The 40666-nt window shown below is 61.3% G+C and carries 38 protein-coding genes, 4 tRNA genes and 1 rRNA gene (1 of these 43 running past the window's edge); 29 read left to right on the forward strand and 14 right to left on the reverse strand.

Annotated elements, in window-relative coordinates; translation table 11 throughout:
• Positions 1-263: the final stretch of an orotidine-5'-phosphate decarboxylase gene (pyrF, locus tag LLY24_RS06595; RefSeq protein ID WP_259035485.1), read on the forward strand. It extends 439 nt beyond the left edge of the window; only the last 263 of its 702 coding nucleotides appear in the window; the start codon falls outside the window, past its left edge; its stop codon occupies positions 261-263.
• Between the two features lie 4 nt (positions 264-267).
• On the opposite strand, the gene lapB is transcribed toward pyrF, so the two are convergent.
• The 3 genes from lapB to LLY24_RS06610 all read right to left on the reverse strand — a co-directional run bounded on the left by lapB (position 268) and on the right by LLY24_RS06610 (position 2169).
• Complete coding sequence (gene lapB / locus LLY24_RS06600; RefSeq protein WP_259035486.1) at positions 268-1470, reverse strand: lipopolysaccharide assembly protein LapB; 1203 nt, start codon at positions 1468-1470, stop codon at positions 268-270.
• Positions 1471-1776 (reverse strand): LapA family protein, encoded by a 306-nt coding sequence (locus LLY24_RS06605; protein ID WP_259035487.1) that lies wholly within the window; start codon positions 1774-1776, stop codon positions 1471-1473. It abuts the gene before it with no gap.
• Between the two features lie 96 nt (positions 1777-1872).
• Entirely contained in the window at positions 1873-2169 is a 297-nt protein-coding gene (locus LLY24_RS06610) for an integration host factor subunit beta (protein WP_259035488.1), read from the reverse strand.
• Between the two features lie 204 nt (positions 2170-2373).
• On the opposite strand from LLY24_RS06610, the gene LLY24_RS06615 reads away from it, so the two are divergent.
• Together LLY24_RS06615 and LLY24_RS06620 are read left to right on the forward strand one after the other, a co-directional pair.
• Entirely contained in the window at positions 2374-2667 is a 294-nt protein-coding gene (locus tag LLY24_RS06615; RefSeq protein WP_259035489.1) for an FAD assembly factor SdhE, read from the forward strand.
• Positions 2627-3028, forward strand: a complete 402-nt coding sequence (locus tag LLY24_RS06620) for a hypothetical protein (RefSeq protein ID WP_259035490.1) — start codon at positions 2627-2629, stop codon at positions 3026-3028. The genes LLY24_RS06615 and LLY24_RS06620 overlap by 41 nt, the downstream gene beginning before the upstream one ends.
• Positions 3029-3202: 174 nt before the next feature.
• Here LLY24_RS06620 and LLY24_RS06625 read toward each other — a convergent pair.
• The 6 genes from LLY24_RS06625 to uvrY form a co-directional block, all read right to left on the reverse strand.
• Positions 3203-3289: transfer RNA gene (locus LLY24_RS06625), tRNA-Leu, on the reverse strand.
• A gap of 31 nt (positions 3290-3320) precedes the next feature.
• A tRNA-Cys gene (locus LLY24_RS06630) sits at positions 3321-3394 on the reverse strand.
• 83 nt (positions 3395-3477) lie between these two features.
• Positions 3478-3552, reverse strand: a tRNA-Gly gene (locus LLY24_RS06635).
• Between the two features lie 88 nt (positions 3553-3640).
• Complete coding sequence (pgsA, locus tag LLY24_RS06640) at positions 3641-4189, reverse strand: CDP-diacylglycerol--glycerol-3-phosphate 3-phosphatidyltransferase (protein ID WP_259035491.1); 549 nt, start codon at positions 4187-4189, stop codon at positions 3641-3643.
• Between the two features lie 138 nt (positions 4190-4327).
• On the reverse strand, positions 4328-6142 hold the full coding sequence (uvrC, locus tag LLY24_RS06645) for an excinuclease ABC subunit UvrC (protein ID WP_259035492.1): 1815 nt from the start codon (positions 6140-6142) through the stop codon (positions 4328-4330).
• 113 nt (positions 6143-6255) lie between these two features.
• Positions 6256-6906 carry a UvrY/SirA/GacA family response regulator transcription factor gene (gene uvrY, locus LLY24_RS06650; RefSeq protein WP_259035493.1) on the reverse strand — a complete coding sequence of 217 codons (651 nt, stop codon included), beginning with the start codon at positions 6904-6906 and terminating at the stop codon, positions 6256-6258.
• Between the two features lie 174 nt (positions 6907-7080).
• Between uvrY and LLY24_RS06655 the strand changes: the two genes are divergently transcribed.
• Positions 7081-7156, forward strand: a tRNA-Ala gene (locus LLY24_RS06655).
• Between the two features lie 153 nt (positions 7157-7309).
• Here LLY24_RS06655 and argF read toward each other — a convergent pair.
• Positions 7310-8230: an ornithine carbamoyltransferase gene (gene argF / locus LLY24_RS06660; RefSeq protein WP_259035494.1), complete on the reverse strand. Its 921-nt coding sequence runs from the start codon at positions 8228-8230 to the stop codon at positions 7310-7312.
• 225 nt (positions 8231-8455) lie between these two features.
• Between argF and grxD the strand changes: the two genes are divergently transcribed.
• The 7 genes from grxD to LLY24_RS06695 all read left to right on the forward strand — a co-directional run bounded on the left by grxD (position 8456) and on the right by LLY24_RS06695 (position 13847).
• The gene (grxD, locus tag LLY24_RS06665; RefSeq protein WP_259035495.1) at positions 8456-8806 is read left to right on the forward strand and encodes a Grx4 family monothiol glutaredoxin; all 351 of its coding nucleotides are present in this window, start codon (positions 8456-8458) and stop codon (positions 8804-8806) included.
• 130 nt (positions 8807-8936) lie between these two features.
• On the forward strand, positions 8937-10919 hold the full coding sequence (dnaX, locus tag LLY24_RS06670) for a DNA polymerase III subunit gamma/tau (RefSeq protein WP_259035496.1): 1983 nt from the start codon (positions 8937-8939) through the stop codon (positions 10917-10919).
• Between the two features lie 30 nt (positions 10920-10949).
• Positions 10950-11276, forward strand: coding sequence for a YbaB/EbfC family nucleoid-associated protein (locus LLY24_RS06675; protein ID WP_259035497.1), 327 nt, complete (start codon positions 10950-10952; stop codon positions 11274-11276).
• 3 nt (positions 11277-11279) lie between these two features.
• Positions 11280-11885, forward strand: coding sequence for a recombination mediator RecR (gene recR, locus LLY24_RS06680; protein WP_259035498.1), 606 nt, complete (start codon positions 11280-11282; stop codon positions 11883-11885).
• A 41-nt stretch (positions 11886-11926) separates the two neighbouring features.
• The gene (gene rnd, locus LLY24_RS06685; protein ID WP_427854540.1) at positions 11927-13072 is read left to right on the forward strand and encodes a ribonuclease D; all 1146 of its coding nucleotides are present in this window, start codon (positions 11927-11929) and stop codon (positions 13070-13072) included.
• The gene (locus LLY24_RS06690; RefSeq protein ID WP_259035499.1) at positions 13069-13362 is read left to right on the forward strand and encodes a YcgL domain-containing protein; all 294 of its coding nucleotides are present in this window, start codon (positions 13069-13071) and stop codon (positions 13360-13362) included. The genes rnd and LLY24_RS06690 overlap by 4 nt, the downstream gene beginning before the upstream one ends.
• Entirely contained in the window at positions 13362-13847 is a 486-nt protein-coding gene (locus LLY24_RS06695) for a YcgN family cysteine cluster protein (protein ID WP_259035500.1), read from the forward strand. Before LLY24_RS06690 ends, LLY24_RS06695 begins: the two co-directional genes overlap by 1 nt.
• A gap of 7 nt (positions 13848-13854) precedes the next feature.
• On the opposite strand, the gene LLY24_RS06700 is transcribed toward LLY24_RS06695, so the two are convergent.
• Together LLY24_RS06700 and LLY24_RS06705 are read right to left on the reverse strand one after the other, a co-directional pair.
• Positions 13855-14037, reverse strand: coding sequence for a hypothetical protein (locus tag LLY24_RS06700; protein WP_259035501.1), 183 nt, complete (start codon positions 14035-14037; stop codon positions 13855-13857).
• A gap of 257 nt (positions 14038-14294) precedes the next feature.
• Complete coding sequence (locus tag LLY24_RS06705) at positions 14295-16400, reverse strand: S9 family peptidase (RefSeq protein ID WP_259035502.1); 2106 nt, start codon at positions 16398-16400, stop codon at positions 14295-14297.
• 132 nt (positions 16401-16532) lie between these two features.
• Here LLY24_RS06705 and LLY24_RS06710 point away from each other — a divergent pair, with 132 nt between their 5' ends.
• From LLY24_RS06710 to LLY24_RS06745, 8 genes are all read left to right on the forward strand, one after another.
• On the forward strand, positions 16533-16955 hold the full coding sequence (locus tag LLY24_RS06710) for a hypothetical protein (RefSeq protein WP_345799640.1): 423 nt from the start codon (positions 16533-16535) through the stop codon (positions 16953-16955).
• A gap of 57 nt (positions 16956-17012) precedes the next feature.
• Positions 17013-17810 carry a class II glutamine amidotransferase gene (locus tag LLY24_RS06715; protein ID WP_259035504.1) on the forward strand — a complete coding sequence of 266 codons (798 nt, stop codon included), beginning with the start codon at positions 17013-17015 and terminating at the stop codon, positions 17808-17810.
• An 83-nt stretch (positions 17811-17893) separates the two neighbouring features.
• Positions 17894-19567 carry an AMP-binding protein gene (locus LLY24_RS06720; RefSeq protein ID WP_259035505.1) on the forward strand — a complete coding sequence of 558 codons (1674 nt, stop codon included), beginning with the start codon at positions 17894-17896 and terminating at the stop codon, positions 19565-19567.
• A 129-nt stretch (positions 19568-19696) separates the two neighbouring features.
• Positions 19697-23701 (forward strand): ATP-dependent RNA helicase HrpA, encoded by a 4005-nt coding sequence (hrpA, locus tag LLY24_RS06725; protein WP_259035506.1) that lies wholly within the window; start codon positions 19697-19699, stop codon positions 23699-23701.
• Positions 23702-23807: 106 nt separating this feature from the next.
• Complete coding sequence (locus LLY24_RS06730; RefSeq protein WP_259035507.1) at positions 23808-24929, forward strand: beta-ketoacyl-ACP synthase III; 1122 nt, start codon at positions 23808-23810, stop codon at positions 24927-24929.
• A gap of 37 nt (positions 24930-24966) precedes the next feature.
• Entirely contained in the window at positions 24967-25824 is an 858-nt protein-coding gene (locus LLY24_RS06735) for an MlaA family lipoprotein (protein ID WP_427854542.1), read from the forward strand.
• 8 nt (positions 25825-25832) lie between these two features.
• The gene (locus LLY24_RS06740) at positions 25833-27026 is read left to right on the forward strand and encodes a PP2C family protein-serine/threonine phosphatase (protein ID WP_259035508.1); all 1194 of its coding nucleotides are present in this window, start codon (positions 25833-25835) and stop codon (positions 27024-27026) included.
• Positions 27016-27525, forward strand: a complete 510-nt coding sequence (locus LLY24_RS06745) for an STAS domain-containing protein (RefSeq protein ID WP_259035509.1) — start codon at positions 27016-27018, stop codon at positions 27523-27525. The genes LLY24_RS06740 and LLY24_RS06745 overlap by 11 nt, the downstream gene beginning before the upstream one ends.
• A gap of 136 nt (positions 27526-27661) precedes the next feature.
• On the opposite strand, the gene tal is transcribed toward LLY24_RS06745, so the two are convergent.
• On the reverse strand, positions 27662-28597 hold the full coding sequence (tal, locus tag LLY24_RS06750; RefSeq protein WP_259035510.1) for a transaldolase: 936 nt from the start codon (positions 28595-28597) through the stop codon (positions 27662-27664).
• 210 nt (positions 28598-28807) lie between these two features.
• On the opposite strand from tal, the gene LLY24_RS06755 reads away from it, so the two are divergent.
• The 6 genes from LLY24_RS06755 to pstB all read left to right on the forward strand — a co-directional run bounded on the left by LLY24_RS06755 (position 28808) and on the right by pstB (position 35546).
• Complete coding sequence (locus tag LLY24_RS06755; protein WP_259035511.1) at positions 28808-29998, forward strand: Bcr/CflA family multidrug efflux MFS transporter; 1191 nt, start codon at positions 28808-28810, stop codon at positions 29996-29998.
• A gap of 4 nt (positions 29999-30002) precedes the next feature.
• Positions 30003-30722, forward strand: coding sequence for a TSUP family transporter (locus LLY24_RS06760; protein ID WP_427854543.1), 720 nt, complete (start codon positions 30003-30005; stop codon positions 30720-30722).
• Between the two features lie 134 nt (positions 30723-30856).
• Positions 30857-31876: a substrate-binding domain-containing protein gene (locus LLY24_RS06765; RefSeq protein ID WP_259035512.1), complete on the forward strand. Its 1020-nt coding sequence runs from the start codon at positions 30857-30859 to the stop codon at positions 31874-31876.
• Between the two features lie 85 nt (positions 31877-31961).
• Positions 31962-33341 (forward strand): phosphate ABC transporter permease subunit PstC, encoded by a 1380-nt coding sequence (gene pstC, locus LLY24_RS06770; protein WP_259035513.1) that lies wholly within the window; start codon positions 31962-31964, stop codon positions 33339-33341.
• Positions 33342-33347: 6 nt separating this feature from the next.
• The gene (gene pstA, locus LLY24_RS06775) at positions 33348-34706 is read left to right on the forward strand and encodes a phosphate ABC transporter permease PstA (RefSeq protein ID WP_259035514.1); all 1359 of its coding nucleotides are present in this window, start codon (positions 33348-33350) and stop codon (positions 34704-34706) included.
• Between the two features lie 93 nt (positions 34707-34799).
• Complete coding sequence (gene pstB, locus LLY24_RS06780; RefSeq protein WP_259035538.1) at positions 34800-35546, forward strand: phosphate ABC transporter ATP-binding protein PstB; 747 nt, start codon at positions 34800-34802, stop codon at positions 35544-35546.
• A 21-nt stretch (positions 35547-35567) separates the two neighbouring features.
• Here pstB and LLY24_RS06785 read toward each other — a convergent pair whose 3' ends face one another.
• Positions 35568-36749 (reverse strand): acetyl-CoA C-acyltransferase, encoded by a 1182-nt coding sequence (locus LLY24_RS06785; protein ID WP_259035515.1) that lies wholly within the window; start codon positions 36747-36749, stop codon positions 35568-35570.
• Positions 36750-36891: 142 nt separating this feature from the next.
• Between LLY24_RS06785 and LLY24_RS06790 the strand changes: the two genes are divergently transcribed.
• The 4 genes from LLY24_RS06790 to LLY24_RS06805 form a co-directional block, all read left to right on the forward strand.
• Positions 36892-37473 (forward strand): TetR/AcrR family transcriptional regulator, encoded by a 582-nt coding sequence (locus tag LLY24_RS06790; RefSeq protein ID WP_259035516.1) that lies wholly within the window; start codon positions 36892-36894, stop codon positions 37471-37473.
• A 163-nt stretch (positions 37474-37636) separates the two neighbouring features.
• On the forward strand, positions 37637-39349 hold the full coding sequence (locus tag LLY24_RS06795; protein ID WP_259035517.1) for an AMP-binding protein: 1713 nt from the start codon (positions 37637-37639) through the stop codon (positions 39347-39349).
• Positions 39350-39368: 19 nt separating this feature from the next.
• On the forward strand, positions 39369-40136 hold the full coding sequence (locus tag LLY24_RS06800) for an SDR family NAD(P)-dependent oxidoreductase (RefSeq protein ID WP_259035518.1): 768 nt from the start codon (positions 39369-39371) through the stop codon (positions 40134-40136).
• 440 nt (positions 40137-40576) lie between these two features.
• Positions 40577-40666: ribosomal RNA gene (locus tag LLY24_RS06805) — 16S ribosomal RNA — on the forward strand; the annotation flags it as partial.

The following is a 40666-nucleotide window of genomic DNA, read 5'->3' on the forward strand; positions in this document are numbered from 1 at the left end:
CTCAGCAGAGCGGGTTGGATGGGGTCGTCTGCTCAGCGCATGAAGCCGAGCAGCTAAGGTCGCGCTGCGGCGACGCTTTCCTCAAGGTAACGCCGGGGATTCGCCCGAGCTTCGCCGCTGCCGACGATCAGCAGCGCATCATGACGCCAGCGCAGGCGATGGCAGCGGGTAGTACTCATCTGGTCATCGGGCGCCCGATCACCCAGGCAAAAGATCCCATGGCGGCTTTGGCGCTGGTCGAACAGGAGCTGGCAGGCGTTTGAGGCGTTATTCGCCTTCGATACCGGTGATTGGTTTGATGGTGCCCCAGTGACGGCAGCTAGGGCACTGCCAGTGCAGCGCCTCGCTGGTGAAGCCGCAGCGCTGACAGCGGTGGCGCGGGCGGTTGGCTAGTAGCGAAGCGGTATGGTGCTTGAGCAACAGCAAGCGACTATCGGCTTCGCGGCCGTTTTGGCGTTGGCTCTCGACATAAAGGTCGGCAAGGTAGTCGAGCCCGCCGAGACTCGGCGCCATCTTCAAGTGCTCGCCCACCTGGGCGATGGCGCTATCCACACCTTCGCGGCGGTGCACGGTCTCGCCAAGCGCGACGATCACGCTGGTATAGGGCGTTTTGCTAAGAAGCCGCAGCAGATGCGCTTCGAACCCCGATACATTGTCCTGTCGCTCGTAGGCATGCCGAAGGTAGGGCAGCAGAGTGGCAATATGCGCAGGTTCTTGCTCGGGGATGTGCTCCAAATGCTCGATGGCACGCTCAGGGTGGCCGTTGTCCATGGCAAGCTCAGCCAGTAGCAGATTAGCGCGCACGCAACCTGGATCGAGCTGGAGCGCCTTTTTCAGATGACGCCTAGCCAGGCTGCGGCTGGCGTCATGAATCTCTTCGATGGCCAGTTCGCAGAGCCAGTGAGCGGCCGGGCGGCTGAAGTTGGGGTGCTGTTTGAGAAGCGGTAATACCAAATCGAGGGCAGCTTGCCACTCTTTCTCCCGTTCGAGCAGGTCGACCAGCAGCTTCTTGGCTGGATAGCGCAAGGCATCGTCACCCTGCTGTTCGAGCAGAGTATAGAGCAGTCGCTGGGCACGGTCGTGCAGGCCTAACGTCATGAAGTCGCGCGCGAGCTCTAGCTGAATGCGGGCATTGGTCTCGGGGGCGAGGGCCGGGCGGGCAAGCAGGTTTTGGTGAATGCTCACCGCGCGGTCGGCCTCACCCCGGGTGCGAAAGAGCTTACCCAGGGCGATATGGGTATCGACGGTGTCGCTATTGACATCGAGCACGTTGATGAAGGTGTTGATGGCCTCGTCGGGGCGCTCGTCGAGAAGATAGTTGAGGCCGACGAAATAGTCGCGGGTTAGGGTTGACGAAGGCGCGGACGGCCTTGCGTGTCGTGGCTTGCGGCGGACGCCTTGAAGGCGCCCTAGGCCGTAGCCGATGGCGATCGCTGCCAATAATAAGCCGAGCAGCAAGGCATCCATCATCTAGGTCAGTTCCTTGAACTCCTGGGTGCGCAGGCGATCCAGCTCCTTGCGCTGCTGCCTATTTTCGCGCTCGCTACGCGATAGGCGCGCCTTCAAGCGCACATAAACCCCAAGCATCGCCAGCATGCCAACCAGTACGCCGAAGGTGAGCGATGCCAGCAGCCATACCGAGAAAGAGATAGCGGGAAGCTCGACCCAGATGAGGTTGAGTGCTATCGCCTGCTGGTTGTTGACGGCGAAGAGAATGCCCACCAGTAGCACGACGAGCAGAATGATGGCCAGAACCAGGCCTTTGATCCAACGCATGTAGAATTCCTAGTCAAAGACGTTCGCAAGGCGCCTATTGTGTATGACGCAAACGGCGGCGTCATCTTCCGCTTGCTGGAGCCAGGTCGAAGGGCCTCAATAGCCTAGCGCGCGGCTGGCGTCGACCTGCTCGCGTAGCTCCTTGCCGGGCTTGAAATGGGGTACGTACTTGCCTTCGAGATCGACCGGGTCGCCGGTTTTGGGGTTGCGTCCAGTGCGCGGCTCACGATAGTGCAGAGAGAAGCTGCCGAAACCGCGGATCTCGACGCGGCCGCCGCTAGCGAGCGCATCGGTCATATCGTCGAGGATAATTTTTACCGCCGTCTCGACTTCCTTGGCGGATAGCTCCGGTTGCCGCATCGCGATTTGTTCGATTAATTCAGACTTGGTCATCGGTTGGCTCCCTGCGAATGGTAAAGGCCGAGATGCGTTTGGCCTCGTTCACATCGAATTCAGCATACTGTGCAATAGGACATAAAACAATTCAGATAAAACAAGGTACTAGCCGAATCTATAGCATAGGCGATGCGAAGCGCTGGCGCGACCTCATGGCTTCGGTATACTGGCGGCTCGTTTCACCCATCGGAGAGCAGAACATTGAGCGACGACACGACCTCCGCCGAGATCGAGCGCAAGCGCCTTTACTGGCATTCCCGGCGCGGGATGTGGGAACTGGATCTGCTGCTGATTCCCTTTCTCGAGCAGCGCTATGATCACTTGAGTGCCGAGGAGCAGCTCGCCTACCGGCAACTGATCGACGAGGAAGATCAGGATCTCTTCACATGGCTAATGCGGCGGGAATGGCCCGGAGAGCCGTCGCTGCGCCATATCGTGCAGATGATCGTGGCCCATGCCGAAAACACCGATAACGCTATCTATCGCACGCTCTAAATGGGCGTTGGCAGCGCCCGGCGCGCTGCTCGTGGCGTTGGCGCTGCTGACGGGCTACGTGCTGGGCATAATGCTCGGTGCCGCGCTCTTGCTCTTGGGCGGCGTCGCGCTGCTCATACGTTATAGACGCCAGCCCGAGGGGCTGCTTGGCCTTCGGCGTGACGCCCAGGCCGAAGTATGGGCGTGGTGGCTGACGGCGGATGGCGTGGCCCATAATGAGGCGCTTTTGCGCTGTGACTACTTGGGCCCGTGGCTCATCGGTCTCAAGCGAGGGCGCGAGCGGCTATGGCTCTGGCCCGATAGCCTAGACGGCGAAAGTCAGCGGTGCCTGCGGCGGCTCTTTCATCCTCCGGGGCGCTAGATCGATCGCGCGGTTGGCGGGGGCAGAGCGCGAGATAATATGACTAGGGAGATGGAATCGGAGCTTTACGCAAAACTTAAAAGCAATCGCCCAACGACAAACAGCGTCAATGTCGACGCAGTAAAATAAGAAGTAGGGGAGATAAATACGCTGTGCCGACGTGGGCATTTTAGGTGGTGCCCGGAGCCGGACTTGAACCGGCACGGGGTTACCCCCGAGAGATTTTAAGTCTCTTGCGTCTACCAATTTCGCCATCCGGGCGGTGCATCGTAGGAATCGCTGCACGGTAAGATGGAGGCTGGAGTCGGAATCGAACCGGCGTACACGGAGTTGCAGTCCGCTGCATAACCACTCTGCCATCCAGCCTCAAACGTCATGGAGCGGGAAAGGAGATTCGACCGGGCTGGCGTTCCAGCTCACGACCCAACGTACTTATCCTGCTGCCATTTTGGAGCGGGAAAGGAGATTCGAACTCCCGACCCTCGCCTTGGCAAGGCGATGCTCTACCACTGAGCTATTCCCGCTTGACTCGAGGGCGAATTATACGCGCCGTTCGATGATTGTCAATGCATGTCTGTGTTCAACAAGCATTATTTTCATCGAAGCGCGCCCTCACATGGAGCGCGAAAGGTGCGGCCAGGCCGCTTTGAGGTACTGGATCATCGACCACAGCGTCAGCATCGCGGCGCCATAGAGGGTGGCCAAACCCAGCTCGGCAACAGCGTGCCCCGGCGGAAAAGCGATGAGGATCAAGATGGCCACCATCTGCAGCGTTGTCTTGACCTTACCAATCCAGGAGACGGCCACTAGGCCGCGCTTACCCATCTCGGCCATCCACTCGCGCAGGGCGGAGATGACGATCTCGCGGCCGATGATGACCAGCGCCGGTAGCGTTAACAGTACGCTATCAAAGCGCTCGACCAGTAGCGCCAGGGCAACGGCCACCATGAGCTTATCGGCGACAGGATCGAGAAAGGCGCCGAAGGGGGTGGACTGGTTCCAGCGTCGGGCCAAGTAGCCATCCAGCCAGTCGGTGATCGACGCCAGGGCAAAAAGCCCAGCCGCCACCGGCATGCTCCAGGTGGTGGGTAGGTAGAACAGAACCACCAGCAGCGGAATGAAGATGATGCGTGCCAGGGTGAGGAGGTTGGGTATGTTCATCGCTGGGTGCGATCCTTGCCGAAGTCTGTGATAAAGCCGACGCCTGTGAACAGCCGAGGTCGATGAAAACGTGCCTGGAATGACATTCTATCGCCGTTGGCCGGTGGCATCCATGCCAAGACGCCGGTTTGTCGTCCGTCAGCCGTGCAGCGCGTGATAGATCGTCTCGGCAAGTGATGCGTTGATCCCGGGAACCCGTGAGAGCTCCTCTCTGCTTGCTTTGCGCACGCCCTGTAGACCGCCAAAAAAGCGTAGCAGCTCGCGCCGCCGTTTGGGGCCAATGCCGGGAATGTCCTGCAGCGTCGAGGTGCGACGCGTCTTGTCGCGGCGTGCACGATGGCCGGTAATGGCGAAGCGGTGCGACTCGTCACGAATGTGCTGGATCAGATGTAGCGCGGGCGACGTAGAGGGGAGGTCGATGGGCTGATCGGTGGTTTCGAGATAGAGTGTTTCCAGCCCCGCCTTGCGCGTCGTGCCCTTGGCCACACCCAGTAGGGTAATGAAACCTAGATCCATGCCATCGAGCACCGCGCGGGCCATATTGAGCTGGCCTTTGCCGCCGTCGACGATCAACACGTCGGGGGCAACGGCTTCGCCGCTCTGCACGCGCTTGAGCCGACGGGTCAATGCCTGCTCCATGGCGGCGTAGTCGTCACCGGCGGCAACGCCTTCGATCTTGAAGTGGCGGTAGTCGCTCTTGCGTGGCCCCTGGTGGTCGAAGACCACGCAGGAGGCAACGGTGGCTTCGCCGTGGCTGTGGCTGATATCGAAACACTCCAGGCGCTGGGGCATGGCGGCTAGCTTTAGCGCTTTTTGCAGCAGGGCGAAGCGTTCGTGGAGTTGGGTCTGGTTGGCCAACTGTGATGCTAGCTGCTGCTCGGCGTTGGTAATGGCGAGCTGTTGCCACTGGGCGCGGTGGCCGCGTACCTGGCTGGTGAGGCGAACGCGTTTGCCCGCGTGCTGCGATAGCGCCTCTTCGAGCAGCTCGCGCTCTTCTAGGGCGTGGCTGGTGATGATCTCCCCTGGCACCTCGTGAGGCTGGCCGAGATAGTACTGGCTGACGACTTCCGCAAGTAGCGTCTCTGGGGCCAGGTCCAGGTCGTTTTTGGGCGTATGGTGGCGCGCGCCCAGCATGCGTCCATCGCGTACGCTCAGCACCGAAACGCCCGTGCCGCCAGGGCGTTGGGCCAGGGCGAAGATATCGGCGTCGCCTCGCTGTGTATCGACGAACTGGCGCTGCTGGAGCTGGCGCAATTGCTGGACCTGATCGCGAAAGCGGGCAGCCTCTTCGAAATCCAGCCGGGCGCTGGCGCTCTCCATGGCTTCGGTCAGTTGGGCCGTAACGCGCTCGCTCTTGCCCTCCAGGCAAAGGGCGGCGTGCTCCAGGTCGCGGCGGTAGTCGGTCTCGCTGATATAGCCGACGCAGGGGGCGCTGCAGCGCTGAATTTGATACTGCAAACAGGGGCGCGAGCGGTGGGCGAATACGCTGTCTTCGCAGCTGCGCGTGCGAAATATTTTCTGCATTAGATTGAGGCTTTCGCGCACGGCGCCGCTGCTTGGATAGGGGCCGAGATAGCGGCCGTCGCTGCGCCGTTGGCGCACGCGCTTGTACTCCAGCGCGGGGAATGGGTGCTGGTCGGTGACGAAGATGAAAGGGTAGGACTTGTCGTCACGCAGCAGGATATTGTACGGCGGCCGCAGCTCCTTGATCAGCGTCTGTTCAAGCAGCAGCGCCTCGGTCTCGCTGCGCGTGACGGTGACCTCGATATCGTCGATGCGTGCGACCATGGCCTGGGTCTTAGCGTTCAGTTGGCCACGGAAATAGCTCGATAAGCGCGCCTTGAGGCGCTTGGCCTTACCGACGTAGAGGGTGTTTTTCTGCTCGTCGAGCATGCGGTAGACACCCGGTGAGGTGCTAACCGTCGCAAGAAAGTGTTTGGCGTCGAAGGTCATGGTATGGCACGTAAAGGCGCGTTGAGTGGCTGGTGTACGAGACACCGGCGGCGGCACTCGGTTCCAAGCGGTTCGATGGTTACCGAGCGCGAAGTGGACGTCGAAAGGGTAGGTCAGTTCTCGGTCTTATTGAAGCCATCGACCAGACCGTGGCGCAGGGCCAGGTGGGTGAGCTCGACGTCGGTGGCAACATCGAGCTTCTCGAAGATGCGGTAGCGGTAGGTGTTGACCGTCTTCGGGCTTAGATGAAGATGGTCGGAAATATCCTGCACCCGCTCGCAGTTGACGATCATCATGGCGATTTGTAGTTCGCGGTGCGAAAGCTGGCTGAACAGATTCTTCTTGCGCGGATAGTGGGAGAGGGCGATGCGCTGGGCGATCTCTTGGCTGATGTAGCGACGGCCGTGGAAGATTTGGCGAATGGCATCGACCATCTCGCCGGGCTCGGCCCCTTTGCTGAGAAAGCCCGATGCGCCCGCCTCGAGCATCTTGCGCGCCACGTTGTCTTCCATGTGCGCCGTCAGGATGAGGACCTTGATGTCCTCCATGGTGCGATGAATGCGGCGCGTGGCTTCGAGGCCGCCGATGCCGGGCATGCGGATATCCATCAGCACCAAGTCGGGCTTTAGGTGACGGCACTGGGCAACGGCGCTTTCGCCATCGTCGGCTTCACCAATGATCTTGATGTCGCGCTCTTGGTTGAGCAGGTGGGCGATGCTGGTTCTCACCAGATGGTGATCATCGGCGATTAACACGTTGATCAAGGGCAGGCTCCTGCATGGCAATCTATGCGACAACGGCGCTGATGATTTGCTCTGTAAGGGCATAGATTGCCATAGCGGGCGACAAAGGAGAATTAATTAAGTGTGGATCGAAAAGAGACTTGACCCCAGACATAAAGCTGGTAGTATTCGCCTCGCTGTCGCAAGGCAGTGCATGGGGCCTTAGCTCAGCTGGGAGAGCGCAACACTGGCAGTGTTGAGGTCAGCGGTTCGATCCCGCTAGGCTCCACCAAATTTTAAGACGCCTCACCTTCGGGTGGGGCGTTTTGCTATGCGGCGTGTTCACGCCTTGCCCCCCCTTTTTTGCGTGTCGGTTCTTTACCGAATGACTGATAGCCAAACGCCCGGTGCGGCCGGGCGTTTAGGTGCTAGAGAAAGGGAGGATTTAGTCCTCGACGTTGCCTAGCAAGAGAAACTCGATCAGTGCCTTTTGTGCGTGTAGGCGGTTGCCGGCTTCTTGCCATACCACCGCACGGGGGTCGTCGAGCAGCGTTTGGCTGATCTCCTCGCCGCGGTGCGCGGGCAGGCAGTGGAGGAAGAGCACGTCGGTAGCGGCGCTATCGAGCAGTGCTTCATCGACCTGGAAGCCCTTGAAGTCCGCCTCGCGCTTGGCCTGCTCCTCTTCCTGACCCATCGAAGCCCAAACGTCGGTCGTGATTAGATCGGCGTCCTTGGCAGCTTCGCGCGGGTCGCGGTAGAGGGTGATGCGCTCGCCTGCACCAGCCACGATGGCAGGGTCGGGGTCATAGCCTTCTGGGCAGCAGATACGCAACTTGAAGTCGAACTGGCGCGCGGCGTTGATCCACGAGTGGCACATGTTGTTGCCGTCGCCGATCCATACCGCCGTCTTGCCTTTGACGCTACCGCGAAGCTCGGTCCAGGTCATGACGTCGGCGAGCAATTGGCAGGGGTGGTAGTCATCGCTCAGGGCGTTGATGACCGGCACTTGGCTGGCGCTGGCGTAGGTTTCGAGGCCTGCGTGGGAGAAGGTGCGAATCATGACGATATCGACCATCTCGGCGAGCACGCGGGCGGTGTCTTCGATCGGCTCACCGCGCCCCAGTTGGGTGTCGCGAGGCGAGAGAAAGAGGGCGTGGCCGCCAAACTGCGCCATGGCCGTCTCGAAGGAGACGCGCGTTCGCGTCGACGATTTCTCGAAGATCATGGCCAGGGTGCGGTTGGCGAACGGCGCATAGACCGGGCCTTCTGCCTTGAGGCGGGTTTTGATGGTGATCGCACGGTCGATCAGGTAGCTCAGTTCCTCAGGCGTCAAATCGAGAAGGGTCAGGAAATGGCGGGTCGCCATGGCGTTGCTCTCCACGCAAAAAGACCATCCTAGCGATGCACTAGGGGATGCGCAACGCGAATGGCATGCGTAGAATGGGCCGACACAATAGCCCAGTGAATCACTCAGGTATGTGCGGCGTGACGTATTGCGCTTGACTGCTAGGGTATAAGGGCAGGTAAGCGCGACGACGACCGGTCGCCCATGCCGTCGAACGATTCGACGCTCAGACAGTGGAGATAGCCAATGAGCACAACTGCCGAAAACATTCAGCGCCAGATCGGCGAGAACCCCATCCTCATCTACATGAAGGGCACGCCGCAGCTGCCTCAGTGTGGCTTTTCCGCCCAGACCGTGCAGGCGCTAATGAGCTGTGGCGAACGCTTTGCCTTCGTCAACGTGCTGGACAACCCGGACATTCGTGCCGAGTTGCCCAAGATCGCCAACTGGCCGACGTTCCCGCAACTGTGGGTCGAAGGTGAACTGGTCGGGGGCTGCGATATCGTCATGGAAATGCACCAAAGCGGCGAACTCGAAACCCTGATCAAAGCCGCTGCCGAGCGTGCCAGCGCCGCCGAAGGCAACCAAGACGCCTAAGACGCGTTTCACCGCTCGGCCTAGTCGCCACGGCCGAGCGGTTGGCGGGCTGCGACGCAGTCGCTAGAATGGCCCTTTTTCATCCGGCGTCTCGTCACGCCTTCCCGCCCGCCTAAGGATACACCGCGCAATGAGCTATCAGGTTCTGGCCCGCAAATGGCGCCCCCGCACGTTTCATGAGCTGGTGGGCCAGTCGCATGTTCAGCGCGCGCTGGTCAACGCACTCGATCAGGGGCGCCTGCACCATGCCTATCTCTTTACCGGCACCCGTGGCGTGGGCAAGACCACTCTGGCGCGTATTCTCGCCAAGTGCTTGAACTGTACTGCTGGTGGCCGCGGCGACGAAGGCATCACCTCCACCCCCTGCGGGCAGTGCGATAGCTGCCGGGCCATCGACGAAGGGCGCTTCGTCGACTTGATCGAAGTCGATGCGGCGTCGCGCACCAAGGTCGAAGACACTCGTGAGCTGCTCGACAACGTCCAGTACGCCCCGACCCAGGGACGCTACAAGGTCTACCTGATCGACGAAGTGCACATGCTCTCGACCAGCAGCTTCAATGCGCTGCTGAAAACCCTCGAAGAGCCGCCTCCCCACGTCAAGTTTCTTCTCGCCACCACCGATCCGCAAAAGCTTCCGGCCACGGTGCTGTCGCGCTGCTTGCAGTTCACCCTCAAGCACATGCCGCCCGAGCGCGTCGTCAAACACCTGACTCACGTGCTTACCGCCGAGGGTATCAGCTTCGATGAGAGTGCGCTGTGGCTGCTGGGTAAGGCTGCCGAGGGCTCGATGCGCGATGCCATGAGCCTGACCGATCAGGCGATTGCCTTTGGGCAGGGCGCGGTGACCCAGGGCGACGTGGCCGCCATGCTGGGCACTCTCGATCATCGTCATATTCTGGCGCTGATCGAGGCCCTTGCCGACGTGGACGTTGCGCGCCTTTTGGCCGAAGTGGCCCAGCTTGCCGAGCAGGGCCCGGATTTTGCCGCCGTGCTCGACGACATGTCCGGCGTGCTGCACCGCTTGGCGATCGCTCAGATGGTCCCAGCGGCGGTAGATAACGGCCAGGGCGACCGCGAGACCATCTTGCAGTTGGCCTCGCGCTTCACCGCCGAGGATATCCAGCTCTACTACCAGATCGCCGTGCAGGGGCGCGGCGATATGCTGCACGCGCCGGATCTGCGCAGCTCGCTTGAAATGACGCTGCTACGTATGCTGGCATTTCGCCCACAAGGCGTGCCCCGGCCGCCGCGTACGCCGCTACCCATGCGCCCCGAGCCGCCGAGCAATGGCGCAACTGGCGATGCCCCCGCACCTACCGCTCAGCCAGCGCCCCAAACAGCGCCAGCGGCTCAGGCTGAGTCGGCGCCTGCACGCCCGGCGCCGGGCAATGACATGCCTACAGAGGTGCCACCGCCGCCGCCCGTTCAAACGGCGCCGGTCGAGGCGCCCGCCGCTCCAGTCAATGAAGCGCCTGCCGAGGAGCCAGCGCCCGTGTTTGATGAGGCGCCGCCCTGGGCGCTAGAGACGCCGGTGCCTGAACAGTTGTTTGAGGCGCCCCAGCCCGCCTTGGCGCAGCAGCCAGCCTTCGAGCAGGCCACCAGTGCCGTTGCTAATGAGCCGCAGGAGGGAGCGGAAAATCCCGAGCGCGAAAGTCTGGTCGCACCCAAGGCGCCGGTCGCCGCGCCAGAGCCTGCGCCCGCCGCACATGACGATGGCGCCTTGCTGGACCACTCGCGCTGGCTGGCTATGTTTAGTTCGTTGGGGCTAGGTGGCTTGACGCGTAACTTGGCGGCCAATTGCCAACTGCAGCAAGACGATGGCCGCGTGCTCACGCTGCGTCTTGACCCGGCCCAGGCCGCCATGCAGGCGGATATTCACAACCAGCGTATCGAGAAGGCGCTGGCCGCCCAGGGAATCGTTCGGCGTCTCGATTTCGAGGTCGGTGCGCTTGATGACGGTGTGGAAACGCCGCATCAGCAGGAAGCGCGCTTCGATCGCGAACGTCACGCCCAGGCGGTTGAGCTTCTTTCGCGCGACCCCCATATTCAACAACTTCAAGAGGCGTTTGGCGCCGAGCTGATCACCGACAGCGTCAAACCCGTCAGCCAATAGACCGTACGACAACCCGTGGAGAGCGATACCATGTTCAAAGGTGGAATGGGTAACCTGATGAAGCAGGCCCAGGAGATGCAGGACAAGATGCAGCGCGCCCAGGAGGAGGTCGCCAAGGCCGAAGTTCAGGGAGAAGCCGGTGCGGGTATGGTCAAGGTCACCATGAACGGCCGTCATGACGTGAGCAAGGTCACCATCGACCCGAGTGTCATGGAAGAAGACAAAGAACTGCTCGAAGACCTGCTGGCGGCAGCGGTCAACGATGCGGTGCGCAAGATCGAAGCCAGCACCAAATCGATGATGGAAGAAGCGACGTCGGGCCTCAATTTGCCCCCCGGCTTCAAGATGCCGTTCTAATCGATGCGTTTCTCTCCGCTCATCGAGCAGTTGATGGAAGCCTTTCGGGTACTTCCCGGCGTGGGGCCGAAAACGGCCCAGCGCATGGCCATGCACCTGCTCGAGCGTGAGCGCCCTGGCGGTAAGCGCCTGGCGGCGATCATCGAGCAGGCTATCGACGAGGTCGGCTATTGTCAGCGCTGCCGTACCCTGACCGAGGCGTCGGTATGTGCTCTGTGTGAAAGCCCGCGTCGCGACGACACGCTGCTCTGTGTGGTGGAATCGCCGGCCGATCAGCTCGCCATCGAAGAGGCGGGCGGTTTTAGTGGTCGCTACTTCGTGCTGCACGGGCACCTTTCGCCGCTCGATGGCGTAGGGCCCGATGCGCTTGGCCTCGATTTGCTCGAAGCGCGGGTGGCCGAGGGCAACATCCAGGAGATCGTGCTGGCGACCAACCCAACCGTGGAAGGCGAGGCAACGGCGCACTATATCGCCAGCCAGCTCGCCGCTTACGGCGTTACCTTTTCGCGCCTTGCCTATGGCGTGCCCATGGGTGGCGAGCTCGAATACGTCGATGGTGGCACGCTAAGTCGCGCCTTCAATGGACGCCTGCCCTTCACCAGCGATTAAGCCTTCTCGCTCATCGCTCTTTACCCTCTACGGAATCGCCCTTGTCTTTGCACCCTTCCTCCTTGCCTTCACCGCTCTATGTCTGGATCGATACGCCCCAGGCGCTCGACGCGGCCTGTGCCGATGTTGCCCACGCGGACGTGATCGCGCTCGATACCGAGTTCTTTCGCGAAAACACCTTCTTTCCCGTGCCCGCCTTGATCCAGTTCAGCGCAGGCGGGGCAGCTTATCTCGTCGATCCTACCGTCACGCCCTGTACTGAGGCGTTTCGTGCCCTGCTGCAGGGTGCGGCGATCAAGCTGCTGCACGCCTGTAGCGAGGATCTCGAGGTGTTTCTCGAGTGGGCGGGCACCTTGCCCACGCCGATGATCGATACCCAGGTGGCGCAAGCGTTTCTGGGGCCGGTCCCGGGCATGGGCTATCAGAAACTGGTGGCGCTATGGATGAACGAGACACTGCCCAAGGAAGAGACCCGCTCCAACTGGCTGGAGCGACCGCTGAGCCCGGCGCAGTGCGACTACGCTGCCCTGGATGTGATCTACCTGTATCGGGTCTGGGCCCTTCAGTCGGCGGTGCTTGCCGAGCGCGGCCGTCTCGCGTGGGTGAGCGAAGAGTGTTCCGCTCTGGTCGAACAGGCCGGACGCAGCGGCGAGAACGATACTCAGTGGTACACCCGCCAGCGCCAGCTGTGGCGACTGGCGCCGCGCGCGCTGGCTGCCTATCGCGCGCTAACCACGTGGCGCGAAGGCGAAACCCGGCGGCGCAATTTGCCGCGTAACTGGCTGGTCAGCGACAAACTACTGTTCGCCATTGCCGAGGCGATGCCAAGTAACCGCTATGAGCTTGCCGCCGTAGAAGGCGTGAAGCCCACGCTAGTGAAAAAAGAAGGCGATACGCTGCTGGCGCTGGTGAAAGCGGCCGCCTACCAGCCTGAAGAGAGCTTGGAGGCGAGCTGGCCCGACCCGGCACGCGCCGATTTCAAACAGCGCTTCAAGGCGGTCAAGCGCGTGGCCAACGCCGCTGGCGAGGAGCTGGGTATGGCGCCCGAGATGCTGCTACGCCGTCGCGATATCGAGGCGCTGGTGATGGCGCATCTCAAGGCGCAGCCGTTGGCGCTTCCTTTGGGCTGGCGCGGCGACTATTTGGGGCAACGAATCGAGAAGGCGCTCGACGAGGTGACGCAATGAGTGACAAGCTGATCTGCGAGGTATTCAAGAGCCCGCGGAAGGACGAAATGTATCTCTACGTCGATAAGCGCGAAGGCCTAGCGCGGGTACCCGAGGCGCTGCTCGAGCGTTTTGGCAAACCCGTTCCGGTGTTTACGCTGCTGCTGCGCGCCGACAAGCCGCTGGCCCGCGCCGACGTGGGAGAAGTGCTGGCCGGTATTCGTGAGCGTGGCTTTTACCTGCAGATGCCGCCGGCCAAAGAGGAGTATCTGTTGAATCTCTATCGTACGCCTACCGAGGCGCGCTATTGATGGCCTGCGCGTCTTCACCTTCTGCGCGGCCAGAGGGGGCGCTGCGTGAGCGCTTTTGGGAGCGTTATAGCCTAGAGGAGCTCAGCGACGCCGAGTGGGAAGCGCTCTGCGACGGCTGCGGGCAGTGCTGTTTACTCAAACTGCACGACGATGAGACCCAAGAGCTTGCGGTGCTCAACCTAGCCTGCCGATTGTTGGACATCGATAGCTGCCAGTGCGGCGATTACGCCAATCGGTTCGACTACGTGCCCGACTGCACTCAGCTTACGCCAGCGCTGGTAAAGGAGTTCACTTGGCTTCCGGCGTCCTGCGCTTACCGCCGTGTGGCTGAAGGACGCAAGCTGGCGGGCTGGCACCCGCTCCTGAGCAACGATGCCGAACGCGTTCACCGCAAGGGTGTCAGCGTTCGAAGCTTCGCCATCTCTCAGGATGAGGTGCCAGAGCGGCGCTGGGAGTCGCATATCATCGCCGTGTTGCCGATGTAGGCGAAACTCAGCGCGACGCTGTGACGCGGCGCCCATCCCAAATCGAATAGAACATCTCCTTGAGCGGTTTCTGCGCGCGCGGTGCGGCGTCGGCTTCTACTGCTGCGCTCTTTTTAGCGCTGCCGGATGCTGGCGCCGTTTTCGCTGAAGGTAGATCCCAAATGGTCAAGAACTGATCGCGGTAGGCCATAACGTTGCCCTCTCTCTAAATTTTCAATGTCTCGATGTCGCCCTGATTTCTTAGGGCTCACCAAGACTACGACTAAGGTCTAGTGTGTCACGAAAAGTGTATTATGGAAATCGTTTTCGAATTTATTTTGGAAATGGCTTCCATTTTTTATTTGCGCTTTTTATATGCGCAATACAGCGCAGCGCAGGCGGGTGCCTGCGCTGAAAGGTAGCTAAGCGTCGAGTGCGCTTACGTTTGAAAAAAGGAGGGGGGAGGGGCTAGGCGTTCTTCGCACTCAAGCCGAGTGCCCAGAGAATGAAGGCGTCTTGGCGAGCGCTGTCTTGCCACGCTTTGAACCGGCCCGAGGCGCCACCGTGGCCGCTACTCATGTCGGTGTAGAGCAGCACCGGCGCGCTGCCTTGCTGCACCTGACGCACCCGGGCGTAGAACTTGGCCGGTTCCCAGTAGCTCACCCGCGTGTCGAACCAGTTGCCCTCGATCCATAGGGCGGGATAGGCCTGGGGGCGAACATTGTCCAGGGGCGAGTAGCCCTGGATACGCTCGGCGACCTCGCGCTCCTCGGGGTTGCCCCACTCGCTGTACTCGGCAGTGGTTAGCGGTAGTTCCGGGTTTTGCATGGTACGCAGCACGTCGAGAAAGGGGACTTCCAACAGCGCGGCGCAGAAGGCCTCGGGGGCGCGGTTGATGCAGGTGCCAATCAAGAGCCCTCCCGCGCTGGCACCGCTGGCGACGATACGCTCGGGGTCGCTCAAGCCTTGCTCGACTAGGGCGTTACGGGCGGCAAGAAAATCCGCGAAGCTATTCTCTTTGTGGGCGAGTTTGCCCTTTAGGTACCAGGGCTCGCCACGTTCGCCACCGCCGCGTACGTGAGCCACGGCAAAGGCCACGCCGCGCTCCAGTAGCCCCAGCCGCGCGATGGAGAACCACGGGTCGAGCGGCTCGCCATAGGCGCCGTAGCCGTAGAGCAGCGTCGGCAGCGGTTGATCGGCGAGATCGGCGCGCGCCACGATCGAGACCGGTACACGCTCGCCGTCGGCGCTTTGCGCCCAGATACGACGGCTGATCAACTTCTCAGGCGGTAGCGCGCCGTGCACCGGCGTGCGCTTGAGCAGGCGGCGCTCGCCACTAGCCAAATCCAGGGCGTACCAGCTTGGCGGCGTGGTGAACGACTCTTCACGCAGGCGCACGACCTGGGTGTCGAAGTGTGGCGTGTCTTCCAGTAACTGCGAACAGACGGGTTCTGGGAGGGCCAAGTGCTCGTCGAGATCGATACGGTGCTGCTCATCGAGCACCAAACGGCGTAACAGTACCTGCGCTTTTGCATGGTCGCGCTCGCTAATCACAAGTCCCCAGGAAAAGGCGTCGACGCCTTCGAGGGTGGTGTCTTGGCGATGGGCGATGAGTGATGTCCACGCGGGGTGAGAATCTTGTAACAGCGCCGCCTCGGCAATGACGTCGAGCTCGAAGTGAGGGCTCTGGGCGTTGTGCAGGCGATAGAAAAATCCCGGGCGGTGTTCGATGCTGTACTCGACACCCGGCGCGCGTGGCTGCAGGCAGCGCGGCGCTTGGTCGGGCGTGCGCGCGGGAATTAAATGGCTCTCGCTGGTCTGCTTGGAGGCGCTTTCGATGATTAGCCACTCCCGCGAGCGGGTCTTGCCCATGCCGACCCAAAACTCAGGGTCGTCATCGCGCCACACTAGTACGGGTTCTTCTGCGCTGGGAGCGTCACTGGAAGATGAAGCGAGCTTGAGCGCCAAGCGCCAGACGCTATCCGGGCGCTGGGTGGCATCGAAGCGCGTGAACAGCAGTGTGGCGGCCTCGGCGCTCTGGTCTTCAGCCCAGCAGAGCGCAGGGCCAATATCGTCGAGAAGCTTGACTGGCGTACCCGAAGGCAGCGCCTTGAGCCAGAGAGTAAAGCGTTCGTCGCCCTGGGTATCTTCGGTCCAGGCGAGCCACTGCTCATCGGGCGAGAGTGCCATGTCGCCGATATCGTAGAACTCGGCCTCACCGGCGCGGGCGTTGACGTCGAAGAAGCACTCGCGCTGCTCGGGCTCGCCGTTAGGATGGCGCCACCAGCGCGGGTAGTCTTGATCGGCGGCGGTTTCGCTCCAGAGGGTGAAATGGTCGAGTGCTGCGGGCAAGCTGGTGACCGCCAACTCGCGCCGGGCAAGGTGTTCGTTATAGAGGTTTTCGGCCAGCGGCGCCAAGGGCGCGAACCAGTCCGCATGCTCGCGGTTGGCAGCGTTGAGAAAAGCGGGAACGTCCGGGGCGTCGCGCTGTTCTAACCAGTGCCAAGCGGGATCGTTCGGGCGATAATAGCGTGCAACGACTTCCTGGGCGGGCGTCTCGGGCTGTGCTTTCATGAATAGACAGGTACCATAACGGTCAGTGAGATTGAGCGGTCATCGAAATCGAGCAGTCGTCGCCATCAACGCAGCGACGCGAGTCACATCCCCTTATAGAGGTATGCACGTATTATGCTGGTTGGAGAGTCAATGTCACTGTTGTGGCTAAGTTATTACGCTGTGTCGCTGGTCGTTCTCGTGGCCGTCTATCTGGCACTGGGTATTTTTCCACGCTTGCTGCGTCTGGTACTGACCTGGGTGATCGCTGGGGCCATGTGGGCGCCCGCGCGCTTTCAACTGCCGCTGCTCGAAGACGGTGAGTTCTACACCGGCTGGGCGCCTGCGGCCATGGTAGCGGCGGTCAGTACCTTCGAGCACGACCACTCTGCGCTTCTCGGTGGGCTTTTGTGGCTGATCGTGTTCATGGGCGTGGGAGCAGTCGTTGGCATTGCCCTGTGGTGGCGCAAACGCACGCCCGAACTTGACGACGAAGACGACACGCCTCAGCCCCGCCGCCCGCGTGCGCCGCGCCAGGAGCCTTCGGTCGCCCGTCGCGAACCGGTCATTCGCTAGTCAGTTAGGGTAGCCAGTCAGGATAATCAATCAGGATAGCCAGCCAGGAGAGCCTGCGTGTGTGAGCTGCTGGGCATGAGTGCCAACGTCCCAACCGATATCTGCTTCAGCTTCTCCGGCTTTCTGCATCGCGGCGGCGGCACCGGGCCGCACCGCGATGGCTGGGGGATCGCTTTTTACGAAGCTGGTGGCTACCGCGAATTTCGCGACCCGCACCCGTCGGTGGACTCGCCCATTGCGCGACTGATTTGCGACTATCCGATCAAGTCCCATACCGTCATCAGTCATATCCGCCAAGCCAACGTCGGTGGGGTGAACCTGGCCAATACGCACCCTTTCACCCGCGAGATGTGGGGGCGTCTGTGGTGCTACGCCCATAACGGCCAGCTAAGCGGCTGGCAAACGCTGCCTCTCGATGTATTTACGCCTGTCGGCAGCACCGATAGCGAGCACGCCTTTTGCTATCTGCTTGGCGAGTTGCGCCGCGAATTTCCTACCCCGCCCGAGGCGCCCGAAGCACTCTGGCAGGCGGTACATCGTGCCTGTGAGCGCTTGCGCGAACTCGGGGTATTCAACCTGCTGCTCTCCGATGGCACCTATCTGTATACCTACTGCACCACCAAGCTTGCCCATATCACCCGGCGCGCACCCTTTGGCGAAGCTGTGCTTTCGGATGCCGAAATGACGGTAAACTTCGCCGAGCACACCACCTGTCACGACATCGTATCGGTGATCGCAACCGAGCCGCTGACCCAGAACGAACGCTGGTGCAAGATGGCCCCAGGAGAGCTTTTGGTCTGGCGCAATGGTGCAATCGAGGCGCGCTTCGAGGCATCAATGCCCATCTCGGTATAAGCTGTCAGCAACACCTGCTTGAAATAAGCGTTTGAAATAAGAACAAGTCGATGACGACATCGACCGCAACCAAGGAGACTGCCATGAGCGAGCACGCCGCTGACCCTATCCTCAAGGGCCCTGAGCTCGACGGCCTGGACGACTATCGTTCGATCGCCGATGTCTTTCACGCCGCCGTTACGCGCTTTCCCGACAAGCCCGCCTTTACCTGTATGGGTAAGACGCTGAGCTTCTCCGACCTCGACCGTCTCTCGGCCGACTTCGCCACTTGGCTGCAGCACGAAACCGACTTGGAACCGGGCGATCGCATCGCCATTCAACTACCCAACGTACTGCAGTTTCCGGTCTCGGTGTTCGGCGCGCTGCGCGCGGGGCTCGTGGTGGTCAATACCAATCCGCTCTATACCGAGCGCGAAATGGCCTACCAATTCAAAGACTCGGGCGCCAAGGCGATCGTGATTTTGGCCAATATGGCCGCTAAGCTCGACAAGATCCTCGGTCAAACCGAACTCAAGCACGTACTGGTCACCGAGATTGGTGATCTACACGATTTTCCCAAGCGTCTGCTTATCAACGCCGTGGTCAAGTACGTCAAAAAGATGGTGCCGAGCTACTCGCTGCCCAAGGCCATTGGTTTTCGCAGCGCGCTGCGCGACGGCGCCCGGCACAGCTATCAGGACGTCGAGCGCACCCTCGACGACATGGCCGCGCTGCAGTACACCGGCGGCACCACCGGGCGGCCCAAGGGCGCTATGCTGACCCACCGCAATCTGGTAGCCAACATGCTCCAGGCGCGCAAGGTCATCGGTACCCACTTGGATAATGGCAATGAGCTGGTGATCGCGCCGCTGCCGGTCTATCACATCTACACCTTCACGGTGAACTGCCTGTTTTTGATGGAAACCGGCAACCATTCGCTGCTGATCACCAACCCGCGCGATCTCGACGGTTTCGTCAAGGAGCTCAAAGGGCTCAAGTTCACCGCTTTCATCGGTCTCAATACGTTGTTCAATGCCCTGTGCAACCGCGAAGACTTTCGCAATCTCGATTTCTCGCGTTTGAAGCTCACCATCTCCGGCGGCATGGCACTGACCAAGAGCGCGGCCAAGCGCTGGGAGGAGGTGACCGGTTGTGCCGTCGCCGAAGGCTATGGCTTGACCGAGACCTCGCCGGTGGTCAGCTTCAACCCCACCGACGCCATTCAGCTCGGTACCATCGGCAAGCCCGTTGCGGGCACCGAGGTGAAGGTGGTCGATAGCGAAAACCGTGACGTCGCCTTTGGTGAGCCGGGCGAGCTCTGCGTGCGTGGCCCGCAGGTGATGAAGGGGTACTGGCAGCGCGATGACGAGACCCGTGAGGCGATCGACGAAGGCGGCTGGTTCCATACCGGGGATATCGCCGTGCTCCAGAACGACGGCTACATCCGCATCGTCGACCGTAAGAAGGACATGATTCTGGTCTCGGGCTTCAACGTCTACCCCAACGAGGTGGAGGAGGTCGCCGCCGCCCACCCTGACGTGCTGGAGTGTGCCGCCGTGGGCGTGCCGGACGAAGACAGCGGTGAGGCGATCAAGCTCTTCGTGGTATCGAAGAATCCTCAGCTCGACGAGCAGACCCTACGCACCTGGTGCAAGAAAGAGCTCACATCCTATAAAGTGCCGCGCTTCGTCGAGTTCCGCGACGAGCTGCCGAAGACCAACGTGGGTAAGGTGCTGCGCCGCCAACTGCGCGATGAGGTCAAAGAGAGCACATCGTGATATTCGAGGATTAGCGGCCTGATCGGCTAGGCGTTAGGCGTCGAGGATCAGAAAGCGCTACACTATCCGGCCCGCTCGTTCGAGTGGGCCACTTTTTTACCTCTTTTTTTACGCTCCCCGCGTACGAGGATGACCGTCGAACCGACCGTGACCAACGCCATGCCCGAAGCCTCCCAAGACGCCCAGCGCCTCGCTGCGCTGACGCAGCGCAGTGCCACGCTCATGCACCGCGACACCCAGCGTATCGACCGCCGCTTACGCAATCTCGAGCGGCGCCTGCGCGAGCGCAAGCCCATCGACCGGGGCTTGAACGAGCTTACGGGCGAGCTCGAGCGCGCCGAGCAGCGTATCGCCAAGCGTAACGCCGTGCCCGTGAGTCTCGATTATCCCGCCGAACTGCCTGTCGTAGAACGGCGCGAGGATATCGTCGCGGCCCTACGCGAGCATCAGGTGGTGATCGTGGCCGGTGAAACCGGCTCGGGCAAGACCACCCAGCTACCCAAGATGTGTCTCGAAATCGGCCGTGGGCGGCGCGGGCTAATAGGGCACACCCAGCCCCGAAGGCTGGCTGCACGCAGCGTCGCCAACCGCTTGGCCGAAGAGCTCAAGGTGACGCTGGGCGAGCAGGTGGGCTATCAGGTGCGCTTCACCGATCAGACCAACGACGCGACCTTGGTCAAGCTGATGACCGACGGCATTCTGTTGGCCGAGACCCAGCACGACCCGCTGCTGCTGCGCTACGACACCCTGATCATCGATGAGGCCCACGAACGTAGCCTCAATATCGACTTCCTGCTGGGGTATTTAAAGCGACTGTTGCCGCAGCGCCCGGATCTTAAAATAGTGATCACCTCGGCGACGATCGACGTCGACCGCTTTGCCGCCCACTTCGGCACGCCAGAGAGGCCTGCGCCCATCGTCGAGGTGTCCGGCCGTACCTATCCGGTCGAGGTGCGCTATCGCCCACTGGTGCGCGACGCCGACGACGAAGAGGATCGCACTCTGCAGGAGGGGATCGTCGAGGCGGTGGCCGAGATCGAGACCATCGAACGCGAGAAGGGCTGGCTGCACGGCCCGCGCGACGTGCTGGTGTTCTTGCCCGGCGAGCGCGAAATTCGCGAGGTGGCCGACGTGCTGCGGCGCGCCGATTTCAAGGGCACCGAGATTTTGCCGCTCTATGCCCGACTCTCCAACGAGGAGCAGAACCGAGTCTTCGCGGCCCATCGCGGGCGGCGGATTGTGCTTGCGACCAACGTGGCCGAAACCTCGCTCACCGTGCCGGGCATTCGCTACGTGATCGATCCCGGCCTGGTGCGCATTAGCCGCTACAGCTATCGCTCCAAGATCCAGCGCCTGCCGGTAGAGCCGGTAAGCCAGGCCAGCGCCAACCAGCGTAAAGGGCGCTGTGGCCGGGTCGCCGAAGGGGTGTGCATTCGTCTCTTTGATGAGGCCGATTTCATCGCTCGCCCTGAATTCACCGACCCCGAAATCCAGCGCACCAACCTGGCCTCGGTGATTCTCTCCATGCTGTCGCTGAAGCTGGGGGACATCGAAGCCTTTCCCTTCGTCGACCCGCCCGATGGGCGTTTCGTCAAGGATGGTTTTCGCCTGCTGTTCGAACTGGGCGCGGTCAGTGAGCAGCAGCGCATCACCGAGCTTGGACGTAAGCTCGCGCGTTTGCCCATCGACCCGCGGCTGGCGCGGATGGTGCTGGCGGGCGCCGAGTTTGGTAGCCTGCGCGAGGTGTTGATCGTGGTCTCGGCGCTGGCGATCCAGGACCCCCGCGAGCGTCCCGCTGACAAACGCCAGGCCGCCGATCAGGCGCACCTGCGCTGGCACGACCCCGGCTCGGATTTCGTTGCCCTGATCAACCTGTGGCACGGCATCGACAACGCCCGCGAAGCGCTCTCCAGCAACCAACTACGCCGCTGGTGCCGTGAGCACTTCATCAACTACCTGCGCGTGCGTGAGTGGCACGATACCTTTCGTCAGCTACGCCAGCTGCTGCGGGATATGGCCATCGAAGTGCCGCCGCCCAAGCCACGCGACCCCGACGAGAGCGAAGAGCAGGCCCGTCAGGCTAGGCACACTACCTCGGGTAAGCTGCACCAGGCGCTGCTCTCGGGGCTCTTGTCGCATATCGGCATGCTCACCGAGAATCGCGAGTACCTTGGCGCGCGCAACCGTAAGTTCAATATCCATCCCGGCTCCGGCATGGCCAAGAAATCGCCCAAGTGGCTCATGGCGTTCGAGCTCGTCGAGACCTCGAAGCTCTTTGCTCGTACCGTGGCCAAGATCGAGCCGCAATGGATCGAGCCCCAGGCGCTGCATCTGGTCAAGCGTAGCTACAGCGACCCGCACTGGGAGATGAAGCGCGCCCAGGTGGTGGCCAAGGAGCAGATCACGCTGTTTGGCCTGCCCATCGTCAGCGGTCGCCGGGTGCACTACGGCACCATCGATCCTGACGAGTCGCGAACGCTATTCATCCGCCGCGCGCTGGTCGAAGGCGAGTACCGCACTCAGGCGGCGTTCTTTGCCCATAACCGCGCGCTGATCGAAGAGGTGGAGTCGCTCGAGGACCGCGCGCGGCGTCGTGACATCCTGGTCGATGAAGAGACGCTGTTTGGCTTCTACGACGAGCGCATCCCGGCCCATGTCGTCAATGGCAAGGGGTTCGAGCACTGGCGCAAACAGGCGGAGCGCGAAACGCCCGATCTGCTCAAGTTCGACCGCGCTGCGCTGCAGGCGCGCGATGCCCAAGACGTCAACACCACCCACTATCCCGATCAGTTGGTGCTCGCAGGCGTGACCTATCCGCTGGCGTACCACTTCGAGCCCGACGCCGAGGACGATGGCGTCACCCTTACGCTACCCGCAGCGATGCTGTCGCAACTGCCCGAGCACGCGCTCGATTGGCTGGTGCCGGGCCTTCTGCGCGAGAAGTGCATTGCGCTGATGAAGTCGCTGCCCAAGAGCCTGCGTCGCCAGGTGGTGCCGATTCCCGACTGGGTCGATGCCGCGCTAGAGTCCCTGGTGGCCGATAATCGGCCGTTAACCGAGGCGTTGGGCGAGTTCATTCGCCGCCGCACGGGCGTGCGCGTGCACCCCGATGACTGGCGCCTGGAGCAGCTTCCCGCGCATCTCAAGATGAACCTGCGGGTGGTCGATCACGAGGGTAAAACGCTGGGCCAGGGGCGGCAGTTGAGCGAGCTGGTGGCCAGGTTCGAGCGCGCCGCAAGCGAGGGTGCCCAGGCGCTGGCCAAGAACGCGCCGAACGCTCCGGCGCTAGGTGGTCTTCCGCAGACGCCGCTTCCCGCCTCGAGCGTAACCACGCAGGCGGGTATTCGCGTTGAGGCCTTTCCTGCGCTGGTGCACGAAGGGAGTGAATTTCGCGTGGTGCTGTTCGATCACCCGGCCAAAGCCGAAGCCGCCCACCGCGAGGGCGTAGCGCGACTCGCCATCGAGCGCCTGCCCAGCGAAGTGCGTGCGATCAAGCGCTTGGCCGATGTGGAGAAGAGCGCACTGCTGTTTGCCAAAGTGGGCAGCAAGCAGGCGCTAATCGATGATCTACTCCTGGCAGTCTTCACTCAGGTCATGGCCGAGGCGGCGCTGCCGCGCGGGCAGGCAGCGTTGGAGGCGCGGCTGGAGGAAATTCGCCCCCGGCTGGTACCTCACGCCGAGGCGCTGCTCGTGCGCGTCAAGGCCGCGCTCACCGGGCATCTGGCCGTGACCAAGGTGCTCAAGGGCAAGCTCAATTTTGCCTTGGCGCTGGTGTATAGCGATATCAGCGCGCAGATGCAGCGCCTGGTCTATCCTGGCTTCATTTGCGCCGCCGGTGATTGGCTGGCGGAGTACCCGCGCTATACCGAAGCGGCGTTGATCCGTCTGGAAAAGGCCGGGCGCGAACGCGGGCGTGACCAACTGCTGATGCACGACGTGCAGGCGTTGGAGGCACGCTTTGACGCGCGCCGCGAAAGCGAGCGCCGCGGCCGCGCCGAAGACCCGGCGTTGGTCGAATTCGGCTGGTGGATTCAGGAGCTGCGTGTGTCGCTATTTGCCCAACAGCTGGGCACGCGGATGCCGGTGTCGGCTAAGCGGTTGGAGAAGCATTGGCAGGAGATCACCAGCGTTTAGCGCCAGACTGGCAAAATGCGCGCCGAGCGCGCAAAGTATACTCAATGAGACGCCCCTGAAGAGGCCGCGCTTGAAGAGCAAGCCGAGTCGGCAAGAGGAGAACGGCATGACAAAAGCGGTGATCACCGGTACGGGACTCTATACGCCGGCGCACGCTATCGATAACGCGACGCTGGTCGAGGCGTTCAATGCTTGGGTAGATAGTGAAAATGCCCACCTGGCCAGCGCCATCCAGGCCGGTGAGCGTGAGCCGCTGGCCTACTCCAGCAGCGAGTTCATCGAGAAGGCCTCGGGGATCAAAAGCCGCTTCGTGATGGACGCCGAAGGCATTCTCGACCCTAAGCGCATGCGCCCTCGGCTGCCCCAACGCGATAACGACGAACCCTCGGTTCAGTGCAGCATGGCGCTCGATGCCGCTCGCGAGGCGCTGGCAAAGGCGGGCGTCGATGCCGCCGAGATCGAACTGGTGATCGTTGCCTGTTCGAACCTCGAGCGTGCCTATCCGGCCGTCGCCGTCGAGCTTCAGCAGGCGCTCGGAGCGCAAGGCTACGGTTTCGACATGAACGTTGCCTGTAGCTCGGCGACCTTTGCGCTGCATACCGCCGCCAACGCCATCGCCAGCGGCGCGGTGAAGCGCGCGTTGATCGTCAACCCTGAGATCTGCTCGGCGCATCTTAATTTTCGCGACCGTGACAGCCACTTCATCTTCGGCGATGCCTGTACCGCCATCGTGCTCGAAAGCGATGACGTCGCCACCGCCGCCGAGCGCTTCGAGATTCTCGGCACACGCTTGGTGACGCAGTTCTCCAACGCCATTCGCAACAACGCCGGTTTTCTCAACCGCGTTACCGATAGCGACCCGCTCGCGGTAGATAAGCTTTTCGTCCAAGAAGGGCGGCGAGTGTTCAAAGAGGTGTGCCCGCTGGTAGCACAGTTGATCACCCAGCATTTGGCGTCGCTCGAGCTCGAAGGGGGCGATCTCAAAAAGCTGTGGCTGCATCAGGCCAACCGCCACATGAACGACATGATCGCCCGCCGCGTGCTAGGCTTCGACCCCGATACCGAGCAGGCGCCGATCATTCTCGATCGCTACGCCAATACAAGCTCGGCCGGTTCGATCATTGCCTTCCATCTGCACCGCGAGAACATGCGCGCCGATGACATCGGAGTGATCTGCTCTTTCGGTGCGGGGTATAGCGCCGGTAGCGTCGTCGTTCGGCGCCAGTGAGAACGAGAACAGCAACATGCCAAAAGGAACGTCTATCATGCTGAGCCTGCTGGGTCGGGTGAACTTCCCATGCCGTAGTGGCCTTACGCGGTTCATGCTCGCCACGCTTATGCTCAGCCTCTTGAGCGGCTGTGCCACGACCCAGTCGATGCAAGAGCCCAACCCTGCCGACCCCTGGGAGGGTTTCAACCGCCGGGTCTTTGCCTTCAATGACGTGGTCGATCGTTATACCTTGAAACCCGTTTCTCAGGGCTATCGGGCAGTGACGCCCGACCCGGTGCAAACCGGGGTGAGCAACTTCTTCTCCAACCTGTGGGAAGTGCGTACCGTGGTCAACAGTCTCCTGCAGGGCAAGTTCGCCAATGCGGGCAAGGCCACGGGGCGTTTCGTGATCAACTCGACCGTAGGGATCGGTGGGCTTCTCGATTACGCCACCCATATGGAAATCCTCGCCGACAAAGAGGACTTCGGGCAGACGCTGGCAGCCTGGGGCTGGCAGGATTCGCGCTACTTGGTGCTGCCTCTGCTGGGGCCGAGCACGCTGCGCGATACCACGGGGCTTCCAGTCGATCTACGCTCCAACCCACTCGCCTATATGGATAACGAAGAGCTTCGCTATACGCTGGCGGCGCTGGGTATCATCGACGTACGCGCAGGCTTGCTCGATCAGGAAGAATTGATCAGTGGTGATCGCTATAGCTTCATTCGCGATGCCTACCTCCAGCGGCGCCAGTTCGAGATCAACGATGGCGAGCTGGGCGATGACCCGTTCTCCATGGATGACTTTGATTTCGAGGACGCTGATTTCGACGACGCTGACTTTGACGATGCTGGTTTCGACGACGCGGCCATGGATGATCGCGACGCGCTTAGTAACGAGACGGTCGTCGACTGAGGCCCTTCATGGCGCAATCCAAGCATCTGGTCGCGGTGATCAACGCCTCAGGGCCCGAACGCGACGCCCTGGCCGAGGCGATCACCTGCGGCGGTATGTGGGTCTATGCCGCGGCTGACACCCAAACGCTGCCCGCTGAGACGGCTCTCGTCGTGGTTCATGCCAGCGCCGTGCCGCCTGGTGAGTGGGCCGCGCTGAGCGAGCGCGTGCCTACGCTGGTGGTGAGCGACTCGCGCAAGGATCTCGAACTGCTCAAGGCGATCGATGCCGGCGTGGTGGATTACATCGTCGAGCCATTGCGCCACGCCGCGCTACTGCGCCACATGATTCGTAAAGTGATCGAGCTTCGCCATCTCGAGATCGAGCGTGAGCGTGACCGGGCGCGTCTGGCCGAGCTCAATGAGAGCTTAGAGACGCATTTGGCGCTGCTACGTATGGATCAGCAAAGCGGTAGCCATATTCAGCGGCGCTTACTGCCCGCTCGCCCGAGCGAGATCAACGGCATTCATTACGACTACTGGTTTGCGCCGTCGCTCTATCTCTCGGGAGACTTCCTCGACTACCAGCGCTACAACGCGCGCTATAGCGCGTTCTATTTTGCCGATGTGGCGGGTCATGGCGCTTCGTCGGCGTTCGTCACCGTGCTGCTCAAGTACCTGTGTAACCGCTGGCTCAGTGAGTGGGACGGCGAGCACCCGGAGGCGCTACCTGCCGCCTGGCTTGCAGCGATGAACCGCGAATTGCAGGATGCCAACATTGGCAAACATGCAACACTTTTCGTCGGCGTTATTGACCGCGAGACGCAGACTCTGCACTATTCGCTCGGCGCTCAGCTGCCTATGCCGTTATTGGTGGCGAATGGAGAGCTGATCGCGCTCGACGGTGAAGGCATGCCGGTAGGACTTTTCCCCGATGTGGAGTATCCTGCGCTGAGCTGTCGACTACCCGACACCTTTCGCCTCTGGCTATGTTCGGATGGGGTACTGGAGTGTTTGCCCGGCAAGACGCTGGGCACACGGCTCAAGGAGCTTGAGCAATTGGTAAGCGAAAGTGACACGCTTGAGCAGTTGCGCGATCGGCTCGCAGCGACCAACGCGCTCCTCGCCAAGGGAGACGCCGAGGACGAGACGAGCACGGATCGCGATGCGTTACCCGATGATCTGACAATCATGATGGTGAGCGGTTTTGGTCATGCTGATTGAAGAAGGCCGTATCAAAGCGGCGTTCGATTCCGGTGTTTTTGTATTGAAGCTGTGTGGCGACGTACGCCTGACCCTGTGTGCGACGCTGGATACCCAGGCGCAGCGCCTGGCGGCAACGCCTGGGCTCACGGCCGTAATGATCGATCTACGCGAGGCCTCCAACGTCGATTCCACCGCGCTGGGGTTTCTGGCCAAGGTGGCCATGGCGGTGAAAGGGCGTTTGGAGCAGCCACCGACGATCATCGTCGATAACCCCGACGTGCGCCAAATGCTCGACGTCATGGGCTTCTCACGTTTTTTTACCCTGCTGAGTGCGCCGCTGGCGCCCTCGGCGGAGCTCCCCATGGAGGAGCTTCCCGAAGTGCCGGCCGACGAAGAGGGAATGCGCCAGCGTATTCTCGAAGCGCACCGCATCCTCATGCACATCAACGAGCACAACCGCGAGCAGTTTCAGCCGCTGGTAGAGATGCTCGAGACGCATCAGCACGCACCGAGCTAGGTCTAAGACCGCTGCTCTAGGTCATCTCGCCAAATGGAACGCTATAACGCCAAACGCCTCGCTTTTGCGAGGCGTTTGCGTTGGTCAGCCACCTAACTTTGGTTACCTGTTCTTTGGTTGCCTGTGGGGCAGACGATCAGTGGCGCAGTTTGGCGAGCAGCTCTTCGAGCTTGCGTTGGTCGGCCATGAACTTGCGGATCCCCTCGGCGAGCTTGTCGCTGGCCATCTCGTCCTCGTTGAGCGCCCAGCGAAACTCTGCTTCGGTGAGGGGCTCGGGCGTTGCCTCGCGGGCGGTGGGAGGGGTAAGCACGCGGGTGAGCTCGCCCTCGCGGGAGGCCAACTCATCGAGCAGGGCAGGGGAGATGGTCAAGCGATCGCAGCCCGCCAGCGCCTCGATCTCGCCGACGTTTCTGAAGCTTGCGCCCATGACGATGGTGGCGTAGCCGTGCCCTTTGAGGTGCTCGAAGATGCGCTTCACCGAACGCACGCCGGGGTCGTTGGCACCGCTGAAATCGGCATCGGGCTCGCGCGCTTTGTGCCAGTCGAGAATGCGCCCGACGAAGGGTGAAATCAGCGTGGCACCGGCGTCGGCGCAGGCCTGGGCCTGGGCGAAGCCGAACAAGAGCGTCAGGTTGGTGCGAATGCCCTCGCGTTCGAGCTGGCGCGCGGCTTGAATGCCCTCCCAGGTCGAGGCGATCTTGATCAGGATGCGCTCGGCATCCACACCCTGCTGGGCGTAGCGTTCGATGAGGCTATGCGCCCGCGCAATGGTGGCATCGGTATCGAAAGAGAGGCGCGCGCTGACCTCGGTAGAGACATAACCCGGCACCAGGTGACTGATTTCGGTGCCGAGTTCGACGGCAACGCGGTCGAGTGCCGTATCGACATCGCTGCTCTCGCGGGCGATGCGGCTCATCCGCTCACGGTGATCCTGATGCTGCGCCGCCTGGAGAATCAGCGAGGGGTTGGTCGTCGCATCTTGTGGGGCGAAACGGCGAATGGTATCGAGATCGCCGGTATCCGCTACCACGGTGGTCATGCGTTTGAGCTGGGTCAGGTAATCGTTGGCCATGTGCTTCCCTTCGTTTGCGTCGCGCTCTATAGCGGTGGTGTGCGTTGGCATTGTGCATCGTCGTGCCGATCACTGTAGCAAGGCTTGGGCGCGCTGGGTATCGTCCTTCGATCTAAGCGCTAGAGCCACCCTGTCTCTTAGACGATTTGGCTGTATGATTAGCTGCCTTATCGACCGCTTGCTCTCGCCTCTTTTCAACAGGAGCCCGTTTTGAAGCTGACCTCCCGTCAGACGGCGCTGCTCGTCGCCGCCAATACGGCGTTGGCGCCTTTCGCCATCGATGCCTATTTGCCCGCCATCGAGATAATCTCCGATACGCTCGATACCACCATCCATCGAACGGAACTCTCGATCAGCGTCTTTTTGCTCGGGTTTGCTTTGGGGCAGCTCTGTTTTGGGCCGCTGTCGGATCGGGTAGGGCGTAAGCCAGTGCTGATGGGAGGGCTCGTGGTGTTCATGCTGGCGAGCCTGATGATTGCGCAAACCAGCGACCTTTCATCGCTTCTGATCTGGCGCTTCGTGCAGGCGTTGGGCGGAGGAGCTTGCGTGGTCAACTCGGCGGCAATCGTGCGTGACTGCTTTAGCGGGCGCGAGGCTGCCAAGGTGATGTCGACCATGGCCATGATCATGATGCTGGCGCCGCTGGTGGCACCTATGGTGGGCAGCGGGCTTTTGTACCTGGCGGGTTGGTGGCTGATCTTCGTTTTCCTGGCGGCCTACGCAGCATTTTTACTCTGGCTGCTGGGCACCAAGCTGCCTGAAACGCGCGATATGACACTGCCCGCCGCAACGCCGCGCCAAGTGCTGGGCAACTACGCAAGTATTCTGCGCCATCGCGAGGGGATGGGGTACATCTGCGCCGTTGCCGCTTCCTTTGCTGGGCTTTTCGCTTTCGTTACGGCCTCTCCCTACGTCTATTTGGAGTACTTCGATATTTCTGCCGCACACTATCCGCTGGTGTTCGGCGTCAATGTCATCGTCATTGCGCTCTCCAATCGGGTCAATATTCAGCTGCTACGAACGCGTACGCCGCAGCAGAACCTGCGTTTGGGGCTGGCGGTACAGCTCTGCGCGGGCGCGGGGCTTCTCGGCGTGACGCTCTTGGGGCTTGCAGAGCTGTGGGTAGTCGTAGCGCTGGTGATGGTGTTCACCAGCATGATCGGGCTGATTACGCCCAATGCGATGTCGGCGCTGCTCGATCATTTCGGCCATATCAGCGCGACCGCTACGGCGCTGCTCGGCGGCATTCAGTTCACTTGCGGCGCGATTGCAGGGCTGATGGTCAGTGGCTTCGAGGTGCCGCACTTATGGCCCATGGTGGTGACCATGTTGCTCGCCTCCGTACTTGGCAATATTGGCGTGCGCCAGCTCACACCGCAAAAGCTCGCTTATGATGAGTAGCCTCATGCAGTGGCTAGATATACCCTTATCGACGTGGCTTGGCTGTGCGCTGATTTTGGCGCTGGGCGCATTCTTGCAGCGGATCACGGGGTTCGGCTTGGCGGTGGTGGGGGCGCCGGTGCTATTGATGCTCGAGCCGCGTCTGGTGCCGGTTCTGCTGGTGCTGTTCGGTCTTACCGTGTCGCTGATGATGGTGCGCCACTACTGGCGCGAAGTGCGCTTCGAGCATATAGGTCTTGCGTTACTCGGGCGACTGCCGGGAAACGCGCTAGGGATTTGGCTGCTGCTCGCCGCGCCGATGGTGGTGCTGGAGAAGCTCATCGCCGCCATCGTGCTCTTCGCCGTCTTGGTGACGCTGTGTCGCTTTCGCCTGGCGGTCAATCGCCTCACCCTGTTTGGGGCCGGTATCCTGTCGGGCATTTTCGGCACCATCGCCGCTATTGGCGGGCCGCCCATTGCGCTATTGCTGCATGCCATGCCGCCGGATAGCGTGCGCGGCAACCTGGCCGCCTACTTTACGCTCACCTCGCTTTTGACGCTGGTCACCTTGGCGCTGGCCGGTATGGTGCAGCTGTGGCACTTTCAGGTCGCGCTCACCTTGCTGCCTGCGGTGCTGGCAGGCAGCGCCCTGGCCGATGCCATTGCCCACCGGGTCAATAAGCGCTGGATGCAGCGCCTCTCCGTCACCCTCTGTACCTTCGCTGCCCTCATGCTATTGCTGTAATTCGTCGTTCGATTACGCGCTGTCATATTTCTGCAACGATAGCGCGGCACACTTCCCTTCGTGAGTGGCCCGAGAGGCCTGTGATACCGGTCGGTGAGCGCTGCCCGGACCTCCAACCAGAAGGGAACAGGACGATGAACGTGACAAAGCGTACGCTGGGTGTGGCAGTAGCCGCCGCATTGGCAACGGGTGTTTCGACCGCCGCAATGGCTCGCGATACCCTTCAAATCGCGGGTTCTTCTACGGTGCTGCCGTTTGCTAGCATCGTGGCCGAAGAGTTCGGTAACACCTATGCCAACTTCAATACGCCGGTCGTCGGTTCCGGTGGCTCGGGCGGCGGTCTGCGTCAGTTCTGCCAGGGCGTTGGTGAGAACACCATCGATATCGCCAACGCATCGCGCCCCATCCGCAGCGGTGAAGTCGCCAGCTGTAACGAAAACGGCGTCAACGAAATTCTTGAAGTGATGTTCGGTTACGACGGCATCGTTTTCGCCTCGCGCATCGACCGTGGTGAGTTTGAACTCACTCCCGAGCACGTCTTCAAGGCCGCCGCTGCCAAGCTTCCCCAGGATGGTCAACTGGTCGACAACCCTTACACTCGCTGGTCTGAGATCGATGCCAGCCTGCCTGATCAGGAGATCGTGCTGGTCATTCCAGCCTCCAACCACGGTACGCGTGAAGTCTTCGAAGAGAAGGTGATCCATCCCGGCTGTGAAAGTGTCGCCGAAATCGAAGACGACGCCTGTAACAACCTGCGCGGTGATGGTCGGATCGTCGAGATTGCCGGTGACTACACCGAAACGTTGGCGCGCCTGGATGCCCAGGCTGATGCCGTGGGCGTCTTCGGTCTGAGCTTCTACGACCAAAACCGTGACCGTTTGCAGGTGGCGACGGTCGATGGCGTGACGCCAAGCCTTGAAACCATCGGTTCTGGCGAGTACCCGGTATCGCGTCCGTTGTTCTTCTACGTCAAGGGTGAGCATCTTGACGTCATTCCGGGCCTGGCCGAGTACACCGAGTTCTTCCTCAATGAAATGACCTCTGGCTACGGCAGTCCCTTGGAGGACGCCGGCCTGATCCCGATGAGCGACGAAGAGCGTTCTGAAGCGATCGAGCAGTTCCAAGCGCGCACCGTGGTAACGCCCGCTGAGTAAGACGCCAATTCGCAACTGGCCATTCGCGTCGACATCGCCTGGCGGTGTCGGCGTTTGAACGTAGGAAAGAGTAGGCGGAGAAACGATGAGCAACCTTGCCCTGTTAGCCTTACTGCTGGTCGTTATGGCGCTGGCTTACCAGCTGGGCCTAACGCGAAGCCGTGCGGTTGCGGCAAATCGCGATGTGCGCATGCACTCGCGCCCCGGTTATTACGGCGTGCTGGTGGCCCTGTGGTGTGGGCTACCGGCACTGGCCCTGTTCGTACTCTGGTCGCTGTTGGCCCCACAGCTGATCGATGCCCTGGTTACCCAACAATTACCTCCTGAGCTTGTGGCGTCGCTAAGCCAGCGGGAGCTCGATGTCTTTCTGCGCCGCGCGGCTACCTTGGCAGCAGGCGGTAGCGTTGCCGGGGGCGCTAGCCCCGAGGAGCTCACCGCTGCTGCGTATATCAACCGGCTCTCGACCTTGGAGAATTTGATTCTGGTGGCGCTGATGGCGGTATTTGCCGTGGCGGGGCTTGTCTATGCGCGGCGGCGCATTTCCCCTCGTTTGCGTGCGCGCAATCAGGTCGAGCGGGTGATCACCTTTGCTTTGGCCAGCAGCTCGGCGATCGCTATTTGCACCACGGTGGGCATCGTGCTCTCGATGCTGGGCGAGGCGATCAAGTTCTTCACCTTCATAAGCCCGGCGGAGTTCTTCTTCGGCACGACCTGGAATCCGCGCTTTAGCTCATCGGGCTCGTCGGCCCAGGGAGAGTTCGGTCTCTTACCGCTTCTCTGGGGGACGCTAATGGTCAGTGCCATCGCGCTACTGGTCGCCATTCCGGTGGGGCTGATGACCGCGATCTACATGGCCGAGTACGCTCCGGCGTGGCTGCGCAACGTGGCCAAGCCGATCATCGAGATCCTCGCGGGTATTCCTACCATCGTCTACGGCTTTTTCGCTTTGATCGTGATCGGGCCGTTCTTGTCGAGTCTGGGCGATCTCATCGGTATCAACATTCGTACCACGAGTGCGCTCACGGCAGGTTTGGTGATGGGGATCATGATCATTCCCTTCGTCTCGTCGCTCTCCGACGACATCATCACTCAGGTGCCCAAGTCGCTTCGTGACGGCGCCCTGGGGCTCGGCGCCACCAAATCGGAAACGATTCGTCAGGTGGTGTTGCCCGCGGCGCTGCCGGGCATCGTCGGCGCGTTTTTGCTCGCGGCCAGTCGCGCCATCGGGGAGACCATGATCGTGGTGCTGGCGGCGGGCAACAACCCGGTGCTGCATGCCAACCCTTTCGAGGCGGTTTCGACCATTACCGTCACCATCGTCAATCAGTTGACCGGCGATATGGACTTCGCCAGCCCCCAGTCGCTGGTGGCCTTTGCGCTGGGGCTGACGCTCTTCGTGATCACTCTGTGCTTGAACGTCATCGCCCTGGTGGTGGTGCGTAAATATCGCCAGCAATACGAGTAAGCGACCATGTCCATGACCATTGAACAGCGTCGACAGCATCGCCTTTCGACGATCGAGAAATCGCTGGCGAGGCGGCATTCTAAAGAGAAGCGCTTTCGCTTCATGGGGTTGGCCGCCATCGTTACCGGCATGACCCTGGTCGCCATCCTCTTCGCCAGCATCCTGATGCGCGGCGTGCCGGCTTTCTGGCAGGCGACCTTTACCCTTGAGGTCTACATGGACCCCGAGGTGATTCAGCTCGACGCCCGCCCAGTGCGCCAAAGCGGCGAGAGCCAAGCCGATTTCGAGACGCGCCTGCAGAGCTGGCAGACTCAGGTGGGCCTGGTCAACTGGCAGTCGCTTCTGGATAGCGCCCTCGAGCATGCGCTTGGCGAGGAGGTCGAGTCCCGCCAGCTACGCGATCTGCGCGCCTTGATCGCCTCCAACGAACGTTTCGCCCTGCGCGACCGTTTCCTCGCCGATCCCAACCTACTTGGGCAGCGCGTTGAAACCAAACTCTTGGCCGATGCCAACGTCGATGTGTGGCTTAAAGGCAACATCGACCGTAACCTGCCCGACGCACGCCAACAGCTCAGCCCTCAAACCCGTGCGTGGGCCGACCGTCTGTATGCAGAAGGGGTGATCCAAAACGCTTTCAGCACGTCGCTATTCTTGAATTCGGATTCGCGCAGCTCTGCGGCATCGGCAGGCTTGGCGGGGGCGTTCATGGGGTCGCTGTTCATGATGCTGATCGTGATCTTGCTCTCGGTGCCGTTGGGGGTCGCGAGTGCGATCTACCTGGAGGAGTTCGCGCCCAAGAACCGCATCACCGACCTGATCGAGATCAACATCAATAACCTTGCTGCGGTGCCTTCGATCGTCTTTGGTCTGCTCGGGGCGTCGATCTTCATCGGTTACTTGGGCCTGCCGATTTCGGCCCCGCTGGTCGGCGGGTTGGTGCTGACGCTAATGACGCTGCCGACCATCATCATCGCCACCCGCGCGTCGCTGCGCTCGATACCGCCCTCGGTACGCCAAGCGGCGCTGGGTATCGGGGCATCGCGGGTGCAAACGGTCTTTCATCACGTGTTGCCGCTGGCTCTGCCCGGCATTTTGACGGGCTCCATTCTTGGGGTAGCCCAGGCCCTGGGGGAGACGGCGCCGCTTTTGCTGATCGGCATGAACGCCTTCGTTGCCAACGTGCCGGGCACCCCGTTGGACCAATCCACGGCGCTGCCGGTGCAGATCTATTTGTGGCAGGGAAACGAGCTGCGAAACTTCTTCGAGGCGCGTACCTCGGCCGCCATCATCGTGCTGCTGGCACTGATGCTGAGCCTGAACGCGCTGGCGATCTGGCTGCGTAAAAAATTCGAGACGAGGTGGTAAGTGAATACTTCAGTACAGCCTGCAAGCACGGCCCCGGCAATTAACGTCGGCGGCGGCGAAACCCGCACCAGCAAGGCCAAGGAAAAGGTCAAGATGAGCGCCGAGGCGGTCAAGGTGTTCTACGGCAATACTCAGGCGATCAACGGCATCGATCTTGAGATCTTCGAAAACGAAGTGCTGGCGTTCATCGGTCCATCGGGCTGCGGCAAGTCGACGTTCCTACGTTGTCTGAACCGCATGAACGATACCATCGACATCTGCCGCGTCGAGGGGCGTATTACCCTGGATCAGCAGGACATCTACGCCGCTGAGCGTGATGTGGTGCTGCTGCGCGCCCAGGTGGGCATCGTGTTTCAAAAGCCCAATCCGTTTCCCAAATCGATCTACGAGAACATCGCCTATGGGCCACGTTTGCACGGTCTGGCCAAGCGCAAGGCCGAGCTCGACGACATCGTGGAGAGTAGCCTGCGCCGCGCCGGGCTATGGGATGAAGTGAAGGACCGTTTGGATCAGCCCGGCACCGGGCTTTCCGGCGGCCAGCAGCAGCGTCTATGCATTGCGCGCACGGTGGCGGTGAGCCCCGATGTCATTCTCATGGACGAGCCTTGCTCGGCGCTCGACCCGATCGCCACAGCCAAGGTAGAACAGCTGATCGACGAGCTCAGCGAGAGCTATACCATCGTCATGGTGACGCACAACATGCAGCAGGCGGCGCGCGTTGCCGACCGCACCGCCTTCTTCCATCTGGGGGATCTGGTCGAGGTCGATACCACCGACCAGATATTCACCAATCCTCAGGATCAGCGCACCCACGACTACATTACCGGACGCTTCGGCTAGTGGTTACGCTGACCCCTTTGCTTAGTCGATGAGCTCTACGCCTACCGCCGTGGCTTCGCCGCCACCGATACAAAGGCTTGCAATGCCACGGCGGCCACCGCGCTGGCGCAGGGCGTGAATCAGCGTGGCGATGATGCGTGACCCTGTGGAGCCTACCGGATGCCCCTGCGCGCAGGCGCCGCCGTAGACGTTGACCTTGTCGTGGGAAAGGCCAAGATCGTCCATCGCCATCAGTGTCACCACGGCAAACGCTTCGTTGATCTCGAACAGATCGACGTCGTCGACGCGCCAGTCAAGGCGTCGCAGCAGCGTTTCGATGGCACCGACCGGGGCGATGGTGAACTCGCTGGGATGACGCGAGTGGGTGGCGTGGCCGCATAGCCGCGCCAGCGGCTTGGCCCCTACGCGGTTTGCCGCAGCGTGGCTTGCGAGTATGAGCGCCGAGGCGCCGTCCGAGATAGAGCTTGCATTGGCGGCGGTAATCGTACCCTCTTTGGCGAAGGCCGGGCGCAGCTGCCGAATCTTATCGAGCTTGGCCTGAAACGGCTGCTCGTCCTGTTCGACCCGTGTTTCTCCCTGGCGTGAGGTCACCGTGACCGGTGCCATTTCGGCGTCAAGGTGCCCCGCTTGGGTGGCGGCCATGGCGCGCTCTAGCGAGGCGATGGCGAAGTCGTCCAGCCGCTCGCGAGTATAGCCGCGCTGGGTCGCGATCTCCTGGGCGAACACGCCCATCAGCTTGCCCGTTTCGGCATCCTCGAGCCCATCGAAGAACATATGATCCTTGAGCTCGCCGTGGCCTAAGCGGTAACCGCCGCGCGCCTTGGTCAAAATATGCGGGGCGTTGGACATCGACTCCATACCGCCAGCCAGCACGATCTCGGCGCTGCCCGCCTTGATGACGTCGTGGGCCAGCATGGCGGCTTTCATGCCGGAACCGCACAGCTTGTTGAGCGTCGTGGCGCCCACGCCGTCGGGAATGCCTGCCTGACGCATGGCTTGGCGCGCCGGGCCTTGCTTTACCCCACCGGGCAGCACGCAGCCCATGAAGCCTTCGTCGATGGTGTCGGGTGCGATGGCGGCGCGCTCGATGGCCGCTTTGATGGCGACGGCGGCAAGCTCAGGTGCGCTCACGCTCGAAAGGCTGCCCAGCAGGCCGCCCATGGGCGTGCGGGCGGCGGAAAGGAAAACCACATCGGTACTCATTGGCGCTGCTCCATTGGGTTTTGTCATTATGATGGCAAGCATGCTGGTCTTGGCGTTGGTGCTTACTGCGTTGACCCGCTAGCGTCGCTGTGGTCTGCTCGCTGCTAACCAAGCAAGCGCTAGTGTGAACTCAATGAATGTAATGAATGCCTCACCGCGTCGCAAGGAACTGACCCGACTGGCCGCTCAGCTTTTCGTTCAAGAGGGGTTCGACCGTACGACGGTGCGCATGCTGGCGCAGGAGATGGGCATCAAGTCGGGTAGCCTGTTTCATCACTTCAAGGATAAGCACGAGATTCTCGCGGCAGTGATCGAGGAGGGGACTCAGAACGCGCTGAATATCGCCCAGCAAGCGCTCGATGACTGCGGCCGCGACCCCGAAGTGCGCCTGCGCACCATGGCGCGCGCGCATCTGGAGACGCTGTTTGCCGACCGCAACGCCCACGTCGTCGCGCTCTTCGAGTGGCGCCGTCTCGATCCATCAGCAAGCGCCCATTTGCGCCATCTGCGCGATGCCTACGAGGCGCTTTGGGTCGACGTCATCGACGATGCGCTGCGCGCGGGCATCCTGCACGGCGATCGCTTTTTGGTCGCACGCTTCGTGCTTGGCGCTCTGAACTGGACGGTACGTTGGTACGATCCACACGGAGCACGTACGCCAGACGAGCTCGCCGATGAGCTGGTCGCCATGCTGCTGCCAAACGCCGACACGACCAACGTATAAGCCTTTCGCCGCACTTGTTCCTTGCGCCGCTTGGCGATTGCTCTTAGCGTTGAGACTAAAGGTTTCCGTTAACGTCAACGGCGCTTTGGGTGGTCGAGCGCAAAAAGGGTTTTAATAGCAGCTTCGTCAATAACACTTCATCAATAACAACAATGAGGTTCTCATGTCTACCACATCGTCTCGGCCTTCGCTGCCGTCCTATCAGAGCTATCTCGGCGACTTCTCCATTGATGACGTGCTGGCGCGTCTGAGTGATCAGGGCGATGGCAAGCTCAATGCTTTCGATGCCTGCTGTGGTCGACATCTGCGCGCGGGTAAAGCCGACGAGCTGGCGCTAATACAAGAGGATGCGCAGGGCCACGTCCACCACCTGAGCTTTGCCCAATTGGATGAGCAGAGCGCGCGGCTAGCGGGTTGGTTTGAGAGCCGTGGGCTCAAGGAGGGAGATCGCATCGCTTGTATGCTGCCGCGCTCGCCTGAGTTAATGGTTGCCGTTCTTGCCACTTGGCGGATCGGTGCGGTCTATCAGCCGCTCTTTACCGCTTTTGGCAGCGATGCCATCGACTACCGCTTAGCGCGCGCCGAGACTGCCTTGGTGATCACCGACGCCGCTAACCGCGCCAAATTTGCAGGCATCGAGCGCTGCCCGCCGGTACTAGCGCTTGGAGGTGGCGACACCGGGTATCCGGATGATCTGGAGTGGGCAAAGGCGCTTGCGCATGCCCCCTCGTCCCAGCCGCCGCCCAGGCTCTCGCCAGAGGCGCCGTTTCTACAGATGTTTACCTCGGGCACCGTGGGCAAGCCCAAAGGAGTCGCCGTACCGCTCTTTGCGCTGGCCGCTTTTGCGCTTTACATGGAGCTTGCCATCGATCTGCGTGAAGGCGACCGCTTTTGGAACATGGCCGACCCAGGCTGGGCGTATGGACTTTACTACGCTATTACTGGCCCGCTTCTTCTGGGCGTGACCACCCACTTTTGCGAGGCAGGCTTCTCCGCCCAGGGTGCGCTGGATTTCATGCAGCGCCATGGCATCACCAATTTCGCCGCCGCTCCAACCGCCTACCGGCTAATGAAGGCCTCGGGCCTTTTCGATGACGCAGGCGAGCGCCTTTCCCTACGCGTGGCGAGCTCGGCGGGCGAGCCGCTCAATACCGAGGTGGTCGGCTGGGTGGAGCTCGCGCTGGGCTGTCCGGTCATGGACCACTACGGGCAAACCGAGACGGGTATGACCTGCTGCAATCATCACGCCCTCGAGCACCACAAAGAAGTAGGTGCTATGGGGTTGCCGCTGCCGGGCTATCGACTCGCCGTGCTCGACACCGAGTTCAACGAACTACCTCCCGGTGAATCGGGCGTGCTGGCGGTCGACGTCAAGCGTTCGCCGGCCTACTTCTTTCAAGGCTATACCTGGCAGGAGAAGCACCCTTTCGTCAATGACTACTACCTGACCGGTGATGTGGTCATGCAGCAGGCCGATGGCAGCTTCCAGTTTGCCGGGCGCGACGATGACATTATTACCACGGCGGGGTATCGCGTTGGGCCTGCCGATGTGGAGAACACCGTGCTGACCCATCCGGCCGTTGCGGAGTCCGCCGCCGTGGGTCAGCCCGATGCCATTCGCGGCGAGATCATTAAGTCTTTCGTCGTGCTGCGTGACGGCCATGCGCCATCCAAGGCGCTAGCAGAAGAGATCAGGCAGCGCGTGCGCGAGCGCCTTTCGAGCCATGCCTTTCCACGCGTCGTCGAGTTCGTCGATGAGCTGCCTAAAACACCCAGCGGCAAGATCCAGCGCTTCAAGCTGCGCACCCAGGCGGCCGGTGAGCACCAGCATGCCCTTGGCGAGCGGGCTTACGGTGCCTCACCCGATCAAGCCTGATGACAACAAGGATAAAGTGATGCACGTTGCAGATAATACGTTTTTGGTCACGGGAGCAGCCTCAGGGTTGGGTTCAGCCGTCGCGCGGCGGCTTATCGATAAGGGCGCCAAGGTAGTGCTGTGTGACCTTAGTGAAGATGTCGAAGGCTTATCGACTAGTCTGGGGGGCAGCGCGCTTGCCTGTAGGGGCGATATCACGAGTGCGGCGCAAATGACGGCGATCTTCGAGCGCGCGGCTGTCTTTGCCGGTGAAGCAGGGCTTGCGGGGGTCGTTCATTGTGCTGGCGTGGTTAGCGTGGGCAAACTGCTCGATCGTGACGGCAACCCGACAAACCTCGATGCGTATGCCAAAACCATCGATATCAACTTGGTGGGTACCTTCAACGTCATGCGCTTGGCGGCGGCGGCAATGGCGGGTAGGGCGCCGGGTGAAGAGGGCGAGCGAGGCGTTATCATCAATACGGCATCGATTGCGGCTTTCGATGGCCAAGTGGGGCAGTGCGCCTACAGTGCCTCCAAGGCGGGTGTTGTGGGGATGAGTCTGCCTGCGGCGCGCGAGCTGTCACGCTATGGCATTCGCGTTATGGCCATCGCCCCTGGGGTATTCGAAACCCCTATGATGGCGCAAATTCCCTCCGAGGCGGCGCAGGCGCTCGCAGCCTCCATTCCGTTTCCCAAACGTTTGGGGCGGGCTGATGAGTTCGCGCTTCTTGCCGAGCAGATCATTACCAACCCGATGCTTAATGGTGAAGTGATTCGCCTCGATGGCGGGATTCGCATGCAGTAAAGAGTAAACGCTAGGCCGCGCATGAAATAATTTTACAAACCCCTTGCCAAGCCCGGGGGTAATCCGTAAAGTACGCATCCGCTGCCGGGGGACGCCAAGCGCACCGGCGGTGATGAGACTGAAAAGTCTTGGTTTGTCAGGGAGTTACCAGGGTGTTGAACGCCTGCTTGACAAACACTCGGAAGTGCGTAGAATACGCCTTCCTCGCTGAGGCAGCGTCTCCGGTCATCGAGACATGCTGATAGCGACGCTCTTTAAAAATTGATCAGGTAATTCATGTGGGCGCTTGCCGATGAGGGTGATCCATCACCCATTATCAAGGCAAGCGACCGAAAGAGTATCTCTTATAAGATGTCTCTTTCAAAGTTCGTTTGAACCTTGAGCCAAGTTTGATCCGCTTTCATTGTCCTCGGACGGTGAGTAAGGATCGCATTGATCTTAAACTGAAGAGTTTGATCATGGCTCAGATTGAACGCTGGCGGCAGGCCTAACACATGCAAGTCGAGCGGCAGCACGGAAAGCTTGCTTTC

It is taken from the genome of Halomonas dongshanensis, from assembly GCF_024790395.1.
Lineage (GTDB): Bacteria > Pseudomonadota > Gammaproteobacteria > Pseudomonadales > Halomonadaceae > Vreelandella > Vreelandella dongshanensis.

Coding starts and splice junctions, on each gene's coding strand:
- LLY24_RS06710 (WP_345799640.1), top strand. CDS start 16,533: ATGTCACTGTTGTGGCTAAGTTATTACGCTGTGTCGCTGGTCGTTCTC.
- pstB (WP_259035538.1), top strand. CDS start 34,800: ATGAGCGCCGAGGCGGTCAAGGTGTTCTACGGCAATACTCAGGCGATC.
- LLY24_RS06730 (WP_259035507.1), top strand. CDS start 23,808: ATGACAAAAGCGGTGATCACCGGTACGGGACTCTATACGCCGGCGCAC.
- LLY24_RS06675 (WP_259035497.1), top strand. CDS start 10,950: ATGTTCAAAGGTGGAATGGGTAACCTGATGAAGCAGGCCCAGGAGATG.
- LLY24_RS06760 (WP_427854543.1), top strand. CDS start 30,003: ATGCAGTGGCTAGATATACCCTTATCGACGTGGCTTGGCTGTGCGCTG.
- recR (WP_259035498.1), top strand. CDS start 11,280: ATGCGTTTCTCTCCGCTCATCGAGCAGTTGATGGAAGCCTTTCGGGTA.
- LLY24_RS06605 (WP_259035487.1), bottom strand. CDS start 1,776: ATGCGTTGGATCAAAGGCCTGGTTCTGGCCATCATTCTGCTCGTCGTG.
- LLY24_RS06610 (WP_259035488.1), bottom strand. CDS start 2,169: ATGACCAAGTCTGAATTAATCGAACAAATCGCGATGCGGCAACCGGAG.
- tal (WP_259035510.1), bottom strand. CDS start 28,597: ATGGCCAACGATTACCTGACCCAGCTCAAACGCATGACCACCGTGGTA.
- uvrC (WP_259035492.1), bottom strand. CDS start 6,142: ATGACCTTCGACGCCAAACACTTTCTTGCGACGGTTAGCACCTCACCG.
- LLY24_RS06705 (WP_259035502.1), bottom strand. CDS start 16,400: ATGAAAGCACAGCCCGAGACGCCCGCCCAGGAAGTCGTTGCACGCTAT.
- hrpA (WP_259035506.1), top strand. CDS start 19,697: ATGACCGTCGAACCGACCGTGACCAACGCCATGCCCGAAGCCTCCCAA.
- lapB (WP_259035486.1), bottom strand. CDS start 1,470: ATGATGGATGCCTTGCTGCTCGGCTTATTATTGGCAGCGATCGCCATC.
- LLY24_RS06745 (WP_259035509.1), top strand. CDS start 27,016: ATGCTGATTGAAGAAGGCCGTATCAAAGCGGCGTTCGATTCCGGTGTT.
- pgsA (WP_259035491.1), bottom strand. CDS start 4,189: ATGAACATACCCAACCTCCTCACCCTGGCACGCATCATCTTCATTCCG.
- pstC (WP_259035513.1), top strand. CDS start 31,962: ATGAGCAACCTTGCCCTGTTAGCCTTACTGCTGGTCGTTATGGCGCTG.
- LLY24_RS06700 (WP_259035501.1), bottom strand. CDS start 14,037: ATGGCCTACCGCGATCAGTTCTTGACCATTTGGGATCTACCTTCAGCG.
- LLY24_RS06720 (WP_259035505.1), top strand. CDS start 17,894: ATGAGCGAGCACGCCGCTGACCCTATCCTCAAGGGCCCTGAGCTCGAC.
- grxD (WP_259035495.1), top strand. CDS start 8,456: ATGAGCACAACTGCCGAAAACATTCAGCGCCAGATCGGCGAGAACCCC.
- LLY24_RS06740 (WP_259035508.1), top strand. CDS start 25,833: ATGGCGCAATCCAAGCATCTGGTCGCGGTGATCAACGCCTCAGGGCCC.
- LLY24_RS06690 (WP_259035499.1), top strand. CDS start 13,069: ATGAGTGACAAGCTGATCTGCGAGGTATTCAAGAGCCCGCGGAAGGAC.
- dnaX (WP_259035496.1), top strand. CDS start 8,937: ATGAGCTATCAGGTTCTGGCCCGCAAATGGCGCCCCCGCACGTTTCAT.
- LLY24_RS06785 (WP_259035515.1), bottom strand. CDS start 36,749: ATGAGTACCGATGTGGTTTTCCTTTCCGCCGCCCGCACGCCCATGGGC.
- argF (WP_259035494.1), bottom strand. CDS start 8,230: ATGGCGACCCGCCATTTCCTGACCCTTCTCGATTTGACGCCTGAGGAA.
- LLY24_RS06620 (WP_259035490.1), top strand. CDS start 2,627: ATGCCGAAAACACCGATAACGCTATCTATCGCACGCTCTAAATGGGCG.
- LLY24_RS06765 (WP_259035512.1), top strand. CDS start 30,857: ATGAACGTGACAAAGCGTACGCTGGGTGTGGCAGTAGCCGCCGCATTG.
- LLY24_RS06800 (WP_259035518.1), top strand. CDS start 39,369: ATGCACGTTGCAGATAATACGTTTTTGGTCACGGGAGCAGCCTCAGGG.
- LLY24_RS06795 (WP_259035517.1), top strand. CDS start 37,637: ATGTCTACCACATCGTCTCGGCCTTCGCTGCCGTCCTATCAGAGCTAT.
- LLY24_RS06735 (WP_427854542.1), top strand. CDS start 24,967: ATGCTGAGCCTGCTGGGTCGGGTGAACTTCCCATGCCGTAGTGGCCTT.
- LLY24_RS06790 (WP_259035516.1), top strand. CDS start 36,892: ATGAATGCCTCACCGCGTCGCAAGGAACTGACCCGACTGGCCGCTCAG.
- pstA (WP_259035514.1), top strand. CDS start 33,348: ATGTCCATGACCATTGAACAGCGTCGACAGCATCGCCTTTCGACGATC.
- LLY24_RS06695 (WP_259035500.1), top strand. CDS start 13,362: ATGGCCTGCGCGTCTTCACCTTCTGCGCGGCCAGAGGGGGCGCTGCGT.